Source organism: uncultured Butyricimonas sp. (assembly GCF_959596855.1).
In the GTDB taxonomy this organism is placed as follows: Bacteria; Bacteroidota; Bacteroidia; order Bacteroidales; family Marinifilaceae; genus Butyricimonas; species Butyricimonas muris.
On sequence record NZ_CAUFYA010000048.1, the window covers coordinates 1 to 41,556 of the forward strand.

The 41,556-nt window shown below is 42.8% G+C and carries 29 protein-coding genes and 1 pseudogene; 1 reads left to right on the forward strand and 29 read right to left on the reverse strand.

The window, feature by feature from the left end:
• Window positions 1-29: 29 nt before the first annotated feature.
• From Q5866_RS17115 to Q5866_RS17255, 29 genes and pseudogenes are all read right to left on the reverse strand, one after another.
• Window positions 30-497: a RagB/SusD family nutrient uptake outer membrane protein gene (locus Q5866_RS17115; protein WP_303181475.1), complete on the reverse strand. Its 468-nt coding sequence runs from the start codon at window positions 495-497 to the stop codon at window positions 30-32.
• Window positions 498-523: 26 nt separating this feature from the next.
• Entirely contained in the window at window positions 524-4,123 is a 3,600-nt protein-coding gene (locus Q5866_RS17120; RefSeq protein ID WP_303181476.1) for a SusC/RagA family TonB-linked outer membrane protein, read from the reverse strand.
• Window positions 4,124-4,201: 78 nt separating this feature from the next.
• A complete protein-coding gene (locus Q5866_RS17125; protein ID WP_303181478.1) occupies window positions 4,202-5,362 on the reverse strand; it encodes a FecR family protein in 1,161 nt (386 codons plus the stop codon).
• Window positions 5,363-5,439: 77 nt separating this feature from the next.
• Window positions 5,440-5,991 (reverse strand): RNA polymerase sigma factor, encoded by a 552-nt coding sequence (locus Q5866_RS17130; protein ID WP_099292322.1) that lies wholly within the window; start codon window positions 5,989-5,991, stop codon window positions 5,440-5,442.
• Window positions 5,992-6,084: 93 nt separating this feature from the next.
• Window positions 6,085-7,017, reverse strand: coding sequence for a ribonuclease Z (locus tag Q5866_RS17135; protein ID WP_099292321.1), 933 nt, complete (start codon window positions 7,015-7,017; stop codon window positions 6,085-6,087).
• Window positions 7,017-8,882, reverse strand: coding sequence for a 30S ribosomal protein S1 (gene rpsA, locus Q5866_RS17140; protein WP_303181479.1), 1,866 nt, complete (start codon window positions 8,880-8,882; stop codon window positions 7,017-7,019). Before rpsA ends, Q5866_RS17135 begins: the two co-directional genes overlap by 1 nt.
• 185 nt (window positions 8,883-9,067) lie before the next feature.
• On the reverse strand, window positions 9,068-9,706 hold the full coding sequence (locus Q5866_RS17145) for a DUF6266 family protein (protein WP_303181481.1): 639 nt from the start codon (window positions 9,704-9,706) through the stop codon (window positions 9,068-9,070).
• Window positions 9,707-9,735: 29 nt separating this feature from the next.
• Window positions 9,736-10,359, reverse strand: a complete 624-nt coding sequence (locus tag Q5866_RS17150; RefSeq protein WP_303181482.1) for a DUF6266 family protein — start codon at window positions 10,357-10,359, stop codon at window positions 9,736-9,738.
• Between the two features lie 13 nt (window positions 10,360-10,372).
• Window positions 10,373-10,960, reverse strand: a complete 588-nt coding sequence (locus Q5866_RS17155; RefSeq protein WP_303181484.1) for an N-acetylmuramoyl-L-alanine amidase — start codon at window positions 10,958-10,960, stop codon at window positions 10,373-10,375.
• Between the two features lie 45 nt (window positions 10,961-11,005).
• On the reverse strand, window positions 11,006-11,377 hold the full coding sequence (locus Q5866_RS17160; protein ID WP_303181486.1) for a 3TM-type holin: 372 nt from the start codon (window positions 11,375-11,377) through the stop codon (window positions 11,006-11,008).
• A 184-nt stretch (window positions 11,378-11,561) separates the two neighbouring features.
• On the reverse strand, window positions 11,562-11,933 hold the full coding sequence (locus Q5866_RS17165; RefSeq protein ID WP_292267397.1) for a LytTR family DNA-binding domain-containing protein: 372 nt from the start codon (window positions 11,931-11,933) through the stop codon (window positions 11,562-11,564).
• 180 nt (window positions 11,934-12,113) lie between these two features.
• Window positions 12,114-13,160: a DUF4925 domain-containing protein gene (locus Q5866_RS17170; RefSeq protein WP_303181488.1), complete on the reverse strand. Its 1,047-nt coding sequence runs from the start codon at window positions 13,158-13,160 to the stop codon at window positions 12,114-12,116.
• A 3-nt stretch (window positions 13,161-13,163) separates the two neighbouring features.
• Complete coding sequence (locus Q5866_RS17175) at window positions 13,164-13,781, reverse strand: hypothetical protein (RefSeq protein WP_303181490.1); 618 nt, start codon at window positions 13,779-13,781, stop codon at window positions 13,164-13,166.
• 174 nt (window positions 13,782-13,955) lie between these two features.
• Window positions 13,956-16,079: a S8 family serine peptidase gene (locus tag Q5866_RS17180; RefSeq protein WP_303181491.1), complete on the reverse strand. Its 2,124-nt coding sequence runs from the start codon at window positions 16,077-16,079 to the stop codon at window positions 13,956-13,958.
• Between the two features lie 30 nt (window positions 16,080-16,109).
• Window positions 16,110-17,183 carry a type IX secretion system outer membrane channel protein PorV gene (porV, locus tag Q5866_RS17185; protein WP_303181492.1) on the reverse strand — a complete coding sequence of 358 codons (1,074 nt, stop codon included), beginning with the start codon at window positions 17,181-17,183 and terminating at the stop codon, window positions 16,110-16,112.
• 10 nt (window positions 17,184-17,193) lie between these two features.
• The gene (locus tag Q5866_RS17190; protein ID WP_303181493.1) at window positions 17,194-18,237 is read right to left on the reverse strand and encodes an Omp28-related outer membrane protein; all 1,044 of its coding nucleotides are present in this window, start codon (window positions 18,235-18,237) and stop codon (window positions 17,194-17,196) included.
• Between the two features lie 22 nt (window positions 18,238-18,259).
• Window positions 18,260-19,309 carry an Omp28-related outer membrane protein gene (locus Q5866_RS17195; RefSeq protein WP_303181495.1) on the reverse strand — a complete coding sequence of 350 codons (1,050 nt, stop codon included), beginning with the start codon at window positions 19,307-19,309 and terminating at the stop codon, window positions 18,260-18,262.
• A 2-nt stretch (window positions 19,310-19,311) separates the two neighbouring features.
• Window positions 19,312-20,901 carry a DUF6029 family protein gene (locus Q5866_RS17200; protein ID WP_303181496.1) on the reverse strand — a complete coding sequence of 530 codons (1,590 nt, stop codon included), beginning with the start codon at window positions 20,899-20,901 and terminating at the stop codon, window positions 19,312-19,314.
• Between the two features lie 4 nt (window positions 20,902-20,905).
• A complete protein-coding gene (locus Q5866_RS17205) occupies window positions 20,906-21,442 on the reverse strand; it encodes a TlpA disulfide reductase family protein (protein WP_303181497.1) in 537 nt (178 codons plus the stop codon).
• Window positions 21,443-21,455: 13 nt separating this feature from the next.
• Window positions 21,456-22,241: a DUF1573 domain-containing protein gene (locus Q5866_RS17210; protein WP_303181499.1), complete on the reverse strand. Its 786-nt coding sequence runs from the start codon at window positions 22,239-22,241 to the stop codon at window positions 21,456-21,458.
• A 52-nt stretch (window positions 22,242-22,293) separates the two neighbouring features.
• On the reverse strand, window positions 22,294-23,781 hold the full coding sequence (locus Q5866_RS17215) for a BACON domain-containing protein (RefSeq protein WP_303181500.1): 1,488 nt from the start codon (window positions 23,779-23,781) through the stop codon (window positions 22,294-22,296).
• Between the two features lie 19 nt (window positions 23,782-23,800).
• Window positions 23,801-25,663 carry a BACON domain-containing carbohydrate-binding protein gene (locus tag Q5866_RS17220; protein ID WP_303181501.1) on the reverse strand — a complete coding sequence of 621 codons (1,863 nt, stop codon included), beginning with the start codon at window positions 25,661-25,663 and terminating at the stop codon, window positions 23,801-23,803.
• A gap of 41 nt (window positions 25,664-25,704) precedes the next feature.
• Complete coding sequence (locus Q5866_RS17225; protein WP_303181503.1) at window positions 25,705-27,825, reverse strand: BACON domain-containing carbohydrate-binding protein; 2,121 nt, start codon at window positions 27,823-27,825, stop codon at window positions 25,705-25,707.
• A 2-nt stretch (window positions 27,826-27,827) separates the two neighbouring features.
• Window positions 27,828-29,147 carry a BACON domain-containing carbohydrate-binding protein gene (locus tag Q5866_RS17230; protein WP_303181505.1) on the reverse strand — a complete coding sequence of 440 codons (1,320 nt, stop codon included), beginning with the start codon at window positions 29,145-29,147 and terminating at the stop codon, window positions 27,828-27,830.
• A 41-nt stretch (window positions 29,148-29,188) separates the two neighbouring features.
• The gene (locus tag Q5866_RS17235) at window positions 29,189-30,847 is read right to left on the reverse strand and encodes a leucine-rich repeat domain-containing protein (protein ID WP_303181506.1); all 1,659 of its coding nucleotides are present in this window, start codon (window positions 30,845-30,847) and stop codon (window positions 29,189-29,191) included.
• 16 nt (window positions 30,848-30,863) lie between these two features.
• Window positions 30,864-31,694 (reverse strand): hypothetical protein, encoded by an 831-nt coding sequence (locus tag Q5866_RS17240; protein ID WP_303181509.1) that lies wholly within the window; start codon window positions 31,692-31,694, stop codon window positions 30,864-30,866.
• A 17-nt stretch (window positions 31,695-31,711) separates the two neighbouring features.
• Window positions 31,712-33,226 (reverse strand): RagB/SusD family nutrient uptake outer membrane protein, encoded by a 1,515-nt coding sequence (locus Q5866_RS17245; RefSeq protein WP_303181511.1) that lies wholly within the window; start codon window positions 33,224-33,226, stop codon window positions 31,712-31,714.
• Window positions 33,227-33,239: 13 nt separating this feature from the next.
• The gene (locus Q5866_RS17250) at window positions 33,240-36,164 is read right to left on the reverse strand and encodes a TonB-dependent receptor (RefSeq protein ID WP_303181512.1); all 2,925 of its coding nucleotides are present in this window, start codon (window positions 36,162-36,164) and stop codon (window positions 33,240-33,242) included.
• Window positions 36,165-36,992: 828 nt separating this feature from the next.
• A pseudogene (locus tag Q5866_RS17255) lies at window positions 36,993-37,969 on the reverse strand (transposase).
• Between the two features lie 656 nt (window positions 37,970-38,625).
• Here Q5866_RS17255 and Q5866_RS17260 point away from each other — a divergent pair.
• Window positions 38,626-41,556, forward strand: a 2,931-nt coding sequence (locus Q5866_RS17260; protein ID WP_303181514.1) for an Eco57I restriction-modification methylase domain-containing protein, incomplete at its 3' end; no start/stop codon positions are given.

The window sequence follows — 41,556 nt, forward strand, 5'->3', positions numbered from 1 at the left end:
GCTAATAGTTTATTTCTCAATCGGTTAAGTCAAACCGATAAAAATCTAAAATAATAGTACCCCCGCAAAGCCAAAGCCTCCGCTTTCACCTGATCACGAGCCTCGATCTCCCCTCTTGCTTTGTCAATTCCATCCAAAACAGCATTAACACCCATGATACGAGAATATGTACTAGTGTAAGTTTCCCAATTAGTCCGAATAACTTCTTCACTCTCCCACATATCCGGTTGCCAAGATTGAAAACCATAAGAAGCCATCACATCGGACAACTCATCATAATACTCTGATTCATAATATTCAATATCATCATCCAAAAAATAAAGATTTGCATACTGTACATAAGTAACATACCCGGAGCCCAATAGAAATTCATCAAAATCCGATACCGTTGTCACGATCACCTCGTCTTGAGATTTCTTTTCCAAAAAATCGGAACACCCCATCGGGATTAACACCCCGATTAAACTCATTATCTGTAATATTCTAAATATCTTCATGTCCTATCATTTTAAATTTCCAACTACTAAAATGCTATTTGTATAGACAAAGAGGTAATCCGACGAGCCGGCCAATTCCCTGTTTCCGGGTCCAACCCGTCCCATTTCTTGTCGAAAACCCATATAAACGGATTCGTCATACTCGCTTTTACCTGCATACGTTGGATATATAACCGTTTCAACCACTGGGGATTCAACTCGTAGGCCAATGAGAGCGAACGACAACGGATAAAATCCGTGTTCGCCACCAGTTGATCCGATAAATTATACAAATGATAAAGATTCTCCAAGGTACTCGTTGACTCTGTAGTTACAGGTATATCTATTTTCTCATTTCCAAGCCCCGGCAAGGAAGGTATACTCGTCCGTGCCTCGTCTCCTTGTGTTTTCCAACGATTTATCAATTTCCGGGAAACATTCTGTTCCGGCATCGGAAGACCATTCACCTGAACAGAGGCTCCCGGATATAACTCGGGCAAACGTCCATGCCCTCCCCATTGTACCGCAAACAAAGCGTACAGTGACCAACTTTTGTACTTGAACATGATATTCAGTCCACCGGAAAAGTCCGGCGTAAACTTCCCGGATTCGACTAAAAAATCCAAAGCACTGTCAGCACCCTCGATATCCATATTTTTGAACAGCGGTCGACCATCCTCGGAATCCAATTTATCAAATTCATAAGAATAAAACGTCGAAAACGGTCTACCGTTCACAATACTTGTCCCGTTGAGATAATCACTCAATTGATTCACTCGCTGATTCTTTTCCACTTTATTACGGGTAACCGAAGTATTCAATGAAAGATGCCAACTAAAATCCTTCGTTTGCACGGGAACAACCTCAATCACGAAATCATACCCGTAATTCTTCATATTAGAACCGGACACCACGCTATTTCCCATTCCATTCTCGTAAGGAACATTACGCGAAGCGAGTACATAACTCTTTTTATCAAAATAATTGAACGTGAAATTCAATCGTCCTTTCAACAAGGAAGCATCCACTCCGAAATTGTACGTTTTCGTCTTTTCCCATCCAAGCTCCGGATAGGGCAACGATTTCACTTCCATAATATACGATTGATACAAATGATTCAGTGTCCCGGTCGAGGCAATCAAATAAGGAGATACCGAAGGTACCGCGTTACCTTGATAACCATATGAACCGTATAAATCCAAATTATTCAACCACCACCAATCACTCGCAAACACCTCTTGTTTCACTCGCCATTTCACCCCAGCAGACCATGTAGGTTCCACCCGTTTATTTTTATCTTGGGAAAATCGGTTCGATGCATCCAAACGGGCATTCAGATTCACCACGTAACGATTATCATACGTGTAAATAGCTGAAGCATACTCGCTCAACTCGTTCTCGAGCCGATTGATTACAGAAGCACTTCCTGTTGCAATCGTCATGTTATCCATTGTGCGGTTTCCGTTTAAATAAGTGGCGGGAGGCACGACAAAAGTCTCTCCCCGTTCCGGCAAATAACCATAACGTTTCGTTGTTTCACCTTTTGTTTTTACAGAATTCGTTTCTATCCCAAGTTGTAAGGTCAACCGATGTTTATCCTGAAATAAACGGTCATACACCAAACTATTCCGAACGGTAATCGTCGTCGTGTTTACCAAATCCATTTCCAGCAACCCGCCAAAAGGCAGTGGAGACGATTTCATTTCCGTGCTATTCGCTTGAACTGTCCCGAATTCGTAGCCGCGCATCTGTGTGATATAAAACGAACGCTCACTGGCATACTTCTTTGAATTAGCAGAAGATGAAGTATAGGAAAACAATCCTTGATATTCCAACCCGGGCAAAAGTTTCCACTTCAAATCGATCGTTGTTCCCCAAGTTCTCATGCTGTTTGAACTCCCCGTGTTATCCAACTCATTCAGAATATTATAATCATATACATCTTTATTCGGCATTGCATAACTAGCGGTCCCTCTTTTTCCGTGATAATACAATGAACCATCCTCGTTGTATGCCGGAATAACCCGGGTCGTATTGTAGGCATAATTAAAAGGATCTACCCCGTAAGCAAAACCGTCGACCTCCCGGATCGTTCCTTTCAACAACAAATTAGCAATCAGACTCTCCCCGAAAACAGCCGTCGTGTTTGAAGTGGCGGTAAACGAAGTAACCTCATTCCCTTTTGCCTCTCCTTTTTCTTCCGTGAAACTAAAAGAAGTCCTATTCATCAATTTTTCAGATCCTCCGCTAATACTGATTGCATGGGAATGATTAAATGAATTCCGGAATAACAACTTAAACCAATCCGTATTTTGGCGTGCCATTTTCTGGTATTCCTTATCCATCTCCTCCACCGTAATTTCCTTATTTGTCAATTTCTGTACCAACCCGGCGTAACCGATAGGCAAAATTCGGGAAGTATACTTACGATGTTCACCATATATATCTTTCGAAAATTGCATATGCTCGGCTGAATTCATCCGGTCATACAACCCGTAACGAGGACGTTGCCCGATAGAAAAACTACCGTTATAATTCACGGCAAGTTGCCCTTGCTTCGCTTTCTTTGTCGTGATCACTATCACGCCATTCGCCGCCTTTGAACCGTAAATTGCAGTAGCGGAAGCATCCTTCAGCACCGTGATCGTCTCTATATCATACGGATTCAACCAAGAAATTGCGTTCCCCGCCAATTGCCTGATGTCATCGGCATCCATCGTGAACTTCGTGTTATCATCCGAATTGAAAGGCTGAGGATCCCGTTGTACTACCCCGTCGACCACCCAGACCGGTTCTTGACTCCCCAACAACGTGGAAGTACCCCGTACTCGGATTTTAGACGTCGCCCCGACCTGTCCGCTTGTATTCCTTACCAACATTCCGGGTACAACACCTTGCAACATCTGATCAATAGAAGAAACTCCGGCCATCATCACCTCGGCAACTTTCACGTTGGTAGACGCACCCGTGTAATTCCCCTTTGACACGTTACCGTATCCCGTTACCACAACATCTTCCAATGTCTCGACGTCTTCCTGCATTTGAATTCGGTATTCCGTTTTTCCCTCCACTAAACGCAGATACTGAGTTTTCATCCCCACGAAAGTAACTACTAACGTATCAATTCCCTCTACAACATTCAACGAAAATTCCCCATTCGTGTTTGTTGCTGTCCCGACCGTTGTTCCCTTGAATAACACCGTTACTCCCGGGAGCGGCTCTTTATTTGCATCAGTAACCCTTCCTTTGATCATTCTGGAACGTTTCTCTTGTCCATTTTTATCCTCCGTTGGCACTCGCTTGATAACAACAATTTCATCTTTCACGTCATACATGAAACCGACTTTATCTAACACCCCCCGCAACACCGTTTCCCACGGTTCTCCTTTAGCAACGACAGAAATCGGCTCCATACCCTTAAACAGAGAGGAATTATACAAGAAATTCAACCCGGTCTTCTCTTTCATCACCTCCACGAATTTCTCCAATTTTACCTCTTTCAAATCCAAGGAAATAGTGTCTTGTACGTTTCTCGCCCCATATCCCGAGAAACTTCCCAATGACAGTACCATTGTTAAACCCAGCACGTGAAAAAAGCTTCTCCATTTAAAAAGCCATTTCCACTTCAAACATTGATTTTTTTTCATATATTTGTAAATTACTTGTTAAGATGAGATAATGGGCTGCGAACCTGAGAAATTTGTCGTCCGTTATCTCGTTTTAGTTTATTTATATAAAATCACGTGATTTCTTTCCACCCGATACTTCAAATCCCCCGTACGGGATAAAGCGTCGAAAAATACATTAATATCATCATAACGTTTCAAGTTACCTGTAAATAACAGGCTTTTCAGACTTTCATCTTCAAAAAGAACGGATATATTATACCATCTCTCCAAGGTATTCATAATATCAACCAGTTTTTTATCCCGGAACACGTATATCCCGTCTTTCCACCCTACGAATTCGTCCACGTTCACCTCCTGTTTCCGCGTTTTCCCGTCCTTAGACGATACCACCTGCTCCCCGGGCTGAATAACCAACGGTTCACCTGCTCCTGCCGTCACACTTACCTTTCCTCTTACCAACGTGGTATAACCTTCCGACTGGTCGACATAGGCATTTATCCCGAATGCGGTACCTAAAACCCTCACGTCCCCGAAAGAAGTCTTCACGATAAAAGGTTTCTTGTCTTTCGCTACTTCAAAAAAAGCTTCCCCTTCCAAGATAACCTCCCGTTGTTCGCCAGCAAAAGACACCGGATATTTAAGCTTGGTTTCCGCGTTAACCCATACCTTTGTTCCGTCATCCAACGTAATAATACACTCTCCGCCCCTTGGAACCTCTAACTCGTTATAAACGATCTCCGTGGTTTTTATTTCTGTATTATAAAAAATCTCCCCGTTCTTGTATTCAATACGGGCTCCTTTTTCTTTCAACACCCGTGTACTTGTTTCCGCTATCATTACGGTACTCCCGTCTGCCAACGTCAATCTAGCCCGTTTCTCTCCGGCCGGGATAATATTCGAAGCAACAGGCAATCCTTTCTCGTCACCATTCTTCTCACCCGATGTCATCCACAACATGATACCTAAAGCAATCACCCACACGGCAGCGACAGCCGCTCCCCAACGGATCATTCTGACTCTTCTGGCTCGATTTATCTTCTCTTTAAAAACAGTATACCCTTTCTTACCGGAATAATTCTCGTATTCGATAAACTGCTTTTTCAGATACACGGGATCACTTAATTGCCCGTACACTTCTTGTATTTCCGGATTATCCAGCAATTGTCCCAACTCCTTTTGCTCTCCTTCTTCCAAATCTTCCAGCAAAGATTTTCTAATCAAAGAAGCATCATCATATATATTTTTCTTCATCATCATCTGTTATCATCTCGTTATGTATTTCTATAATACATAACTCTCGATTTCAGATGACATGACCAGCTATTTTTTTCCAATTAAATTAAAAAAAGACAGACAGAATCTTGAAGTTTTGAACGCAACGACTTGAAACCACGACTTTTATGCGTTTTCACGGTATTTACACTTATCCCTAATTTTTCCGCGATCTCATCCCATGAATATCCCTCGATACTCATTAGGATCACTTTTTTCTGTTCCGGCGGCAACTGTTCGATATACATATATAATTGCCTTGTAACCTCTTCCCGAACAGTCAAAGCATATACATCATCAACGGTCGACTCTTCCGTTGCTCCTATCGAATTCAAAATTGTATCATGAATCTGATTATTCCGTACAAACACCAATGCGTTATTATAACATGCCCTGTACAAATAACGGGTCAAATCCTGCAAAGATTCGAATTTCTTATCCGAACTCCAAATGGCGATAAAAACTTCTTGTACTAAATCTTCCGTACTCTCCGATCCCTTCAATATCCGGTTCACGTACACACACAATGCCGCATAAAAATGCTCATAAAGACTTGCCCAAGCCTTTTCATTTTTACGATTCACTCCGGATAAAATCAACTCTTCATCTATCATGCTGCCCAAATTTCACACCATTAGGACAAATATACGAAATAACATCAAAATCCAAACCGAACAAATCAATTATCATGAAAAACATTTCCAGCCTTACCCTCGTTTCGCCACGGGTAACTCGAATACAGCCCCGTCATAACACAAATCCGTGTTCGGGAAAATCTCCCGGGCTTGTTTCAACAAAGGGGTAGGATCGGGATAACGGGATGAAAAATGTCCCAGCAGGAGGTGTTTTGCTTCGGCAAGTAGAGCCATTCGCGCCGCTTGCCCCGCGGTACTGTGGAATGTTTCTTTAGCTAAATCTTCAAACTCGTTCCCGTAAGTGGATTCATGATAAAGTAAATCCACACCTTTCACGTGTTCGGCAAAGCACTCCCGGAACAACGTGTCGGTCATGTAAGCGTAGGATCGGACGGCAGGCGGAGCCATCGTCAAGCGGCAATTAGCGATCACCTCTCCATCGGGAGTCACGAAATCCTCGCCCTTTTTCAGCCGGTGCATGAAAGCCACCGGCACTTGGAAAGCATCCGTCATATCCCGGCGAATCGTTCTTTCCCGTTCTTTCTCGGTAAATAAAAAACCTGTCACGGGAGCATCATAACGATGTTTCAAAGGAAAAGTACGCACGGTCAACGCTTTGTCTTCATAAATCAAAGCGGGTTCCCGTTCCAAATGATGAAAAATCAAGGGAAAATTCAAACGGGTATTCATCACTTTCAACTGAAACTCGATAATCTCTTGCAAACGCTTGTCCGAGTAAACGTGCAATTCGGCTTTCCTGTCCTGCAAAGAAAGACTGGACAACAAACCGATCAAACCGAAAAAATGATCCCCGTGCAAATGGGAAATAAAAATATGATTGATCTTGTTATACGGCACCTTGAAACGCCGCAATTGCTGCTGGGTTCCCTCCCCGCAGTCAATAAGAAAGTACCGCTCAAGTACATTAAGTACTTGAGCGGCAGCATTTCGTTGAAGCGTGGGTACGGCAGAACCGCACCCTAATATAGTTAGCTCAAACTTCACTAGTTATTATTCTTTTCTTCTTCTTCTCTAGCTTCCATTTGGTCTTTCAAAGCAGCCAACTCGGTGATGTCACCCAACGTGGTTTTCTCCAGTTTCTCTTTCACTTTCTTCACTGCTTTTTTAGTTGCGCTAGCCTCATCTTTCTTCTTCGCGTTATCAGTAGCTTTCTGCTCGTCTTCGAAAATACGAGAGTGAGAAAGAATGATTCTTTTGGCACCCTTATTGAATTCGATCACCTTGAACGCCAATTTCTCGTCAACCTTAGCCTGAGAACCGTCTTCTTTTACCAAGTGGCGAGGAGTTGCGAATCCTTCTACGCCGTAAGGCAATGCGATAACGGCACCCTTATCGAAGATTTCGGTAATCGTACCTTCGTGGATAGAATCAACCGTGAAGATGGTTTCGAATACATCCCAAGGATTCTCTTCCAATTGCTTGTGACCTAAGCTCAATCTTCTGTTATCCTTGTCAATTTCAAGAACAACTACATCAATATCGGCTCCGATTTGGGTAAACTCAGCCGGGTGTTTCACTTTCTTCGTCCAAGACAAATCAGAAATGTGGATCAAACCGTCAACACCTTCCTCGATCTCAACGAATACTCCGAAGTTCGTGAAGTTACGCACGATAGCTTTATGTTTCGTGCCAACAGCATACTTCTCTTCGATATTTTGCCACGGGTCGTTTTTCAATTGCTTGATACCCAAAGACATCTTTCTCTCATCACGATCCAAGGTAAGAACTACAGCCTCTACCTCATCTCCTACTTTCATGAAATCTTGAGCGGAACGCAAATGTTGTGACCATGACATCTCTGAAACGTGAATTAAACCTTCAACGCCCGGGGCAATCTCAACGAAAGCACCGTAATCAGCCATAACAACTACTTTACCTTTCACGCGGTCACCTACCTTCAAGTCTGCGCTCAAAGCATCCCACGGGTGCGGAGTCAATTGTTTCAAACCAAGAGCGATACGTTTCTTCTCGTCATCGAAGTCAAGAATAACAACATTCAACTTCTGGTCTAATTCCACGATCTCGTTCGGGTGATTTACGCGGCCCCAAGAAAGGTCGGTAATGTGGATCAATCCGTCTACGCCACCCAAGTCGATGAATACACCGTAAGAAGTGATATTCTTAACGGTACCTTCAAGTACCTGTCCTTTTTCAAGTTTGGAGATGATGTCTTTCTTCTGCTGTTCCAACTCAGCCTCGATAAGAGCCTTGTGAGATACAACAACGTTCTTGAACTCTTGGTTGATTTTAACCACCTTGAATTCCATCGTCTTCCCAACATAAATATCATAGTCACGAATCGGCTTAACATCGATCTGAGAACCCGGTAAGAATGCCTCGATACCGAATACGTCAACGATCATACCGCCCTTCGTGCGACATTTAACAAATCCTTTGATAATCTCGTCGTTTTCCAACGCAGCATTAACACGATCCCAGCTACGTAAAGCTCTTGCTTTCTTGTGAGAAAGAGTCAACTGACCTTTTTTGTCTTCTTGAGTCTCAACGTAAACTTCTACTTTATCTCCCACTTTCAATTCCGGATCGTAACGGAATTCATTCAATGAAATGATACCGTCTGACTTGTAACCGATGTTTACAACGACTTCTCTCTTGTTCATCGAGATAACAGTACCTTCAACAACTTCTTTCTCAACTACTGATGAAAGAGTTTCAGCATACCTGTTTACTAATTCTTCTTTTTCAGATGCGGGGATTACATCATCATTTGCATAGGCTTCCCAATCAAAATTGTCATCAGCCTCGGCACTTGTTGTTGCTACCGGAGCAGCTTTCTTGGTTTCTTCTTGTGCAAGTTCCACTTGCATTTCTTTTTGTTCTTCTGTCATAATAATAAATGCTTGTCCTCTAATAAATTAGACATTATATTTTTCTAATACGGGCGCAAAAGTACAAATAAATATTAACCCCGACAAACAAAATGCACTGAAAAATAACGAAATATCAAAATCTTAGAATCCCGGAATCATAAATCGTAAATTCCCGCGAGCCTCTCGACTCGCGGGAAAAAACTCTATTCCGGTCGAACCGTCACGCTATCCGATGCCTTCCGCTTGTCCTTCGACAACATGAAAGCGTAAAACACGAGATTCTCTTTACTCCATCCCTCGTCCATAGCGATCGATGTTGAACCCGCTTCCTTGCGGTTCCGGCAAGCTTCCACGATCATCTCCTTCTTGGTCTTCTCGTAAATCACCACGTGCAACACGTCTGTCGGGTTAGCTACCGTGTTCCACCGAGTTTGAGCCTCCTGTGAAACCATCACCTTACCGTTCTCCTCGTCCACCGTGATAATCACTTTACCGTTTTGTAAAGAACCGGCGGCACACTTGAGTTTTTCGAAATCAATCGTGGGCTCGTAATTCTCGTCCACCGTCACCGCCGCCATGTTCGATGACACGAACGCGTTATAGAACGTGTTACCTCCCTTACGTCCCGGGAAACCGAGGGCTGCCGCCGGGGCAAAATACCGGGAAGCCTCCTCCAGTGCCTTCAACTTCGCCCGTTGCGTCAATTGAGCGGGCGTCCGCGGGTTGCGCACCGTGTTTCTCTTGCCTCGCGCGATACTGTACCCGTTCGCACCGGCGTACATCGTCACGTTAGCCACTGATTTTCTCACGTCTCCCAACAAAAATGATTTAAATAATGCCATAATCTCAAATTTTAAAATAAAACATATATTCATAACACGAAATGTAAATTCTCCGAGAAATCATCTCTCCCCGCTGACCCGAAGAAACAATAAAAATGCACCTTCCCCCTCTCCTCGGTCGTGAGTTCTACTTCGGCAATTTCATTCTCCCGGGTCGCCCCGGTTTCTCCCAGTTCGATAATCCGAAAATCCTTGTCCTCCGTCATCACCACGCACCACAATTCGTCTGCCAGCCGCTCATCGCTCAACATCTTCTCATTCCTCCACGTCAACCGAACCTTATCACCCTCCCGGCACGCTTGTAAATCATGGGGCAAGCCCAAACTTCCCGAGCTGAAACGTACCAGCTCATACAGCAATGCAGTCCCGTTAAACGCCCGGATATTAGCCTGCACGAAAAGATTATACGCCGATCGGTTCTTTCTCTGCCCTACTGCCTGCCACACGAGAGCCAGCAATGTCTGTCGGACAACCCCGTAAAAGGTGGCAGTTCCCCGCATTCTTTCCCGGTAGTATAATTGCAATTCCGAGCGACAATCTTTTACTTCTGTTGGGGAGGCTCTTGCGTAAAACTCCCCTCTCATCTTGTAATAAATAACGTTCCCCACCCGTCCCGAGAAACGATTGAATCCTTTTGACTGATAACGAGCCATAACTACCTCCTTTTTAATTTGTAAAACCTAATTTCTTTTTCAACTCGCCAAAAGGGAAAGCCGGTCCCGGGTCTACCTTTCGTGAAGTGATATCCGAATGCCTCACGAGGTATTTAATCCTATACCTCTCTTTCAGCAAGCGACAAACCTCTTCCAGAATTTTAAACTGCCCCTCCGTAAATAGATGCCAGTACCTCGCTCTCCCTTCTATCTCGGTCGTGTACACCTGCTCGGGAGAATATTCCCGCCCGAAATACGAGTAATACCTGTCGCCCACCCGCTGCAACTCCCCGGCATTATCCAGTTCTATGCCGATTGAACAATCATTCAAGTTCACTCTCCCGGCATGGTAACTCTTCCCCGCGTGCCACGCTTTCACGTCAAAAGGCAGTAACTGGAATATCTCCCCGTCCCGACCGATCACCGCATGAGCCGATACTCCCGTGTCCGGTCTGCTCAAGTAAAGGGCGGACGAAACGGCGCTTGCACCTCCCGTCCCGTGCAGCACGAGCGTGTCTACACGTGATAACTTCACGTTGCATTTCGAACACTGTAAATACTTCACGTTATCCCCGAACAACAAATTGTCAATAACTTCCATAACACATAAATTTTTTAGATAAAACAACAACTCCCGCCCGGCATTTCATTTCCGTTTCCGGGACAACAAGCTACCGGTAATCTGTTCCCCGCTTCTACCAATCACGTACCCGCCTACCCCGATCTCCAGTAAATCCCAAAAGCGGGAACTGTCGAACAACATGGGCGATCCCGTGAATACTCCCAGCACGACCAACAACGTGAGCACCAGCATCACGATCGGGCGCCACGACCGTTGTAACCAATTTCCCCGCATCTCGTCACCCACCGCCGCCGACTGTTCACGCACCAGCTCACTCTTGTAACGATACACCAGAGATTGAATCTCCTCTTGTATCTTCTGTTTTTCTTTCGAGGAAACCGACAAGCGATTCACGATATCCCCCAGTTCCCGAATCACGTTTTGTAATACTCCCATACTCTATGTTTTTTAATTATATCCCAAAGATACACCACGCACCCACCCTTTACCAACTTTATTAACCCGGCTTCGCCAACTATTATCCCGATTATCCGAAATTGCATCCCCATGCCTCACCTGTCGGCAAGGCATCCCACAAGACAGGTTTATTTATTTGTTCAAATAATCACGACTTATTCCCTCATTTTTTCCTTCTCAATGAATCCAAAAAATGAAAATAAGCATACAAATTCTCCTTGTATGGCGCACTGATCGGTAACATCTTCTCCCCGATACATACCGAGTTTCCAACAAAACCGTCCACAAAACGAAGATTCACGATATAACTGCGGTGTATCCGCATAAACCACTCTTTCGGCAACATCTGTTCTACCGACGCCATCGGGTGCACCACGGAAATCCGAGATTTTCCCTTCCGGTAAATATCACTATAACAGCGGTCAGCCTCCACCCACAGGATCTCCGAATAATAACATTTTCGCTGAAAATCCCCTTGACGCACGAAAAATCCAAAGGGATCATGATGATCTATACTATTATCTATTTTATTCATAAGACTTCTTATTTTTATGTCTTATGAAACGCCCTCCCCGACAGGCTAAAAAAATACATTTTCTATTTATCTAATACACATAAAAATGGGGAAAATTTATAACATGTAAAATTCTCCCCAACAAACAAATTATGAAAAAAACACACATTTTAGTGTGTCGGATTATAATTCACACATTCGCTATTGAACCGGTAACAAATTGATCCCTAATTCAAAATATTCAGCAGAACGTAATAAATCAACCATATCTTTATCTACAAAAATCTGTACGGATTCTTCGGTTGCTTTTCCGTGCTGAAACATATCTACCTTATTCTGATAATTCAATAAAGCCTTCAAATAAGGAGAAAGTTCAATAAATGTATTCAATAATGATTTATCAATAGCAATTTTAGCTTTCCCGTCCTTTTGTTTCAAAAGAAAAGCAATTCCGACATTCGCATTTTTTTCTGCATTTTCAACCATGAACCAAATTTTCCCATCATAAATACCATAACGAATAAACCCATCAGGTAATATTATTGGCTCTTCTCCCTTCCATGGTACGATTGTAAATTGAACATGACCGTTAGCCCTAAACTCGATTCCAGGAAGCAAAGATGAATAGAAATTAGAGAGAGCTCCGTTCATTACACATTCTGCAAACCAACGCCCGTTCCCATCACCCGGATCTTCTATGAAAGCTGTCTGAGGATAATCATAAATAGGTTTATTATTGGTATCCACATTTCCGTTATAAAGAAAAACCGGTAATTGAATAGACTTCATCTCCTTATTAACCAAATCAACATAGACAGCAGAGTTATTCAATCTATCTGTCGGCACTTGATTTCCGGAAGGCAATTTCCACTTACCTACAATTTCGGAATGTATCTTTACATCTGCCTGTAACGAGAGTTTTTCATCTTTGATTTCTCCTACAACTGAAAGAGTACGATCCTTGTTTTCATCACTTCCGTAAATACTCACTCCCATCTCATTTTTTTCTCCCACCACAAAGATTTTGGTTTCTTTTTCTCCGGGTAATAACGACATCAAATAAAGTTCTGCTTTTGTTCCTTTTTCAGGATTTATCTTTACGGTTCGTCCCTCAAGCTGTATTCCGTTAAGAGATAGCTCCAGTTGAGTGTCGGAATAACTTGTAGCATCTAAATCTAAAGTTTGCTCATTATCATCCTGACATCCCAAAAACACAAGAGTAAAAATCAAAAAAATATACTTTTTCATAATCTACGACATAAATAAAGTAAACAAAGTAAACTCTGCGTGATCAGTATCTAAATCCCAATCTACTTGTAATCTAAAATTTATAGTTGTCGTTTGTGAACCATTTATTATATTAACAGTACAATTACTTTCTTCAAAAGATTTATATATTACACCTCCATACATCAAATTATGAACTTTTGTGTTTCTTGTACCGCGATATAATGTAGTACCACTACTTTGCTCATAAACATAGGTATAGAAATACTTCCCCTCCTGATAATAATCTACCCTAATTTTAACTAATCTACCAAGATTTATATTCCCTTCTTCTATTCGAACTATTGAACCTACAAATGAAGCTTCACCTCGGGATAAAGCAGGTTCTCTAGTTACGTTTGCTTCAATTTTTTTCCCATTCAATTTTTCTAAACTTTCCAAAAACATTTTTAATTCATTCAATGACATCGGTACAGCATCTGTACCATCATTTTCAACTTCAGTAAAATGAATCCCATACTCTTTTTCCAAAGTTTCATAAGTAACAACTGCATTTTCTGTTTTTTGCTCTTCTACTTTTTCGCATCCACAAAGTGACAATCCACAAAAAACAATCATGATAAAATAATTCACTCTTTTCATACTGTAAATTTTTAAATTATTAATTAAACACCCTACTTTCCAACTACACCTTGTTATTTTTATTCCTCCTAAAATAAGCTTGTAAAAAAGGGGGAGAACAACCCAACGGATCATTCTCCCCCGGCAAACAAATTATGAAAAAAAAACACACTCATTCAGCTCGTCAAATCAAGCTCATATCTTAATGACATTCACAGCCTGAACCCCTTCATCACTGCTGAATTTCAACACGTAACGTCCGACAGGTAAACGGGATATATCCACCGTTTCTTCACCGGAATTTTTATTATTACTCAATATCTTCGTGAATACGCGCCGAGCCATTAAATCATACACGTTTACACTCTTCGCACCTTGTGCGCTTCCCCATTTCACATTTAATATGCCGGTTGTAGGATTCGGGTAAACAACGATGCCCTTTTCCGGTGTCTCAGGCTTTTCCGGCTCGGGTTCTTCCTCCGGTAATACCTGAGCCCAACGAATTTCTACCACGTTCGACAAACCGGAAACGTTCCCCCACGGATCCGCACTTGTCAAAGCATAATAATCTATCGTATTTCTATTTGCGGATTTAGGAAGTTCTACTGTAATCCTCTCTCCCGCTTCCTTGCCCCGTAAATCTATTTCTTCCATTTCTGCCCGGTCTAAATCAGCAGCATTCAAAGGTTGATCACTTCTATACAAATTACATTTTCGGGGAGAACCGTCATTCTGATCCGAGGCATTACTCCACACCAGATAATACCCTTCATTTTCCTGTTTGAATTGCAAATCACTCACCTTTTCCGGTGCTACCCCGTCATTCTTCCATAAAGCCAGATCGGCACGAGCAACCCCTTTCCCCATCAAGGGTGCATATTCCGGTTCTGTATCTTCAATACTCATTACGGATTCCAATAAAATTTCCTTTAACCGGACAGCGGTAAAATCTTTACCAGCATGGGCTGAAACAATCAACGCCGCAATACCGCTCACGTGAGGGCACGCCATAGAAGTCCCATTCATATACCCGTATTTATTGTTCGCCAACGTACTGAAAATACCAAATTCCGAGGGAGATTTCTCTCCGCCGGGTGCGGATATATCAACGGATTCGTCATAATTCGAATAAGCAGCTTTTTTTCCTTGGTTCGTCACGGCAGCGACACTGATACAAACCTCGTAACTTGCCGGGTAAGTATCCGTGTGCCGACCGTCATTGCCTGACGCCACGACAACCATTCCTCCCCGCATAGGACTCCCCTCGCTGGAACCCGCATTTTCCACGAAATACTCGATGCCTTGCTTCAAAAGACTGTTGGAATAAGGAAAAGTCCAGCTACACTGGCAAATAACAGCACCATTATCCGCGGCATACACAAATGCGTTAGCCAAAGCTTCCCAATTTTGAGTCACTCCCCCCGTGTAAGTACCCACTTGATTCAGCATAATCCTCACGCCGTCTCCTTTACCCGTTCCTCCGGCAATACCGCAAACGCCAATCCCGTTATTATTCACAGCCGCAATTGTCCCCGCGACATGAGTACCGTGATCCTCGCGGCTGATCGTTCCCGAACCCGCGACAAAATTGTACCCGTAAATATCATCCGTGTAACCGTTGTTATCATCGTCTGTTCCGGCTACTCCATTCAATTCCTTTTCATTAATCCATATATTATCTTTCAAGTCTTCATGAAGATAATCCCCGCCAACATCCAAAACCGCAACAATCACGTCCCGGTTTCCTCCGGTTACTTCCCATCCCTTGAATAAACCGATATGTGCGTTATCCGCAGTTTCCACGCTCCCGGTCCGGTCATAATGCCATTGTTTCCCCAAGTAGGGATCATTGAACGGCAAGCTCTCCCCCTCTCCCCGACCGAGTGCCGATACAGTCACGGGTAAAGGCATAGGCTCCGGTATAACCCGCTCCTCCGCCACTTCCAAAACACCGTCCTGCACGGAAAAATAATCCACCACATCCTGTGCCCGTGTACCTTCCGGTACTTCTATCTTGTACCATAAATCCAACCCGAACGCTTTATGACGTTCCTCGAACTTACCGGCAGGCGGAAAGACACGCTTGATATTCACGTTTTCCCATTTGCCGACTGTCCGATTGCCACCGTCATCGCTCGCGTAGGCGGCAACCTGCTCCCGTTGAAACTGAACGTAAACAACCCCTGTTGCAAGTCCATCCGCGGACGAATCCGGTTCTGTTCCCGATATTATATTTTTATCTTGACAAGCGATACAAAACAGGAATGCAATGCCAAACATTCCCCCGCGTGCCAAATTCATTAACCTGTGTGTTTCCATGTAGTTATTTTTGAATTGTAAAACCTCGGGTTACTTGAAACAATAGCCTAATGACAACTTGAATGTATTCTTGTAAGGCGCATCTTTCTCTCCGGTCGGGAACAGATAGGAAGCATCCAGCATAAAACCTTTCCGGGCAACCCCGCCTCCTAAAGTCAGGTATTGCCGGTAACCGTATATCTCGCTTTCATGGAAATATCCTGCCCTCACCGCCAATAACTCCCGCCATTCATATTCCGCTCCCAATTGCCACACGATACTTTTCAAGAATTTTTCGTTCCCGAAAGAACCCGCTATGTTTTTCAATACGCTTTCATCCTTTTTGTCCGGATCATACGTTCTCACCATTAACTTGTTAATATCCAATGAAACAGATACCCGGTGCCAATAATTCACCCGCATCTCGTACGCGCCGCCCAAACGTAGATTTGCCGGTAAATAAGCCTCCTTCCCCACGGTCATATAAGCTATTTTGGAGCCGATATTCGAGATATTCACCCCTACACGCCAAACCGACAGCCATATACCGTCCATTTTTTTTTGATAAAAACACGAGATATCAAAAGCAACAGCACCGGAAGGATCGCACCCGTCCGCATCCGGCATTTTCAGTTCTCCCAACCCCGTGCGGATATATTTAAACGTCAACGCGGCTGAAAAACATCGTCCGAATCTCCGGCTATATGCGGCTTCCAGCACGTAATCCGAGGGAGAAAAACTACCTGCCGATTCACCTGTCGCACCTGTCCCGGCAAAATCATCTCCTTTCAAATACCGGATTCCTGCCGCTATCGTCTGCTTCTCCCCCAAACAGTAATACCCGTTCAGCGAGAATAGATTTTGTCCTTTAATCAGATTTCTCATCCAAGGTAAATAACTAAACGCCACACCCCCTCGCTCCTTCACGAAAGCATAGCGGGAAGCATTATAATACATGGAATACACGTCCGGTCGACCTGCCACTCCGGTTTCCGCCATTCCTCCGCCGCGGGCATCCGGGGCTATATTCAAGAAAGGAACAGCGGTCGACACGACCGCTTGTTCCTGTCCAAAAACAATACAGGACGGAATGATGAATAATAGACAAATAAATACTTTCAACATAATCCTGAAATTATTCTATTTCCTGAAAATCCACACTCTTTCCCAGTTTCACCCTCGTACAATTCAACACGGTTCCGTCATTTTTCATGATATAAGCGACCACGTCCACCTCATCGCGTACCAACAAAGGAGAAATATCATACGTGTAGGATTTCGTGAGCAATTTAGCTACCTTCAGTTCACCTTCTTCCAAAGGATCGCCCAGCACGTCCGTCAAGTAACGCCGCACCACATCATCATGGATATAAGTTTTATCCCAAGAAAGATCATCCTGCAATTGCTCGTAATTCAAACCATTTTCAACAAGCACCACTGCCACCCGACAAGATTTGTCATATATACGCATCGTTTTCACCTTCATGTCGATATATGCTTTATCACCTTCAATCCGAGTCGTTAATGCCACTCCGATATCCGTTTTATCCGGTAAAAAAGATTGCATATCCTCGAACCCCTTGGCTTCATTCCACCATCTCACTCCATTCAACACGCCAACCGGATAAGTCAGATAACAATTGAATTTTTTCATCAAGGGTTCCGCGTATGGCTTCAACTGCATCGGATCATCCCCTTCCATAGGACCGTGGAAGGAAATTTTAATCAATCTTCCCGGAGCTTTTTCCCGTGCCGCATTGATACTATAAATCATCCGGGGACAATTCATACAATAGGTACTTGTAAAATGAAAAAGCAACAAATTCGCCTGGTAATATTCCTCCTCGACTGAGGCTATTTTTATCTCTTGAGAAACTTCTCCCTGATATTCTGCCGTGAATACGAATTCACCCAATTTTGTAGTTCCGAATTCATTCCCGTCAAGAAATTTTTCCGATGTACGTTCAAATATCCGACTTTTAGAGGTCACGTCAACTCCGTCGTATTTCACCGTAAATACTGCCTTGTCATCCCCGGATTTATAAATCGTATCCTTATCCACGCTGAATACCAATCCTTTTTCACTCGGATCCGGTCCATCTCCTTCACTTCCTCCTCCACAGGCATTCACTAACACAATCAAAGCAACTGCCAACAAACACAAAACACTTTTTTTCATTTTCATTTCTTTTAAAATTAAACTATTCTACTTCATTCCATGGATTTCTGTTCGCATCATAAGCCTGCATCAGATAATCCCGCTCATTTCCAAGTTTCACCCCTTGGCAATTCACCGCCTCTTTCTCGCTTCCCCGGTAACGCACCAGATAAGCGATAACCATCATCTCGTCTTTCTTGTAATCCGAAGAAATCTCCTTTTCATAAGTTTTCTCCCATTCCTCGTCCGCGGCAAGACTCGTGATCTTGTCCCCTTTCAAATCCGTGAGGCAATACCGGAAAATATTATCATACCGGGTTGTCGCATACATACAATTATCTTCGGTTATCAATACAACCAAACGACAATCACCATCCAAAGGAACCAAAGTTTTAACCTTGACTTTCACTTTAGCCTTATTCCCTTCCAGAGAAGTAAACAAAGCAATTCCTTGCTCACCTTTCACGGTCAACCGCTTTTTCACCACATCTTTCATGTTATGGGCATTGATCTGATCGATATAATCATAAAAGGCAGGGGCAAAATGTCCTTTACTTCCCAATTCATCCCACAAGAAATTCAAGGTATTCAGGGATTCTGTCGTGGCAAACGGATTGGTCACACCCAAGTTTCCATGATAACTAACGATAAATGTTTCTTCCGGGAATGAAGAATAAACAGAATTCAATAACGTTTTTTTGGCAGGACAATTAGGACAATCCACGCTCGTGAACATCTGGAAAAGTATATTCTTCCGGAATACCGTTTCCCCGCCCACTTGCACGTCCACGTTATTGGATTTCTTTCCTTCATAGGTGGCTTGAAAAAGATAGGAACCGACTTTTGTGGTAGAGAAGACATTCCCCTTCAAAGAGCCTGCTTCCGCATTCACGGCGATAACGCTGGATGCCGAGACATCCTCGCCATTATAAAACACGGAAAAAGTAGCGTAATCTTTCCCGTCCGCCAATAATACCTCTTTATCGGCTTTCAGTACCAACTCGTCCTTCTCCTTTTCATCATTGCTGCTGCTACACGCGACAGACAGGATACACACGCCCAAAGAAATAATAATGCTATACCATTTTTTCATAACTAAAAAGATGTTGTTAATGACAAGTTAAAGCCCGTGTAGGCAGGGACAAACCGGCACACTCCCCCGGAACAATTATAGCCGGCACGATTACGCCCGTAATTCAATGCCACCCGTGTACGGGATACCGCGTAACTGACTCCCGCGGAATAATAATGCAAATCCGTGTCCCCGTAGTTATACATATCCGAAGCAAAGACACTCCACCGGGGAGCCATATTATATTCCAACAATCCAGCCATCCACTCTTTCTGATCCTGTTCCGTCCACAAATGTTGTAACTCCAAACGGAAAGAGTTCTTTACATTCAACTTATAAGTCACGTCCAACACGACAAGATTGGATTTCCACTCTGCAGGCTTATGTCCGGTTATCAGAGGATTAAAAGATTGCATGGCGTACATCAGAATACACTTGAAACTCGGGCTTAAAGTTTTTGTGATATCCACGCTCAAATCCCGGAATAGCAATTCGTCCCCGAAATCCAACACCTCAAATCCATCCCCGTCTTTCTTGGCTTTCAAATCATAATACGTGGAGAAATTCAATGCTATTTTCATACCTCTTCTTCCTCCCAATTTCGAATCCCGGGGAAAATTATAATAAAAATCTACCTGTCCCCCGATCTCACCATTTCCTTGCGTGGCATAGGGATTCAGATTGGCAAGGGAGTACGTGTATTGTCTTGTCAGCGATGGCAGATAGTTAATCCCCTCGCCGATACCGATCGCGTCGCGGGAAGAACGGAATTCCATGAATTCCAATCGTCTCCCGGATAAAAGTACACCCAGATTATTGCCGGAATACCCGATCTCCATCAATCCGGCATTTCCTTTCTTGTTTTTCCAATCATTGTAAGAAGCGGCATCCCCCGTCTTTTTCACCAACTCACCTTTCAACGTGAAACCGTTATATTCCCATCCCAATCGAAAAGAATAACTGTCCACGCTGGCATCCACGTCTTCCGAAGTCCCGGTATAACGTTCATATCTGCTTAGGAAGCTTCCCTCCAACGTCAGAAACGATTGTTGCAAGTCAAATAAAGAAGAAAGATTCAAACTTAAATCCATTCCCCGGACTTGACTTTCCGCCCGATCCATATATTTGCGGGGATGCCCGTATATTCCCTTCAAGGTAATAAGATCCCCATAGTGATACAGCAGCCGGACTCCTTCAATCGAGGTATTCAATCCCAAAGTACGATCCTCATAAGCCCGAAACAACAATCCGCTGCCGAATTGTTCGTAAAAATCACCCACCCGGACGTTCAATCCCCGATCTTCAAACATCGCATACTTGAATACGATTTTCCCGTCTTTCAATTCTCCGGGCATTCCCTGCAAAACCGGCAAGTACGCCTCGTACATCAATCCCGCGGCGAACTTCCCGAGCCTGTAATCAAATTTCAAGTAATTGTTCGACCCGAAACGGTCGTCCGGGGCTTCCGCCTTGATTTTACTATCCGGGAGATAATAAATCGTATTCGTCTCGAAACTCCCCGACAGAAAACCTTCGCGAGAAACCTGTTGGGCAACAACCGTATTTATTCCCAACACAGACAAAAGCATCCCCAAATAACAATATTTTTTCATTCGTCTATTTTTTAGCTAATTCAACGGTCTTCTGCTTTTGTTCGTCGGCAACCTTCAACGCCTTCAATTTTTCATACACCTCCAACTCGCTCCCCGGCGTGTACCCGGTATGCGTGTATATGATTTTTCCCTCCCGGTTCACGATAAACAAAGTGGGTATTGAATTAACATCCATCGCCCGTTTCAAATTCTGGTTTTTATCCAAAACCACCATAAAAGGCCATCCTCTTCCTGCCGCCATCATCTTGGCCCGTGCAGAGGCACGGCTGTCATCCGTGGACACGGCAACCACCTTAAAATCAAATTCCTTTTTCCAACTCTCGTATGTCTCGGTCAAGGCATCCAACTCCTGGATACAAGGCTTACAGGTCGTTGACCAAAAAGTAAGCACCACCGGAAGCGAATCGTTCATCACCTCCCGGATATCCATTCGTTCGCCTTTTAAAGTCTCCACCTCGGCTTTGGGTAAATCTTTTCCGGAGATCACTGTAAACGCCATACAAGCGATTCCCCATAATATAAATATTATTCTCTTTCTCATTCTTTTTATTTCATTATTGTTTGCACACTACATTTGCCCGTATTTTCAAAATTGTGTTCGGCTGACTAAAATCGTTACTTGTCACCCGTATAGTTTTCAATTGTTTGCCTTCACGTCCCGCCGTGTGAAAAACGACCTTTAATCTCGTGGAATCGCCCGCTCTCACGACTCGGGATTCCGGCATTACTGCGGTACAACCGCAAGTTGTCTCTACCCGACGTATAATCAAATCACGTTTCCCCCGGTTTTTCAATTTAAAAAAATGAACTGCCTTCTGTTCCTGTTGCACATCTCCGAAATCAAACTCCGTCATATCCCACGAAATCTTCGGTGCCATGCTCTTTTCTTCCGGTGTCATTCTCGTGAAATCCTCCATAATCTCGGCGGTAATCAAAAAAGGCTGTTGACACTCGCCTCTCGCCCGATCCGGAATAAACACCATCCGTTGTACACAGCTTCCGTACTTTTCACAATTCCCGGATACAAGACGTACATACACTTTCACCGTGTCTCCCGGCTCTATATACCTTTTGGTCTGAATGACACGAATCCAGTCCTCCGAAAAACGAAATTCCGGCTCCATGGTTTTCGTGGTAGGATTATACAAAATCAATGTATCTGTCTTCTCTTCTCCGAATATCATTTCCCCAAAAGAAAAGTGGTCTTTGTCAAACCTGACCCCGCTAATCTCGTGAGGGAAGGTGCTCACTCCTCCCTTTTTCGGGAAGAATGAGCACGATACCAGCATCCATAACGACACCACACTAATTAATAATATTGAAGAATACTTTAACTTCATAACAAAACAAGTAATTAGGGATGTCCCAAAAGAATATCCCCGAACAACTTAATTAAGGACGAGTTGTCATTACACTTATCTTTTGGTTCAAATTATCGCTTGTGGCTGTCATACCTTTCCGATGAACATTATACTCAAAAGGATACATAATAGGTCCTCCCAATTGTGTATATGTAATTGTAATCACATCCCCATCAACCACATAGGAAAGTTGACCATTATCACCATCTTTTGAAATTTCCCACTCTACATTAGCATCCACTGTAACCACAAATGTTTCCCCACTATTTCCAAACGTGAACACATGCTCTGTCGCACTCAGCCTGATATACGGCTCCACGACCTCTTTAGCTTGTTTAACATGAATTTCTTTCACGATCAACTCACGCCCGTCAGCATCCGTTCCTATTACGATAACATCGCCTTCTCTTGCCTCTCCCTCATTTTTATCCAAGCTGATAGTCATCGTATTCTTATCCAAAGAAGGATGAATCCATTCCGCATCTTCGGCAGATACAACTACATTCACGATATGCGAGGATAAATTTTTCACGTAACGATAATATGCATATTCCTCGGATGTAGCTTCTATATCTACATTGGAAGTCCCTGACGTCCCGGGATCCGTTGACAAATCCATCGTGATAGCTGAATACGGTTCCTGTTCCACGAGAATCGTTTTTCTGAATCCGGTTTCCTCGTTCTCCAACAACAAGAGAACATAGCGTTGCGGATCATCGTTCTGCTCTGCAACTACAATAATTTCATTATCTAATTGACTACAAGTCAACCAAGGAGCACTTGTCATATAGCCTTCATCCAATGTCCAGCTCATATCCCCATCCAAGGCAATCGTAACTGCTTTTTCTCCCTTTCCGTCAAATGAAATCCGCTCGGTAATTTCAGCAACCACAGACTCCTGCGTCAACTTGATCTCTTTCACGACCTTCTGGTCCTTGGCATTCTTAATAACTACCGTTGCTTCACGCGTAATACCCCAGAAATTCGGTTCGATATTCAACGTGATATCCGAACGACTCGCATCATACCCTTGAGATACCTTCACCCACTCCGTCATTTCATACGTGTAACTCACGTTTGCCTCCACGGTGATCTTCATCGCTCCTCCTTCCGGTTTAATCAGGTAAGAGTCCTCACCCAACACCTTCAGCACCACGTCTTCTTTCTTTTGAGAAACCTGCAATACTTGATCCGCCAAGCCTTCCGACTTCACTGTGATTTTTCCGCTACGTTCCCCGTCAGTCGTGTTTTCCGTGGCCGTTACCTTCACGGCGGCATTACCGTTTCCGGAAGTTTTATCCACCTTGAACCAATCGCCCTCTTGGGTTAACGTCCATGCACCATTGGCAAAAATAGCCAACGCATAATCGCCTTCCTCGTTGGCAAATACATGAGAAGTCTCTGCCAAACTCAATACCGGTTCAATTTTGATTTCATCATCATCATCGTCACATGCCGTGAAAATGAACATTGAACTCACAAGCATACACAAACCAGTAAATAATAATCCTTTTTTCATAAAATTCATTTTTAGTTTGTTACTTACAATTAATCCAGCCGTAGCCGTCCCTTTGCATACAAATATTCGTTTTACCAGCCCAAGCATAATCATTTCCGAAACGAGGATCTTCAAGAATAGTGTAGTCCAACTCTGCATCCACTCCACCCATCATATTCTGGCTCACGTCCAATACAACAATTTTCGATTGAACCAATTCTTTCGGGAGATCGCCGGTCAACCTATTGTCACCCAAAATTAATTCATACAATTTCGGAGCTTTAAAGGCAGCCATCGGGAACACATCCTTAATACGACTCTTGCTCAAAATACAACTTTTCAATAGCGGGGCATCAAAAATCTCGGGAGGAATAGTTCCCTCTATATCACAATTCCGAATAGTCAGATAAGTCAATTTCTGCATCTTACCCAAGAAGGAGGGGATTTGAGTCAGTTTTCCCGTCTCTACACGCAAATAACTTATATTCGTTTCTCCCAACTCTTCCGGCAACTCGCAGATATCTGTCGATTCAAAAGAAATCCAATTCAATTTTTTTATTTTGCACAGGTCTTTTGACATCTCCGTACCCTGCATGACCGTATTCCCGCCAACACTTTGGAACGTGCCCATGAAAACCACTTTTTCCAAATTCACACACTGGACTATCTCTGAAGGTAACTTCAAAGCTTTATTCCCTATACATGTAAACTCGACAAGATGAACCAATTTTCCGATCTCTGCGGGCAACATCAAATTCGTGTATGTACAGGAAGCAAATGTCAGTATCTTCAACTCGTCGAGATCTCCTATTTCCGCCGGAACTTGGTCAAAGGTCCAATTCCCGAAATTTAAACTGCGAACGGGTAACTCGGGATGATCATAATTTAACTTCACGCCCTCCCACTCTGTCAAAGGCTTGGAAAAATCCCAACTGGTAGAACCATGAGAAATAACATGATTATAAATGTTGATGAGAGTCAGACTATCCCGTTCCCGAAGAGTCGGCTTATTCTGTATCACCTCGAGTACCGCCTGTCTGTCTCCACAATGTATAATCACCCGACATCGATGAACAGCATCCGTTTCATTCTGTTTAAAAGTAAACAGTAATTCGGATTCACCTTTCCCCCCGGACACAGGCACATCCACGATCCAATCCGGTTGCTTCTCATCCTCAAATTCCAAAGTCCAATCTCCGCTTGTGCTCAGCATCACCAAACCTGTTCTTTTCTGGCTTCCGACTGACAACATTTCGGCACTCAGGCTAATCTTCGCCTCCCATGCCTTCTGAATAACGGTGATCGTTTCTTCCTTCTCTCCTACTTTCGCTGTCAGGATACCCCGGCGCTCTTCGCCGGGATTATCTTTAACATTCATCATAAATTGGGTCGAATTCAAAGTATAGCCCGCGGAAAGCGTGATCCACTCCGCGGCGGAAGTCAATTCGACCTCAACATTACTATGTATCACCACGGCTCTTTCACCGATATTATACTCCACCGTAATCTCTTTTTCCGGTATCACCATATCCGGTTCGGAACCGAATTGAGTCACGTTCAATTCTTGGCTTTTCGTCCCGGCTTGTACGGTTATTTTAGAAACTCTCTTTTCCGTTCCGACATTTTCCGTCGCGGTAAAATTCACCGAGTGCTCACCACCGACACCCGTATTCTCCCCGTCGACCTTAAACCATGTACCTTCATCCTTCCCGATACACCATCCCCGGTTCGTGGAAATAGTCATAGCAGTCTCTCCTCCCTCTTTTTGAAACACAATCTCTTCCGGATTAACGCTCAATTCCGATTCGGGCAAAACAGACTCCACATCGTCACTATCATCGCATCCCAACAGTAAACTTACTAAAGCAAGGAATGCATATTTCGCTATTATATTCTTTCTCATATTTCATTCTTTTGAGTCATTCATTTCTCAGGAAGTAAAAATCATTCTTGGGAAGAGCAATCCTCAAGGCCATAACCATCCTGCTGGGGACAGATAAATGTCTCCGGTTTCCAACGTTTCGAACTCCACATCTTAGACGACTTCACGGCTTCCGGAATTTTCCCGCTCAACCGATTCCCCATCAGGAACAAATTCGTGTAAGTTCCCCGTGAAGATGAAGCCCCCACATCATTCCCGAACTCCGCGTAACTCTCAGGTATCGTACCCGTAAAATCATTCTCGCTAAGATCTATCGAGTGTAACTTTTTCAAATTCATTAAGTTAATTGGCAAATTTCCGGATATATGGGTATTACTTATAGCTATCGACACCAAATTCTGGCATTGTATCAAACTCGTCGGAAACGATCCGCCGACCTTCGTAAACTGGCACGTGAATCCACGTAATTCAGGCAAAGCCTCAAATCGGTCAGGAATACTGTTATCTTTAAAATTCATCCTAAAAAATGAAATTCTCTCAAGGTAAGGCATATCAAAAACAAAATCGAAAAAATCTCCTTCCCACAAACGGATATCGCTAATTTCCAATTCACGCATATGTGTCAATTTCCGGAACGCCTCTACCGGAAATCCACTCATTTCAGGCTGAATACCACAAGTAAACTTCTCTAATATCACTAGATTTTTAATACTCTCCGGGAGCGTTCGAAGACGATTCACACTGATATCCAACTCTTTCAACAGAACACATTTTTCAAAAACGACAGCCGGTATTTCTTCGATACCCGTTTTCGTCAAAGAAGGAGAATTATCCGGAACATCCTCAAAGTTAGTCGAAAGGTTTAATTTTTCCAGATTCGTCAACCGGGACATCTCTTCCGGTAAAGAACCATACAAATAATTTTTAGAAAGATTCAACTCTTTCAACTCGGTCAGGTTACCAATAGATGCCGTAAGTTCATGGGTCATCAGTCCTGATGCAATAATCAAACCTGTCATACGTTTTTCTCCGTTAGGCATGGTCGTGAATTGAACATCATTCCAACTTGTCACCGGTTGTCCCATTGTCCAACCGACCTGCAAACCCACTTTTTCGTTAGAATTATACCGCACCAGATCCATCAACACCAAACTGTCCGAAGTAACCGGATTATACGGTAACTGGATTACTTTTACAATCTGTTCCTTCGCCGTCCCCCCGGAAGTATACTTGATTTTCAAATCAAACTGACGGGAAGTATATTTGTCGTTCGTTTGCACATCTGCCAACAAATGACTGCGAACCCCTAATGCATACGTTCCGGTATTGCCGGGAATATTCCTCGTGCGCCACTCGCTCACCCAATCGGGGTTTCCAACAACTTCATACTCCCAAGAAATATTGGTACGTGCCTGAACCTCCATCACGTTATAATGCGATCCCAAGTACACCGTATCACTGAACAAGCGTACAAAATCCACGCACGGGGATTGTTCTATCGTGACCGTTCGAGTGTAATCCCCCATCTTCTGGGCAATCGTGAACGACGTTTCCCGCTTGACACCCTCGTTATCCGCCACCAAAAAATCATACAGTCTCTCGTAATCTTCCACGGAACTATACCCGCCGGCATCCGCTTCCCGGTACTGGAACCAGTTTTTGGACATGAAAGTCACGTTATAATCCACGTTCGACAAAATATGCAATCTATATTGATTCTGTTCAAAATCGACAACTACCCGATTAGCATCTTCTCCGTCCGGAATCTCGACACCGTTCACATAAACAACCGTCTGAATACTTTCTCCCAATTGCACGACATCAAATGTCAATTTACGGGTTCCACCCTTCAGTATCACCTGGCAACGTCTTTCTTCCGTCGAAGTATTGGCAGTCACCGACACCACGATATCTTCGTTCTCATTTCCCGAAATCTTTGACAAAGTACACCAGTTTGCCGTGGTCACGGCTGTCCAACTCACGTTGGTAGAAAGACTCATGGTAGCAGTCCCTGCTTCTTGGATAAATAAAAATTCGGTGATATCCTTCACCTCAAAGATTTCATTTACCGGTCCTACCGGCTCATCAGTTTTATTATCACTATCAGAACAACCGAACGGCAGTATCGTTACCAAAATGATACCCAATAATATACTCCATCCTTTAAAATTCATTCTTTTCATAATTATTTCGTTATAATGTTAGTCCCGTTAAGACGGACTGCCCCGCCGTTATTTGAGGTCGTCGTCAATAATTCAACGGGTAATACCCCGGATAAACCACTGTTTTTCGCTAAATCCAGTATCGTTATATTCGTCCATACCGTCCATTCTTCAGGAACCTCTCCGGTAAAATTATTCGAAGCTAACTCTAACCCTGAAATTTGCGGAATATTCGACCACACTGCCGGCAAAGTACCGGACATCTCGTTATTGGAAACCACGAAAAAGTATAATCCCGACAAGTTCCCGTATTCCAACGGCAAAGAACCGATCAATTTGTTCCCGTAAAAATCCACTTCATACAAATTTTGCAAGGCACACCATTTTTTAGGCAACTCTCCGGTAATATTTCCGTTACTACTTTCAAAAGTGTTAGAAATCCTTATCGTTTTCAATGATTTACAACGCGCAAATCCATCAGGTAACTCTCCCCCGACAAATGTCGCAGAAGCTGTAAATTCTTCCAAGTGGGATAAATACTTCACATCCTCCGGGATATAACCGTTCTTACCGATATTTCCCCTCAATGCCACTTTTACCACACGCCCGTTTCTCATCATATCGGAAGCCCAATTTTCGAGCGGTCCCACTTTCCAATCTTTCAAGTATCCGGCTGCTTTCAGTTGGTCACCCCCGATAGCATCATAAAGTTTCAACAAAGCCAAACTATCCTGTTTCCGGCTATCCGGCAACGCTGCCTCTTGGGTTAACTCGAACAAACAATTCTCACTATCCGCGGATTCAAAAGAAATGGTTCCCATCCGGTCTGCAGAAATTTTGTTTTCAGAGAAGTGCAAACGAACCAAATGAGTTCCCGCTTCCCCACCGGAAGGCTCGACAGATAACCAATTCCCGGACACGGTAGCCGTCCAAGGCTTCTCCGCGTGAACAATCACGGCATAATTATCATTCAAATCATAAACCGAAGCCTTGTATTCCGATAATGACAATTTCCCGGTTTGTCCTTTTTGCATGATATCAACCTCTTTTATGCAATTCCCGGCTATTAGTTTCAACACGGTCATACGCGGGTTAAAATCATCATTTTCCGAGACAATTACAGAAAACTGTCCGGACTCCTTATGGTCTTGTACAAAGCACCACGCGGCATCGGAAGTCACCGCCCAATCCGCTGAACTTTGAATCAAGACACCCTGTTCTCCTCCTTCACTCCCGTAATTTAACATGGAAGTCGAAAGCTCAATCGAGTCTACTTTCTCGTCCTCATCGTTACACGATAAGATACAAACGAGCAATACCCATATACCAATCCATTTTTTCATAATCACATATGTTTATTCTTGCAACTTACTTATCGAAATATTCAATAAACCCCGGGACCATCCTCGTATTCACATTTAGGGGGAGAAGGCACGCCTTTCACCCGGGGACACCCGTCATATTTCACGAACAACCCCTCGGGTCCCATACCTAATTCCCCTGTAGGATTACCTTCCGCATCAACACCCTCCGTGAGACATTTACAATAACGCTCTATCATCACCTGAGGTAATGTCCAATCAAGTGATTCATTATTCATCAAGTAAAGGCATCTCAACATCTTGCAGTCCGTGATTGTTTCCGGTAAAGACTCCAGCTTATTGTCACTGAAATCAACAAGCAACAAGTTCTTCAAGCCTGACATGGAAGGAATTGTCCGCAATTCATTACCGGACAGGAACAAATCAGACAACATAGGCAGATTCATAAAATTATCCGGGATTGTCGTCAATTTATTTCTCGATACATTCAGACTTGTCATTGTCTGCCCGTTCCACCCGGAAGGCAACGAACCAATCTGATTATCGGTAGCGTATAAAGCTTGCAATCCGCCGGGAAGCATTTCCGCGGTAATAGCCGTCAACCGGTTATTGCTTAAATCCAAATGTACCAAATTGGATAAAAAGCTTGCCAGATTCCCGACTGTCGTAATCTGATTATCCCGCACATCCAAACTTTCCAAATTCTTGTAATTAGCCAATTCACTTCCCAAAGAAGTCAATTTACAATTTACCATCTCCAGATTCCTCAAATTAGAAGCAGCTGTTAACACAGGCAGAGACTCTACCGGATTGTTACTTAAATCCAAGTTTGACAAGCGCAACATGGCAAACAACTCCGCAGGTACTTCTTTCAATTTATTACCCGCTAATTTTACACCGTAAACCGTTCTCAAATCCTTGAAAAAAGCAGGAATTTCCTCTATATCATTCCCGGAAAGGTCAATATCCTGCAAAGCATCCATCAACTCCATCTCTTGCGGAAGCACTTTTATACGCAATCCGGTATTACCCCACCCGGGAATAACTTCAAGCCCATCATTTCTATCCGTTTCCTGAAGAGTACTTAATCTCAATTCGGTGATTCTTCCCAAAGCTTCTTTATAATACACGTACTTCCATGTGCTGGGAGCCTTCGTTAAATCTATCGGCCAAGCAGAAGGATCTTTCCCGAAATTGGCTTTCATTAAAGCCGCCAAAGCCAAACTGTCGCGAGTCACGGAATATATTCCCTGATTTTTGACTTTATAGCTTTTCTCCACGAACCCGTTCTCCTCAATGACGAAACTGTTGTCGGAAGCCGGAACAAACTCCATCGCTTTCCCACCCCAATAATCAAATAAAACCAACTTTGACAGCGTATAAGCTCCCTCGTTCAAACTCATCGTATCGGACACTAGGGTTCCATCACCCGACAAACGCAAACGATGTCCCTTTTCTACCACTTCCTGACCTTTGGATACCAGATAGATATCCAGCGAATCCAATGAATTCCAGTAAACACCGGCATATGTTCCGCTCCCGGTAACTTCCTCCGCACTATACCCTTGGACAACTTTTTCCGTCAATACAAGCGCAAAGTCACCTTTCTTACCTCCCCCGGGTAGCGGCTCCGGTTCATCGTTCGGATTATCATCATCCGAACATGCCTGCAAAACACATAGACAACTTAGACTCAATAAAAAATATAAAATCTTCTTCATGTGAAACCTCCCGATTTTATTCTACCTTTTTAATTATCTCCGTCACCGGCATATATTCTATCCCATCACCTTCCTGATGAGGGGTAAGCACCAGTTTCATGATTTTCGTACACGTGTTCCAAGTTCCGGTTCCGCGCGCCCACATACGAACCAATTCAGAGGAACCGTTCTTGCCTATCGCCAATAATTGATCGTCCATCACCACGGTATATGCCCCGGTAATATCTTGAACAATTTTTATAGTCAGATCGACACCCGGTGCATAAGGCTGGAGTAATAACAATTCATTAGAACCCTGTCCCCGCACAACCTCAAACGTAATCTTCCCCCCGGAAGCAACCACCGAGGAACTCTCGATTTCATAGGTTCCCGGCATCTCATCCATCTTGAATTCACAAACACGTGACAGATACAACGTGAACACATTATTAAAATTGGCAATCTCACCTGCTGAAGCGGAAACCAAGGTAAAATTGACAAACATATCTTCCTCGGAACTCAAATAATCCGGGATACCGATAACTTTAAACGAACCTATCCGTTCCCCCGCAGGAATAACAACCGTATTGGAAGGAATTTTGTAATGCTTGTTTTCCACGGCTTCCCCATCCGCTCCCGTTAAAGTAATCCCGATAATATATTCTCTCTCGACAGAACTCACTATAGGAGAAGAAACAGTGATCTCTATCTCATTTTTTTCCTTATCATCCACGACAGAAAAAAGCGCATTCGTTTCGTTGAACGCCACGAAGTCCGTCGGATCACTATACAAGTACTCTTTTTCCTCACAAGCCGTTACCATAAACAGCAAAGCCAAGAGCCATCCGAATTTTCTTACTATGCACATATTGAAATGTTTAATTATTAATAATTACTTTCGTTTCCTTTCATCAACGGGTTCACGTCCATCTCGTGTTTCGGGATCGGCCAAGTGAATCTCGGATCATCAGACTTAACTTCTATCGCGTTAAAAGGAGCGTTCGTGTAAGGCTGCGGTTTACGCAAGAATCCCATTTTCCAACGCTTGAGATCCGCCAGACGGAAACCTTCCAAGCACAACTCTTTCGCCCGTTCTTTCTTCACCTCATCCAGTATCTGTGCTTTGGAATAAGATTTTTCCTTCCATCCTTCAATTCTACACACCTTCAACGCGTTCAGAAACTTGTTTGCCATACTCAAATCTCCGTCAGGCATAGAAGCCTGTGCTTCCGCAATAATCAACACCAATTCGGACATCCGGAACAATTTAGGCATAGACTGGTAAGCCGGATTAGTTGAAGATTTATCCAACAGACTACTGTGACCGTCTTTATAACAAACTTCCCATTCCAACCCGTGAGTATACCCCAAACGCTGACGCTCGAAAATCCCGTAACGATAGTCATTCGTCGGATCATCAAACATTTGCAGAAAAGCTCTTGACGGAACAAATTCCGGTTGTAAAGAAGTACCGAAACTCTTTCTGAAATAAGCACCGACACTCCCCTTCACGTCATCGGGAGTCAAACCCAATAGCATGATGACTTCTGCTCCCAGCCCGTCTCCGATAGTCATATACTCGTATTCTTCCCGGCTTTGTGCCAGCGTTAACCCGTTCTGCTCGCAGGCCTCGTAAGCGGTGTACGCTTCGGTTGAAGCCAATGCATAATTCTGTTGGTACAACGCCAGCCGTGCCCTCAACGCATGAATAGCCTGAGTCCCAACCAACAAATTCCTGACGTTCTGAACATCCGTAATATTTACCGTGCGCACCACCCGGTTCGCGGCAGAATCCAGATCGCTATACATGAAATCGTAAGTCTCCTTCAATGTATTTCTCGGTAGGTTCCGCTCGTGGTTCAAGGTCTTCACGATAGGCATCCCCAACTGCTCGTCGGCACGGGCGGGATCGTATGCCTCACAATAATATTTTACCAGTTCGGAATAACAAAACGCCCGAATAAAAAACAAATCTCCCAACATCATTTCCATCGAGATAATTTCATCCTCCGTGGAATTATTCTTGATCGCGGGATAATTATCAAAAATCCGGTTTAAACGCCCGATAGTCAACCACATGGCATCATAAATCGAATTCGCATCCGGGTCATTGGCATTAAATTGCCAGTTATAAATCCCCGACAACATTCCCGCCGAGGCTACCACGGACTGGAACAAATCACACTGGATATCACCGTAAATACGGCTTCCCTCGGTAAATCCACCGGGAGCCTTCATGGATGAATATACTCCCAAGTAATGGAATGAAAAATCATCGGCAGTCTTAAAGGATTCCTCCTGCGGGAGCGAATCGTAAGGATACTTCTCCAGAAAATCTTTACAGGAAACGATTCCCGTGCACAAACACCACCCGATAAAATATAGTAAAACTTTTTTCATGTCCTTCTTTTACTTAAAATGTTACATCTAAACCAAACATAAACTGCTTTGTCATCGGATACTCCCCTATCGACAAGTTTGCCGGGGACTCCGGGTCAAAACCGGACCACTTCGTGAACGTCAACAAATTCTGCGCTTGAGCGAATACCCTCAAACTCTGAATCACTTTTGTATGCTTTAACAGGGAAGGAGAAAAATTGTATGATAGGCTCAAATTCTTCAAACGCATGAAAGAAGCATCTTCCAACAAATGTTCGTCCATCTCCGTCACCACGCCATACCGGGGTACTTCCGTGATCTGCCCTGGCTTTTGCCAGACATCCATCATTTTCGTCGACTGATTGTAAGTCGGGAAACGCCCGTTAGACTCGGTAAAATACCGGGTATTATTCATCATATACCGACCCGCGATCCACGTGAAAAATACAGACAACTGTATCCCCTTGTAAGAAAAACTGTTCGTGAAACCGCCATACCACGGTGCCATGGAAGTTTTTCCCAAAAGCACCTCGTTTTCCGTGCTATATTTATTCGTCAACTTTCCGTCCTTATCATACCACAACGCATCGCCATTCGCCGGGTTTACCCCGGCATAACGTACAGCCTGAAGCGTACCCATACTCTCTCCTACTTTCAATATAGTTCCGGAGTTCCCGACCACGTATGAATCCTGTCCCCCGTACAATTCCAGAATCTTATTCTGGTTATAAGACACGTTACCGGAAAAATTCCAAGCGAAATCATGTAATTTTAATACTTGGGCATCCAACTGCACATCAACACCTTGATTCCGCATTTTCCCGATATTATCCAACCAAGATGCAAACCCGTTGGTGATAGAAATCGGTACACTCATCAACATATCCGTCGTAACCTTATGGTAATAATCCACATCCAAGTTAAGACGATTCCACAAACCGATTTTTATGCCGATATTCATATCCCGTAACTTCTCCCATGTCAACGATTCATTTCCCAAACCGGTAGGAACCCATGCCGGAGTCCCGACATAAGAAGCACCACCAACGATAAGAGCCATATGGTCATAATTACCGATAGAAGAGTTTCCCGAGGTTCCGATACTTGCCAACAACTGTAAATTAGAAAGAACCCCGAACTTTTTCATGAACGGTTCGTCGATAATACGCCACATCAAACCTGCCGAACAGAATGTCGCGTAACGATTATCCTTACCGAAACGGGAAGAACCGTCCGTCCGCAAACTCAAATCCAAAAAATACTTGTTCTTCAAAGAATAGGAAGCCTGACCAAAGAAAGACAAGAAAGAGTATTCCGTTTTGGAACCATCCGCCTGTACCGGCGTGATCGCGGAACTCAACATGGTCAATCGGTCGTCACTTAACCCGTTTGCTCCGGCAATCATCTGTTCCGTCTGGCTCTGTATCGCTTCCTGTCCCAATAATATATTGAAATGGTGCTCCTCCTTCAAGTCGAACATATAGTTCACCGTGTTCGTCATCGTCAACGTGTAGTTCCGTTGATAACGTCCGCTCACGGATCCTTCCCCGTTATTGTAAGGATACGAGGGTTTGCTCACGGAAACGTCATGATTCACACCCCCGTCCAATCCTAGCATAGTCTTCACGATAAGGTCTTTCCATGGGGTCAACTCCAAGAATATTGATCCTACCGTCTTGGTTCGTTCCAAATCCATGACAAATGCCTCGTAAGCCTCCAGCGGGTTTATCGCATCCCCTTTCCATGAACCGTCACCCACGCTGGCGATAGAACCGTCCTCTTTATAAGGACTCACGTAAGGCAACATGAACAAAGCCGCGTTAGCCGGATTAAAGATTGAATTTTGCAACGTGCTCGTCTGGGCATTTTTCTCGTGTCCCAAAGTCAAGTTTCCACCGGCTTTCATCCACGGTTTTACCCTTCCTTCCCAATTCAAACGGAAATTATAACGCGTGAAATCGGCCAAAGGAGCGATACCTTCTTGTGTCATATAATTAGCCGACAAATAATAAGCAATATTTTGCGATCCCCCGCTAATGGATAAATCATAACTACTCGTCGGTGCGTTGTCATTGTAAATCACTTTTTTCCAATTGACATCGATTCCCTCGTAATCGGAACGTTCATAAGCCAGATCATTAGCATGCATACCCACCAGTTCCTCGTAATCCAAACGCTCTTTCGTGTTCATCATATCGCTCTTTCCGCTAGCGATAGCCGACCATCCCATTTGCATTCGGAAATTCACCCGGGCTTCAGTGCCATACTTACCCCGTTTCGTGGTAATCAAGATAACACCATTCGCAGCACGTGCACCGTAAATAGCCGTTGATGCAGCATCTTTCAAAACCGTTACCGATTCAATATCAGCGGTATTCAAAGCCTGAAAATCACCAGCCCCAACCACAACACCATCCATTATATAAAGAGGTGCCGTACCCGCACTGATCGAATTTATACCCCGTATCGCCACACTCGCGGAAGAACCCGGGGCTCCGGAAGAAGACATGACTAACATACCTGGAGTTTGTCCCTGCAAAGCCTGATCAAAATTAGGCACAGGAAGCAATTCCAGCTGCTTGGCATCTACAACGGAAACCGGTCCGGTCAATGTCCCTTTTCTACGAGTTAAATACCCGGTAACAATAACATCATCTATTTGCTTTGATTCTTCCACCAGAATAACATTCAGTTCTTTTTGGTTACTGATCACGATCTTTTGCGTCAAATAACCGATAAAAGAAAAAACCAAAGTATCCCCTTTCGCTACTTTTATTGAAAATTTCCCATCTAAATCTGTAGCGACACCACTACTCGTGGTCTTATTTAGCACAGTCGCTCCCGGAAGAGAAGCCTTATCACTTTGAGCGGTAACCACTCCTTTTATCACTCTCGTTTGCGCTTGTATAGCAGATGTCAACAAACACAAACAGGAAAAGACAAACAATACTTTTTTCATAAAATCATTTTAATATTAAGCCCTGTAAATCCCTTTATTTTTTTTACTGGAGACACATTCGGTCTTTTATTCACTTTATTTTAAAAATTATAGAGTCCGCCACCAAAAACTCAAGCGTACGGACTTGGCACCAATACCCACAATTTCACGAAAATGTTCCCGTGAAATTTTAGTAGATTACGATAACCTTCTTGGTTTCTCTTGTTTTTAATCATACAACCGTCATTTACTTAAATTAATGAACTTCAAATTTTAATTAGTATATATTTAGTAATATTCTGTCTCTACCTAAAAGACGGAATAAGTCTAAATTAAAATCATAACATATTGATTACAAGTAGAATACAAACATAAATGAGTGTCATATTTTAATAATGATAAACAAATGATAAACAATAGTTTCAATATTAGATATTAATGTTGATTCAAAGTATATATATCAATATGCTATTTGATTGATTATAAGTACATTAATTCAATATTTAAATAAACACGTATCAAACGAACAATAGTAAAACAATTGCTAAACATCTTGTTCAAATCACAATATCAACTTAAATTCAGCCATATAGCCAAATATTCAAAATTACGCATAATCCTCACTTTCAATTATTAAGCAGATTCAGATTGTTAAATTTTAAAATTTATAGATAAATAAATTTCTTTTGAACAAATATTTCCCTAACTTCGCAATGCGTTTGTTACATTTTCATCCACAAATAGAATAATTTGTTGAAAATATAACATACAATTGAGGAAAATAGAATATGTTTAGACTTATTCCGTCTTTTAGGTAGAGACGGAACTGAAATATAATTCAAAAACAAACTACATCGCAACATTTAGGAACAACTGGAAAATCTGTGTTTTTTCATGTAAAGCGTAAATTTTGCACAGTCGAAACAAGAAAAATTTAATATCTCTAATACCCTGAATACCCTCCTGAACTCTTTAATTTTGGCATTAAACGATTCCGCGGCCGCGTTTGTACTTCTGTTGTCAAAATAATTAAAAATAGTTTGATAGTGATTCTCTATAGTTCTGGCCACGGTAGCGAAAGCCTTGAACTTGGTTTCCTCGACTTTCCTGTACCACTGTGCCAGCTTGGTGTAAGCGACATCTTTCCACCTGGTTCTCCGGAAGATTTGTCCCAGTTTTAACGCGAGTTCATAGGCCTGTTTGATATCCGGGTAAAGCTTGAACAATATCCCCGCTCTCGTTTCCCGGGAAGGAGTCCACGAGGACGGTGTCTTGTACAACAAGTACCTGCTTCGTGCCAGGAGTTGTTTTAACGTGTCGCCATTTTCCAGCATGGCAGGTTTAAACTTGAGCCCGTTTTCTCTCGCGTGGAGTATCGCCTCGTTCTCGCTCTCTATCGCTTCCCAGCGATGTTGTACCCGCGGGTCTTGTACCGCCTCGTGAACTAGCTGGTGAACGTGAAAACGATCCGTCACCAGACGGGCGGCGGGAAAACATTCCCGGGCGATCTTTTCCATGCTTGGGGCCATGTCTAACGTGATCTCTTGCACCCGGTAACGAAGGCGGCGGGGAAGCTTCAATAGAACCGATGACACGTCTTCCGCGCGGGTACCTTTCACGATTGCCACGATGCTACCCTTACGACCGTGAGCCTACTTGTTGGTGATGATCGTTCGAAGGTCCCCGGCATCCGTTTCATCGATACTCAAGAACGGACCAACGTTACCGGGAAAAAGAAGCCAATCCTCGGCGTGAAACAGCTGAGCCCAGGAGCGAAAATCACTCCTGGGATTCTTGTATTGCTCTTGTAATTGATCGCCGGGCAAGTGATAGTGACGGGCCACGCTTTGAATGCTTACAGGGTGATTATCGATGTGTTCCTTTTAAAAAATCCGAGAACTCTCTCGATAAAGAACTCCCTCGGGCCACGAGATTCCAATCACGGGATATGACTTTGCCCGTTTCAACATGCTTCCAACGACGACGTTTGAGCACTAGGTCAAAAAACTTTCCACGTGAAGGAAAATCATGGATCACTTGCTTGTCATGAAAACCGTGGCAAATATACTCCCCGGGTGGATAAGGGGAAGGTACTTCTTTTTTCTCTTCAAGGTAAACCTGGTAACCGATAGCGTTTTACTCACACGGGTTACTACAAAATAATCCAGCAAACCTGCTGGGAACATTAAAGATACAAGTTCTTCTAAAGCCGTCATGACATTTTACATTTTAGAAAGCAAAAATAAAAGAAACGGGGGAAAATCTGTGTGTGAAAGTTATTTTTCACACACAGATTTTCCTATTGAGCCATAATTAGAAACAACCATTTCTTACATTTTGTGCTTGGAATAAAGAAGATTCTAAGTCTATGATATTTACAAGAAAAGCTAAAAATGGCATGTTAAACGAAAAATGTGAGGAGAATTATTCAGCACCCCCTAAATAAATCACTATATTTGTAAACATTTAATATTAGACAGATATGGTGGCATTAAAACTATCCCAAACATTAAATAAAGCATATCGCCAATTAAAAATTACAGCCGAAGAATTCGCTAAATTCCAACATAATCTTAACAGCTTATTGACCATTATTGACGACAAAGAAAGCGAGGAAAATACAAAAGTTCACTTTATGGATTTTTTGAAAAACACCTATTATTTCCCTGATTTTCTTGTTGCACAGAAAGGCAGAATCGATTTGACTATTCACTCTGGGAAAGATGCTACAACACCGGTTGGAGTGCTTTACGAGGTAAAAAAGCCAACAAATGTCCATGAGATGATTACCCGTACAAACCTTAATCGCAAAGCTATGTACGAGTTACTGCTTTACTATTTAAGAGAACGTATCGATGAAAAAAATACAGATCTTAAATACCTCGCTATTACAAACATATATGAACATTTCTTCTTTGATGCTCAAGAATTTGAGCGTCTGTTATATGCAGACAAACAATTACTTAAAGAATATCGAGATTTCGCAGATGATCGTAAAGTTAGTTCCAACACGGACTTTTTTTACAAGGAGATAGCTCCAAAATACATAGAAAAAATTAAGGACCAGATTGAGTTCACATATCTTAATATTCGCGATTATGTGAAATATCTAAACTCTCCCAATTCAACAGAAAAACGGAAACTAATAGAGCTTTATAAGATATTTAGCCCTACTCATTTATTGAAGTTGTCTTTTCAAAATGATAGTAACTCTTTAGACAAAAACTTCTATAATGAGTTACTGCATATTATGGGGCTAGAAGAAGTTGCTGACGGCGGCAAAAAGATAATCGACCGTCGAAAGGGAAAAGACCGAGAAGAAGCTTCGCTGATAGAGAACACGATAACCATTCTCGACTCGGAAGACCAACTTGATAATATACCTAATCTACATACTTATGGAGTAACAGGGGACGAGCAGCTTTTCAATGTAGCTCTTCAGTTGAATATCACTTGGATGAATCGTGTGTTGTTCCTCAAATTGATGGAAGCACAACTAATTAAATACCATAAAGGTAACAAGTGTTATGCTTTCATGAGTCCAGAGAATATCCCGAATTTTGCTGAATTGAATAAACTTTTCTTTCAAGTACTAGCTCGTCATCAATCGGAAAGAAATAAAGCCATTCAAAAAAAATATAGCCACGTTCCTTACCTGAATAGTTCGCTATTTGAAGTAAATGAATTGGAAGATGCAACTATCAGGATAAGCAACCTGCAACCCAATCTAGAGCTTTCAATATTTTCAGGTACTGTTCTGAAAGACAAAAAACATAAACCCAAATACAAGAAACTACCGGCGTTACGCTATCTACTGGAGTTTCTTGATGCTTATGATTTTGCCAGTGAAGGCACAGAGGGGGTACAAGATGAATCGAAAACTCTTATAAATGCTTCCGTATTGGGTCTTATTTTCGAAAAGATCAACGGCCATAAAGATGGCTCGGTATTTACTCCCGGGTTTATTACAATGTATATGTGCCGAGAATCTATCAGGCAGGTTGTTATACAAAAATTTAATGAAGTATTCGGCTGGAATTGTCAGACGTGGAACGACCTGTATAATAAAGATATTGACGATATAACAAAAGCTAATGACGCAGTCAATAGCATTAAGTTGTGCGACCCGGCGGTAGGATCAGGCCACTTTCTTGTATCTGCTCTCAATGAAATTATTAATGTAAAATATGAACTCGGTATCCTGACTGATCGGCAAGGCAAAAGAATTAAGAAACAGGATTACATTATTGAAGTTTCTAATGACGAATTAATTATATCTGATTCCGACGGTAATCTATTCGAATACATCCCTGGGAATCCTGAAAGTCAACGGATTCAAGAGGCTCTATTCTCCGAAAAGCAAACCATCATAGAAAATTGCCTGTTTGGAGTTGACATCAATCTAAACTCAGTTATGATATGCCGTCTACGGCTGTGGATTGAATTACTTAAAAACTCGCATTACACAAAAGAGAGTAACTATATAGACCTTGAGACCTTACCCAATATCGATATCAATATAAAGTGTGGAAATTCACTCCTTTATCGCTTCGATGTTGACACGAATATAAAAGAAATTCTACGACAATCGAAAATCAATATCCAAGAATATAAACAAGCTGTAGCTGATTACAAGAATGCTCCTAATAAAGAAAGAAAAAAGGAGATCTCTCGTATAATTGCATCTATTAAGTCTACGTTGAAAACAGAGGTAGACAAAAAAGACCGTAAACGCAAACTGCTAAATGATAAACGTGGAAAAGTCATAGACCTCGAAAGCCCAGAATTATTTGAACTTTCTGCCAAAGAAATAAAAAACCGACAGAAAGAAAAGAAAAAACTAAAAGAAGAAATTGCTATACTTGAGGCTTATTTTGAGGAAATTAAAACCAATAAGATATATCTCGGTGCTTTTGAATGGAGGCTGGAATTTCCAGAAATACTGAATGAAGATGGAGATTTTATCGGTTTTGACCTCATTATAGGCAACCCGCCTTATATCCAGTTGCAGAAAATGGGTAAAGAAGCTGATACCCTTGAACTGATGAACTATCAAACGTACGTGCGAACAGGAGATATTTACTGTCTATTTTACGAACTAGGAATAGATATTCTGAAGCCGGATGGGCAGCTTTCGTTCATAACATCCAATAAATGGATGCGTGCTGGCTATGGAGAGGCTATGCGCAGATATTTTGTCGAACATACTAATCCGACTTGCCTTATTGATTTTAGTGGTTATAAAGTGTTTGATAGTGCAACAGTAGATGTAAATATAATGATGGCTCAAAAAGCTCCATATACAAGCAAGACTATGTCTTGTGTAATTGACAAGAAAGATTTTCGCATAGAAAAAATGAGCAATTATTGTAATCAGAATTTGAATCAGTCTTCATTCAAGGCTGACAGTAGT

Excerpts from the sequence above, each read along its gene's own strand:
- Q5866_RS17115 (WP_303181475.1), bottom strand. The coding sequence starts at position 497 with ATGAAGATATTTAGAATATTACAGATAATGAGTTTAATCGGGGTGTTA.
- Q5866_RS17120 (WP_303181476.1), bottom strand. The coding sequence starts at position 4,123 with ATGAAAAAAAATCAATGTTTGAAGTGGAAATGGCTTTTTAAATGGAGA.
- Q5866_RS17125 (WP_303181478.1), bottom strand. The coding sequence starts at position 5,362 with ATGATGATGAAGAAAAATATATATGATGATGCTTCTTTGATTAGAAAA.
- Q5866_RS17130 (WP_099292322.1), bottom strand. The coding sequence starts at position 5,991 with ATGATAGATGAAGAGTTGATTTTATCCGGAGTGAATCGTAAAAATGAA.
- rpsA (WP_303181479.1), bottom strand. The coding sequence starts at position 8,882 with ATGACAGAAGAACAAAAAGAAATGCAAGTGGAACTTGCACAAGAAGAA.
- Q5866_RS17145 (WP_303181481.1), bottom strand. The coding sequence starts at position 9,706 with ATGGCATTATTTAAATCATTTTTGTTGGGAGACGTGAGAAAATCAGTG.
- Q5866_RS17150 (WP_303181482.1), bottom strand. The coding sequence starts at position 10,359 with ATGGCTCGTTATCAGTCAAAAGGATTCAATCGTTTCTCGGGACGGGTG.
- Q5866_RS17155 (WP_303181484.1), bottom strand. The coding sequence starts at position 10,960 with ATGGAAGTTATTGACAATTTGTTGTTCGGGGATAACGTGAAGTATTTA.
- Q5866_RS17160 (WP_303181486.1), bottom strand. The coding sequence starts at position 11,377 with ATGGGAGTATTACAAAACGTGATTCGGGAACTGGGGGATATCGTGAAT.
- Q5866_RS17165 (WP_292267397.1), bottom strand. The coding sequence starts at position 11,933 with ATGAATAAAATAGATAATAGTATAGATCATCATGATCCCTTTGGATTT.
- Q5866_RS17170 (WP_303181488.1), bottom strand. The coding sequence starts at position 13,160 with ATGAAAAAGTATATTTTTTTGATTTTTACTCTTGTGTTTTTGGGATGT.
- Q5866_RS17175 (WP_303181490.1), bottom strand. The coding sequence starts at position 13,781 with ATGAAAAGAGTGAATTATTTTATCATGATTGTTTTTTGTGGATTGTCA.
- Q5866_RS17180 (WP_303181491.1), bottom strand. The coding sequence starts at position 16,079 with ATGGAAACACACAGGTTAATGAATTTGGCACGCGGGGGAATGTTTGGC.
- porV (WP_303181492.1), bottom strand. The coding sequence starts at position 17,183 with ATGTTGAAAGTATTTATTTGTCTATTATTCATCATTCCGTCCTGTATT.
- Q5866_RS17190 (WP_303181493.1), bottom strand. The coding sequence starts at position 18,237 with ATGAAAAAAAGTGTTTTGTGTTTGTTGGCAGTTGCTTTGATTGTGTTA.
- Q5866_RS17195 (WP_303181495.1), bottom strand. The coding sequence starts at position 19,309 with ATGAAAAAATGGTATAGCATTATTATTTCTTTGGGCGTGTGTATCCTG.
- Q5866_RS17200 (WP_303181496.1), bottom strand. The coding sequence starts at position 20,901 with ATGAAAAAATATTGTTATTTGGGGATGCTTTTGTCTGTGTTGGGAATA.
- Q5866_RS17205 (WP_303181497.1), bottom strand. The coding sequence starts at position 21,442 with ATGAGAAAGAGAATAATATTTATATTATGGGGAATCGCTTGTATGGCG.
- Q5866_RS17210 (WP_303181499.1), bottom strand. The coding sequence starts at position 22,241 with ATGAAGTTAAAGTATTCTTCAATATTATTAATTAGTGTGGTGTCGTTA.
- Q5866_RS17215 (WP_303181500.1), bottom strand. The coding sequence starts at position 23,781 with ATGAAAAAAGGATTATTATTTACTGGTTTGTGTATGCTTGTGAGTTCA.
- Q5866_RS17220 (WP_303181501.1), bottom strand. The coding sequence starts at position 25,663 with ATGAGAAAGAATATAATAGCGAAATATGCATTCCTTGCTTTAGTAAGT.
- Q5866_RS17225 (WP_303181503.1), bottom strand. The coding sequence starts at position 27,825 with ATGAAAAGAATGAATTTTAAAGGATGGAGTATATTATTGGGTATCATT.
- Q5866_RS17230 (WP_303181505.1), bottom strand. The coding sequence starts at position 29,147 with ATGAAAAAATGGATTGGTATATGGGTATTGCTCGTTTGTATCTTATCG.
- Q5866_RS17235 (WP_303181506.1), bottom strand. The coding sequence starts at position 30,847 with ATGAAGAAGATTTTATATTTTTTATTGAGTCTAAGTTGTCTATGTGTT.
- Q5866_RS17240 (WP_303181509.1), bottom strand. The coding sequence starts at position 31,694 with ATGTGCATAGTAAGAAAATTCGGATGGCTCTTGGCTTTGCTGTTTATG.
- Q5866_RS17245 (WP_303181511.1), bottom strand. The coding sequence starts at position 33,226 with ATGAAAAAAGTTTTACTATATTTTATCGGGTGGTGTTTGTGCACGGGA.
- Q5866_RS17250 (WP_303181512.1), bottom strand. The coding sequence starts at position 36,164 with ATGAAAAAAGTATTGTTTGTCTTTTCCTGTTTGTGTTTGTTGACATCT.